The organism is Phenylobacterium sp. (assembly GCF_031425575.1).
Classification (GTDB): domain Bacteria; phylum Pseudomonadota; class Alphaproteobacteria; order Caulobacterales; family Caulobacteraceae; genus Phenylobacterium.
In genome coordinates, this window is record NZ_JANPJP010000109.1 from 1 (window position 1) to 53332 (window position 53332).

At 67.7% G+C, this 53332-nt stretch carries 59 protein-coding genes, 1 tRNA gene and 1 riboswitch (1 of these 61 cut by a window edge); of the genes, 30 read left to right on the plus strand and 30 right to left on the minus strand.

Annotated features, from left to right (window positions below; translation table 11 throughout):
• Window positions 1-459, plus strand: a 459-nt coding sequence (locus tag RMO97_RS06185) for a dethiobiotin synthase (RefSeq protein WP_310539653.1), incomplete at its 5' end; no start/stop codon positions are given.
• On the opposite strand, the gene nhaA is transcribed toward RMO97_RS06185, so the two are convergent.
• Window positions 445-1632 (minus strand): Na+/H+ antiporter NhaA, encoded by a 1188-nt coding sequence (gene nhaA / locus RMO97_RS06190; protein ID WP_310539654.1) that lies wholly within the window; start codon window positions 1630-1632, stop codon window positions 445-447. The two genes, RMO97_RS06185 and nhaA, sit on opposite strands and share 15 nt — an antisense overlap.
• 82 nt (window positions 1633-1714) lie before the next feature.
• On the opposite strand from nhaA, the gene RMO97_RS06195 reads away from it, so the two are divergent.
• A complete protein-coding gene (locus RMO97_RS06195) occupies window positions 1715-3127 on the plus strand; it encodes a protein adenylyltransferase SelO family protein (RefSeq protein WP_310539655.1) in 1413 nt (470 codons plus the stop codon).
• Here RMO97_RS06195 and RMO97_RS06200 read toward each other — a convergent pair.
• From RMO97_RS06200 to RMO97_RS06210, 3 genes are read right to left on the minus strand one after another with little or no spacing between them, the layout of a single operon-like run.
• A complete protein-coding gene (locus RMO97_RS06200; protein WP_310539656.1) occupies window positions 3124-4011 on the minus strand; it encodes an EamA family transporter in 888 nt (295 codons plus the stop codon). The two genes, RMO97_RS06195 and RMO97_RS06200, sit on opposite strands and share 4 nt — an antisense overlap.
• The gene (gene gluQRS, locus RMO97_RS06205; protein ID WP_310539657.1) at window positions 4008-4850 is read right to left on the minus strand and encodes a tRNA glutamyl-Q(34) synthetase GluQRS; all 843 of its coding nucleotides are present in this window, start codon (window positions 4848-4850) and stop codon (window positions 4008-4010) included. Before gluQRS ends, RMO97_RS06200 begins: the two co-directional genes overlap by 4 nt.
• 9 nt (window positions 4851-4859) lie before the next feature.
• Entirely contained in the window at window positions 4860-5489 is a 630-nt protein-coding gene (locus tag RMO97_RS06210; protein WP_310539658.1) for a TetR/AcrR family transcriptional regulator, read from the minus strand.
• Window positions 5490-6269: 780 nt separating this feature from the next.
• On the opposite strand from RMO97_RS06210, the gene RMO97_RS06215 reads away from it, so the two are divergent.
• The gene (locus RMO97_RS06215) at window positions 6270-6830 is read left to right on the plus strand and encodes an HNH endonuclease (RefSeq protein WP_310539659.1); all 561 of its coding nucleotides are present in this window, start codon (window positions 6270-6272) and stop codon (window positions 6828-6830) included.
• On the opposite strand, the gene RMO97_RS06220 is transcribed toward RMO97_RS06215, so the two are convergent.
• Window positions 6827-7477 (minus strand): DsbA family protein, encoded by a 651-nt coding sequence (locus RMO97_RS06220; protein ID WP_310539660.1) that lies wholly within the window; start codon window positions 7475-7477, stop codon window positions 6827-6829. The two genes, RMO97_RS06215 and RMO97_RS06220, sit on opposite strands and share 4 nt — an antisense overlap.
• An 84-nt stretch (window positions 7478-7561) precedes the next feature.
• Here RMO97_RS06220 and RMO97_RS06225 point away from each other — a divergent pair, with 84 nt between their 5' ends.
• Window positions 7562-7942, plus strand: coding sequence for a hypothetical protein (locus tag RMO97_RS06225; RefSeq protein WP_310539661.1), 381 nt, complete (start codon window positions 7562-7564; stop codon window positions 7940-7942).
• On the opposite strand, the gene RMO97_RS06230 is transcribed toward RMO97_RS06225, so the two are convergent.
• The 4 genes from RMO97_RS06230 to RMO97_RS06245 are packed head-to-tail and all read right to left on the minus strand — an operon-like array spanning window position 7939 to window position 10265.
• Window positions 7939-8586 carry a GNAT family N-acetyltransferase gene (locus RMO97_RS06230; protein ID WP_310539662.1) on the minus strand — a complete coding sequence of 216 codons (648 nt, stop codon included), beginning with the start codon at window positions 8584-8586 and terminating at the stop codon, window positions 7939-7941. The genes RMO97_RS06225 and RMO97_RS06230 overlap by 4 nt on opposite strands.
• Complete coding sequence (locus RMO97_RS06235; RefSeq protein WP_310539663.1) at window positions 8583-9146, minus strand: demethoxyubiquinone hydroxylase family protein; 564 nt, start codon at window positions 9144-9146, stop codon at window positions 8583-8585. Before RMO97_RS06235 ends, RMO97_RS06230 begins: the two co-directional genes overlap by 4 nt.
• The gene (locus RMO97_RS06240) at window positions 9143-9658 is read right to left on the minus strand and encodes a disulfide bond formation protein B (RefSeq protein WP_310539664.1); all 516 of its coding nucleotides are present in this window, start codon (window positions 9656-9658) and stop codon (window positions 9143-9145) included. Before RMO97_RS06240 ends, RMO97_RS06235 begins: the two co-directional genes overlap by 4 nt.
• A gap of 28 nt (window positions 9659-9686) precedes the next feature.
• Entirely contained in the window at window positions 9687-10265 is a 579-nt protein-coding gene (locus RMO97_RS06245; protein ID WP_310539665.1) for a YqaA family protein, read from the minus strand.
• Between the two features lie 127 nt (window positions 10266-10392).
• Here RMO97_RS06245 and hppD point away from each other — a divergent pair, with 127 nt between their 5' ends.
• From hppD to RMO97_RS06275, 6 genes are read left to right on the plus strand one after another with little or no spacing between them, the layout of a single operon-like run.
• Window positions 10393-11487: a 4-hydroxyphenylpyruvate dioxygenase gene (hppD, locus tag RMO97_RS06250; RefSeq protein ID WP_310539666.1), complete on the plus strand. Its 1095-nt coding sequence runs from the start codon at window positions 10393-10395 to the stop codon at window positions 11485-11487.
• Window positions 11488-12468: an isoaspartyl peptidase/L-asparaginase gene (locus RMO97_RS06255; RefSeq protein WP_310539667.1), complete on the plus strand. Its 981-nt coding sequence runs from the start codon at window positions 11488-11490 to the stop codon at window positions 12466-12468.
• Window positions 12468-13598 (plus strand): homogentisate 1,2-dioxygenase, encoded by a 1131-nt coding sequence (locus RMO97_RS06260; protein WP_310539668.1) that lies wholly within the window; start codon window positions 12468-12470, stop codon window positions 13596-13598. The genes RMO97_RS06255 and RMO97_RS06260 overlap by 1 nt, the downstream gene beginning before the upstream one ends.
• Window positions 13599-13658: 60 nt before the next feature.
• On the plus strand, window positions 13659-13967 hold the full coding sequence (locus tag RMO97_RS06265; RefSeq protein WP_310539669.1) for a hypothetical protein: 309 nt from the start codon (window positions 13659-13661) through the stop codon (window positions 13965-13967).
• Window positions 13964-14971, plus strand: coding sequence for a fumarylacetoacetate hydrolase family protein (locus RMO97_RS06270; protein ID WP_310539670.1), 1008 nt, complete (start codon window positions 13964-13966; stop codon window positions 14969-14971). Before RMO97_RS06265 ends, RMO97_RS06270 begins: the two co-directional genes overlap by 4 nt.
• Window positions 14968-15525: a MarR family winged helix-turn-helix transcriptional regulator gene (locus RMO97_RS06275; protein WP_310539671.1), complete on the plus strand. Its 558-nt coding sequence runs from the start codon at window positions 14968-14970 to the stop codon at window positions 15523-15525. Before RMO97_RS06270 ends, RMO97_RS06275 begins: the two co-directional genes overlap by 4 nt.
• Here RMO97_RS06275 and RMO97_RS06280 read toward each other — a convergent pair.
• The 3 genes from RMO97_RS06280 to RMO97_RS06290 all read right to left on the minus strand — a co-directional run bounded on the left by RMO97_RS06280 (window position 15461) and on the right by RMO97_RS06290 (window position 18054).
• On the minus strand, window positions 15461-15772 hold the full coding sequence (locus RMO97_RS06280) for a hypothetical protein (protein WP_304775499.1): 312 nt from the start codon (window positions 15770-15772) through the stop codon (window positions 15461-15463). The two genes, RMO97_RS06275 and RMO97_RS06280, sit on opposite strands and share 65 nt — an antisense overlap.
• A gap of 84 nt (window positions 15773-15856) precedes the next feature.
• On the minus strand, window positions 15857-17731 hold the full coding sequence (locus RMO97_RS06285; protein WP_310539672.1) for a ferrous iron transporter B: 1875 nt from the start codon (window positions 17729-17731) through the stop codon (window positions 15857-15859).
• The gene (locus tag RMO97_RS06290; protein WP_310539673.1) at window positions 17728-18054 is read right to left on the minus strand and encodes a FeoA family protein; all 327 of its coding nucleotides are present in this window, start codon (window positions 18052-18054) and stop codon (window positions 17728-17730) included. The genes RMO97_RS06285 and RMO97_RS06290 overlap by 4 nt, the downstream gene beginning before the upstream one ends.
• Before the next feature lie 141 nt (window positions 18055-18195).
• Here RMO97_RS06290 and RMO97_RS06295 point away from each other — a divergent pair, with 141 nt between their 5' ends.
• Both RMO97_RS06295 and RMO97_RS06300 read left to right on the plus strand, forming a co-directional pair.
• Complete coding sequence (locus RMO97_RS06295) at window positions 18196-18576, plus strand: hypothetical protein (protein ID WP_310539674.1); 381 nt, start codon at window positions 18196-18198, stop codon at window positions 18574-18576.
• A 56-nt stretch (window positions 18577-18632) separates the two neighbouring features.
• Window positions 18633-18716, plus strand: a tRNA-Leu gene (locus tag RMO97_RS06300).
• A 33-nt stretch (window positions 18717-18749) separates the two neighbouring features.
• On the opposite strand, the gene RMO97_RS06305 is transcribed toward RMO97_RS06300, so the two are convergent.
• Window positions 18750-19775 carry a sterol desaturase family protein gene (locus tag RMO97_RS06305; RefSeq protein ID WP_310539675.1) on the minus strand — a complete coding sequence of 342 codons (1026 nt, stop codon included), beginning with the start codon at window positions 19773-19775 and terminating at the stop codon, window positions 18750-18752.
• A gap of 106 nt (window positions 19776-19881) precedes the next feature.
• Complete coding sequence (locus RMO97_RS06310) at window positions 19882-20259, minus strand: DUF3597 domain-containing protein (protein ID WP_310539676.1); 378 nt, start codon at window positions 20257-20259, stop codon at window positions 19882-19884.
• Between the two features lie 339 nt (window positions 20260-20598).
• On the opposite strand from RMO97_RS06310, the gene RMO97_RS06315 reads away from it, so the two are divergent.
• Window positions 20599-22602, plus strand: a complete 2004-nt coding sequence (locus RMO97_RS06315) for an alpha-glucosidase (RefSeq protein ID WP_310539677.1) — start codon at window positions 20599-20601, stop codon at window positions 22600-22602.
• Window positions 22603-22779: 177 nt separating this feature from the next.
• Window positions 22780-23142, plus strand: coding sequence for a hypothetical protein (locus RMO97_RS06320; RefSeq protein ID WP_310539678.1), 363 nt, complete (start codon window positions 22780-22782; stop codon window positions 23140-23142).
• A 4-nt stretch (window positions 23143-23146) separates the two neighbouring features.
• Here the strand turns inward: RMO97_RS06320 and trhA are convergent, their stop codons facing one another.
• Window positions 23147-23797: a PAQR family membrane homeostasis protein TrhA gene (gene trhA, locus RMO97_RS06325; protein WP_310539679.1), complete on the minus strand. Its 651-nt coding sequence runs from the start codon at window positions 23795-23797 to the stop codon at window positions 23147-23149.
• A 152-nt stretch (window positions 23798-23949) separates the two neighbouring features.
• On the opposite strand from trhA, the gene RMO97_RS06330 reads away from it, so the two are divergent.
• The 5 genes from RMO97_RS06330 to RMO97_RS06350 all read left to right on the plus strand — a co-directional run bounded on the left by RMO97_RS06330 (window position 23950) and on the right by RMO97_RS06350 (window position 27863).
• Window positions 23950-24897 carry a hypothetical protein gene (locus RMO97_RS06330; RefSeq protein WP_310539680.1) on the plus strand — a complete coding sequence of 316 codons (948 nt, stop codon included), beginning with the start codon at window positions 23950-23952 and terminating at the stop codon, window positions 24895-24897.
• A gap of 49 nt (window positions 24898-24946) precedes the next feature.
• Entirely contained in the window at window positions 24947-25849 is a 903-nt protein-coding gene (locus tag RMO97_RS06335; protein ID WP_310539681.1) for a DMT family transporter, read from the plus strand.
• A 141-nt stretch (window positions 25850-25990) separates the two neighbouring features.
• Window positions 25991-26545 (plus strand): hypothetical protein, encoded by a 555-nt coding sequence (locus RMO97_RS06340; protein ID WP_310539682.1) that lies wholly within the window; start codon window positions 25991-25993, stop codon window positions 26543-26545.
• A 37-nt stretch (window positions 26546-26582) separates the two neighbouring features.
• A complete protein-coding gene (locus RMO97_RS06345) occupies window positions 26583-26933 on the plus strand; it encodes a hypothetical protein (RefSeq protein ID WP_310539683.1) in 351 nt (116 codons plus the stop codon).
• 81 nt (window positions 26934-27014) lie between these two features.
• Window positions 27015-27863 carry a neutral zinc metallopeptidase gene (locus RMO97_RS06350; RefSeq protein WP_310539684.1) on the plus strand — a complete coding sequence of 283 codons (849 nt, stop codon included), beginning with the start codon at window positions 27015-27017 and terminating at the stop codon, window positions 27861-27863.
• Here RMO97_RS06350 and RMO97_RS06355 read toward each other — a convergent pair.
• The 3 genes from RMO97_RS06355 to RMO97_RS06365 are packed head-to-tail and all read right to left on the minus strand — an operon-like array spanning window position 27852 to window position 29988.
• The gene (locus RMO97_RS06355) at window positions 27852-28547 is read right to left on the minus strand and encodes an amino acid racemase (protein ID WP_310539685.1); all 696 of its coding nucleotides are present in this window, start codon (window positions 28545-28547) and stop codon (window positions 27852-27854) included. The two genes, RMO97_RS06350 and RMO97_RS06355, sit on opposite strands and share 12 nt — an antisense overlap.
• Window positions 28544-29548, minus strand: coding sequence for a D-cysteine desulfhydrase (locus tag RMO97_RS06360; protein ID WP_310539686.1), 1005 nt, complete (start codon window positions 29546-29548; stop codon window positions 28544-28546). The genes RMO97_RS06355 and RMO97_RS06360 overlap by 4 nt, the downstream gene beginning before the upstream one ends.
• 50 nt (window positions 29549-29598) lie before the next feature.
• Entirely contained in the window at window positions 29599-29988 is a 390-nt protein-coding gene (locus RMO97_RS06365; RefSeq protein WP_310539687.1) for a DUF6491 family protein, read from the minus strand.
• Between the two features lie 77 nt (window positions 29989-30065).
• Window positions 30066-30156, plus strand: a riboswitch (TPP riboswitch).
• 70 nt (window positions 30157-30226) lie between these two features.
• Between RMO97_RS06365 and thiC the strand changes: the two genes are divergently transcribed.
• Both thiC and RMO97_RS06375 read left to right on the plus strand, forming a co-directional pair.
• Window positions 30227-32050, plus strand: a complete 1824-nt coding sequence (gene thiC / locus RMO97_RS06370; RefSeq protein WP_310539688.1) for a phosphomethylpyrimidine synthase ThiC — start codon at window positions 30227-30229, stop codon at window positions 32048-32050.
• Between the two features lie 30 nt (window positions 32051-32080).
• Window positions 32081-32806, plus strand: a complete 726-nt coding sequence (locus RMO97_RS06375; protein WP_310539689.1) for a pentapeptide repeat-containing protein — start codon at window positions 32081-32083, stop codon at window positions 32804-32806.
• On the opposite strand, the gene RMO97_RS06380 is transcribed toward RMO97_RS06375, so the two are convergent.
• Both RMO97_RS06380 and RMO97_RS06385 read right to left on the minus strand, forming a co-directional pair.
• Window positions 32803-33024 (minus strand): hypothetical protein, encoded by a 222-nt coding sequence (locus RMO97_RS06380; RefSeq protein WP_310539690.1) that lies wholly within the window; start codon window positions 33022-33024, stop codon window positions 32803-32805. The two genes, RMO97_RS06375 and RMO97_RS06380, sit on opposite strands and share 4 nt — an antisense overlap.
• A 130-nt stretch (window positions 33025-33154) precedes the next feature.
• The gene (locus RMO97_RS06385) at window positions 33155-33370 is read right to left on the minus strand and encodes a hypothetical protein (RefSeq protein ID WP_310539691.1); all 216 of its coding nucleotides are present in this window, start codon (window positions 33368-33370) and stop codon (window positions 33155-33157) included.
• 192 nt (window positions 33371-33562) lie between these two features.
• On the opposite strand from RMO97_RS06385, the gene RMO97_RS06390 reads away from it, so the two are divergent.
• Both RMO97_RS06390 and RMO97_RS06395 read left to right on the plus strand, forming a co-directional pair.
• Window positions 33563-33817: a type II toxin-antitoxin system HicA family toxin gene (locus tag RMO97_RS06390; protein WP_310539692.1), complete on the plus strand. Its 255-nt coding sequence runs from the start codon at window positions 33563-33565 to the stop codon at window positions 33815-33817.
• On the plus strand, window positions 33814-34170 hold the full coding sequence (locus RMO97_RS06395; protein ID WP_310539693.1) for a type II toxin-antitoxin system HicB family antitoxin: 357 nt from the start codon (window positions 33814-33816) through the stop codon (window positions 34168-34170). Before RMO97_RS06390 ends, RMO97_RS06395 begins: the two co-directional genes overlap by 4 nt.
• A 14-nt stretch (window positions 34171-34184) precedes the next feature.
• On the opposite strand, the gene RMO97_RS06400 is transcribed toward RMO97_RS06395, so the two are convergent.
• The 3 genes from RMO97_RS06400 to RMO97_RS06410 form a co-directional block, all read right to left on the minus strand.
• A complete protein-coding gene (locus RMO97_RS06400) occupies window positions 34185-34763 on the minus strand; it encodes a hypothetical protein (RefSeq protein ID WP_310539694.1) in 579 nt (192 codons plus the stop codon).
• Between the two features lie 156 nt (window positions 34764-34919).
• Window positions 34920-35660 carry a methyltransferase domain-containing protein gene (locus RMO97_RS06405; protein WP_310539695.1) on the minus strand — a complete coding sequence of 247 codons (741 nt, stop codon included), beginning with the start codon at window positions 35658-35660 and terminating at the stop codon, window positions 34920-34922.
• A gap of 284 nt (window positions 35661-35944) precedes the next feature.
• The gene (locus tag RMO97_RS06410; RefSeq protein WP_310539696.1) at window positions 35945-37315 is read right to left on the minus strand and encodes a calcium-binding protein; all 1371 of its coding nucleotides are present in this window, start codon (window positions 37313-37315) and stop codon (window positions 35945-35947) included.
• Window positions 37316-37891: 576 nt separating this feature from the next.
• On the opposite strand from RMO97_RS06410, the gene RMO97_RS06415 reads away from it, so the two are divergent.
• A complete protein-coding gene (locus RMO97_RS06415) occupies window positions 37892-39493 on the plus strand; it encodes an AbgT family transporter (RefSeq protein WP_310539697.1) in 1602 nt (533 codons plus the stop codon).
• A 41-nt stretch (window positions 39494-39534) separates the two neighbouring features.
• On the opposite strand, the gene RMO97_RS06420 is transcribed toward RMO97_RS06415, so the two are convergent.
• Both RMO97_RS06420 and coaD read right to left on the minus strand, forming a co-directional pair.
• Window positions 39535-40005, minus strand: coding sequence for an HtaA domain-containing protein (locus RMO97_RS06420; RefSeq protein ID WP_310539699.1), 471 nt, complete (start codon window positions 40003-40005; stop codon window positions 39535-39537).
• A gap of 11 nt (window positions 40006-40016) precedes the next feature.
• On the minus strand, window positions 40017-40571 hold the full coding sequence (gene coaD / locus RMO97_RS06425; RefSeq protein ID WP_310539700.1) for a pantetheine-phosphate adenylyltransferase: 555 nt from the start codon (window positions 40569-40571) through the stop codon (window positions 40017-40019).
• 157 nt (window positions 40572-40728) lie between these two features.
• Between coaD and RMO97_RS06430 the strand changes: the two genes are divergently transcribed.
• The gene (locus RMO97_RS06430; RefSeq protein WP_310539702.1) at window positions 40729-41358 is read left to right on the plus strand and encodes a hypothetical protein; all 630 of its coding nucleotides are present in this window, start codon (window positions 40729-40731) and stop codon (window positions 41356-41358) included.
• Here RMO97_RS06430 and RMO97_RS06435 read toward each other — a convergent pair.
• Both RMO97_RS06435 and RMO97_RS06440 read right to left on the minus strand, forming a co-directional pair.
• Window positions 41333-41890 (minus strand): hypothetical protein, encoded by a 558-nt coding sequence (locus RMO97_RS06435; RefSeq protein WP_310539704.1) that lies wholly within the window; start codon window positions 41888-41890, stop codon window positions 41333-41335. The genes RMO97_RS06430 and RMO97_RS06435 overlap by 26 nt on opposite strands.
• A 200-nt stretch (window positions 41891-42090) precedes the next feature.
• Entirely contained in the window at window positions 42091-44127 is a 2037-nt protein-coding gene (locus tag RMO97_RS06440) for an ATP-binding protein (protein ID WP_310539705.1), read from the minus strand.
• A gap of 134 nt (window positions 44128-44261) precedes the next feature.
• Here RMO97_RS06440 and RMO97_RS06445 point away from each other — a divergent pair, with 134 nt between their 5' ends.
• Window positions 44262-45284, plus strand: a complete 1023-nt coding sequence (locus RMO97_RS06445; RefSeq protein ID WP_310539707.1) for a glycosyltransferase family 2 protein — start codon at window positions 44262-44264, stop codon at window positions 45282-45284.
• Window positions 45285-45375: 91 nt separating this feature from the next.
• Here RMO97_RS06445 and RMO97_RS06450 read toward each other — a convergent pair whose 3' ends face one another.
• Window positions 45376-46020: a hypothetical protein gene (locus RMO97_RS06450; RefSeq protein WP_310539709.1), complete on the minus strand. Its 645-nt coding sequence runs from the start codon at window positions 46018-46020 to the stop codon at window positions 45376-45378.
• A 241-nt stretch (window positions 46021-46261) separates the two neighbouring features.
• Window positions 46262-46993, minus strand: coding sequence for an HAD family hydrolase (locus RMO97_RS06455; RefSeq protein ID WP_310539710.1), 732 nt, complete (start codon window positions 46991-46993; stop codon window positions 46262-46264).
• 154 nt (window positions 46994-47147) lie between these two features.
• Here RMO97_RS06455 and RMO97_RS06460 point away from each other — a divergent pair, with 154 nt between their 5' ends.
• Genes RMO97_RS06460 through pgsA form a run of 4 tightly spaced genes read left to right on the plus strand, consistent with a single transcriptional unit; the run spans window position 47148 to window position 52442 of the window.
• Window positions 47148-48938, plus strand: a complete 1791-nt coding sequence (locus tag RMO97_RS06460; RefSeq protein ID WP_310539711.1) for a long-chain-acyl-CoA synthetase — start codon at window positions 47148-47150, stop codon at window positions 48936-48938.
• Window positions 48939-48973: 35 nt separating this feature from the next.
• A complete protein-coding gene (locus RMO97_RS06465) occupies window positions 48974-49846 on the plus strand; it encodes an NAD-dependent epimerase/dehydratase family protein (RefSeq protein WP_310539713.1) in 873 nt (290 codons plus the stop codon).
• A gap of 53 nt (window positions 49847-49899) precedes the next feature.
• The gene (gene uvrC, locus RMO97_RS06470; protein ID WP_310539715.1) at window positions 49900-51768 is read left to right on the plus strand and encodes an excinuclease ABC subunit UvrC; all 1869 of its coding nucleotides are present in this window, start codon (window positions 49900-49902) and stop codon (window positions 51766-51768) included.
• Between the two features lie 35 nt (window positions 51769-51803).
• Entirely contained in the window at window positions 51804-52442 is a 639-nt protein-coding gene (gene pgsA, locus RMO97_RS06475; RefSeq protein ID WP_310539721.1) for a CDP-diacylglycerol--glycerol-3-phosphate 3-phosphatidyltransferase, read from the plus strand.
• A gap of 59 nt (window positions 52443-52501) precedes the next feature.
• Here the strand turns inward: pgsA and RMO97_RS06480 are convergent, their stop codons facing one another.
• Window positions 52502-53332, minus strand: partial view of a pirin family protein gene (locus RMO97_RS06480; protein WP_310539716.1) — the 3' portion only. The gene runs 60 nt beyond the window's last position; 831 of the gene's 891 nt are visible here — the last part of the coding sequence; the start codon falls outside the window, past its right edge — the gene reads right to left on this strand; its stop codon occupies window positions 52502-52504.

The following is a 53332-nucleotide window of genomic DNA, read 5'->3' on the forward strand; positions in this document are numbered from 1 at the left end:
GCCCTGGAGGCCATGTCCCCCCTGCGCTTCGAGGCCGCGCTTTCGCCCCCCATGGCCGCCCGGCTGGAGGGGGTGACCCTGACCCTGGCCGACCTGCTGGCCGTCTGCCGCCCGGTGCTGGCCGCCCAGACCGCTGACCTGCTGCTGGTGGAGGGCGCCGGCGGGGTCATGAGTCCCCTGGCCGAGGACGCCACCGGCCTGGACCTGCAGCTGGCGCTCGGCCTGCCGACGGTTCTGGTGGGCGGCTCCTACCTTGGCGGGGTCAGCCACACCCTGACGGCCCTGGAGGTCCTGCGCACGCGGGGCCTTGCGGTGCTTGGGGTTGTCGTCAGCCAGAGCGCCGATCCGGGCGCCCCCGACTTCCCCCAGACCGTGGCCGCCATCGCCCGCTTCGCCGGCGACGTCCCGGTCCTGGCCGCCCCCCGGGACCACGAGTTCTGGGCGTCAGCCCTGCTCTAGGTTCCGCCGCGCCTGGGACCAGGCCAGCACCCCCATGCCGAGCGCGGTGGACATCAAGGTCCCCACGATCACCCCGATCCGCACCTCGGTCTGGCTGGCCAGGTCGCCGGGGCTGAAGGCCAGGGCGCCGATGAACAGGCTCATGGTGAAGCCCACCCCGCACAGCACCGCCACCCCGTAGAGCTCGATCCACTTGGCCCCCGTCGGCCGCCGGGCCAGCTTCAGCCCCATGGCCAGGGCCGCGGCCCCGAACACCCCCAGCTGCTTGCCCAGGAACAGCCCCAGCGCGACCCCCAGGGCGACCGGGCTGAACAGCTCCTTCAGGGACAGGCCGCTGAACGAGAACCCCGCCGCGGTGAAGGCGAACAGCGGCAGGATCAGGAAGGCCACGTAGCCGTGCAGGCTCTCCATGAAGTAGTGCAGGACCCCGCCCTGGCCGGCCCGCCGCGGCTCGATGGGCACGGCCATGGCTGCGGCGACCCCCGCAAGCGAGGTGTTGACCCCGCTCTTGAGGGTGAAGGCCCAGATCATGGCGAAGCAACAGGCGTAGAAGAAGTACGGCGCGGTCTTCCAGCGCCCCAGCAGGAACATCAAAGCCAAGGTGGAGGCCGCCCCGCCCAGGGCCAGCAGGTTGACCTTGGCGGTGAACAGCAGGGCGATCAGCACCACGGCCGCCAGGTCGTCGGCGATGGCGAGGGTCAGCAGGAACACCCGCAGCGAGGGCGGCAGCTTACGGCCCACGATCGCCAGGGCTGCGAGCGCGAAGGCGATGTCGGTGGCCGTCGCCGTGGGCCAGCCCTGCGGGGCGCCGCCGGGGCCTATGTTCAGCAGCAGATAGACCGCCGCGGGCGCCGCCATGCCGCCGATGGCCGCCAGCACTGGCAGAGCTAGCCGCCGTGGATTGGACAGCTCGCCGCGCAGGATTTCGAACTTGATCTCCATGCCCACGACGAAGAAGAAGATGGCCATCAGGCCTTGCTTCACCCAGTCGGTGACCGAGTGGGTCTCATTGAAGGCGCCCACCTGGATGGTGAGTTCGCGGGAGATGAAGCTGAAATAGTGCTGTGACCACGGGGAGTTGGCCAACAGGATCGCCGCCAGGGCGGCGGCCGCCAGGATCATGCCCGAGGCGGCTTCGGTCTTCAGGAAGTCGAGGGTGATGCGACGCGCCATGGCCGACCGGTAGCATGGGATGGGAAGTGCGAATATAACCGCCGCGCTTGCTCCGACGGGTTTTCACCTCCATCTGGCGACCATGCCCGTCTCCTCCGCCTACCGCCCAGATCCGCGCCTGCCCGCTCTAGGCCCCGAGTTCGCCGACCCCGTCGCCGCGGCCGATTTCCCCCAGACCCTGCTGCGGTTCCGCAATGACCGGGCCGCGGCCACGGTGGGCCTGGACACCCTGACCGACGTCGAGTGGGTCGCGCACTTTGGCCGCTTCCAGCCCCTGCCGGACAACCTGGAGACCCCGCTGGCCCAGCGCTATCACGGCCACCAGTTCCGGGTTTACAACCCCGACCTCGGCGATGGCCGCGGCTTCACCTTCGCCCAGCTTCGGGAGGTTGGGAGCGACCGCCCGTTGGACCTCGGAACCAAGGGCTCAGGGACCACGCCCTGGTCGCGCAGCGGCGACGGGCGTCTGACTCTGAAGGGCGGCATGCGCGAGGTGCTGGCCACCGCCATGCTCGAGGCCCTGGGCGTCCCCACCTCGAAGTCCTTCTCCCTGGTCGAGACCGGCGAGGCCCTGGAGCGGGGTGACGAGCCCAGCCCGACCCGCTCGGCGGTTCTGACCCGGCTGTCCCACAGCCACATCCGCTTCGGAACCTTCCAGCGGCAGGCCTTCCTTGAGCAGCCCCAGGAGATCGTCCGCCTCGTCGACTACGTGATCGAGACCTACTACCCGGAACTGGACAATGCGACGGACCGCACCTCGGCCCTGCTGACCGCGGTGGTGGAGCGAGCCGGGGCGCTGGCGGCGTCCTGGATGGCCGCGGGCTTCGTCCACGGGGTGCTCAACACCGACAACATGAACATCACGGGGGAGAGCTTCGACTACGGCCCCTACCGGTTCCTGCCGCACAACGACCCCAACTTCGTCGCCGCCTATTTCGACCAGCAGGGACTCTACAGCTTCGGCCGCCAGCCGGAGGCGGTGTTCTGGAACCTGCAGAACCTGGGGGGCTGCCTCTCCATGGTCGCCGAACAGCAGCCCCTGGTGGACGCCCTGAACGGCTTCGCCGACGCCTATCGCGGCGGTCTGGCGGCCGCGATGCTCAAGCGTCTCGGCCTGAAGAGCCGGGGCCGGGAGCTGGACGCCGGCCTGGTCAACGCGGCCTTCACGGCTCTGGCGGCCGGCGGCGAGCGGCTGCGCTGGGAGCCCTTCTTCTTCGACTGGTTCTGCGGCGACGTGGGCCGCGCCATGGCCAGCCCGCGGGGGGACATCTATGGTGGCCAGCCCTTCGCCGACTTCCGCCGCCGAGTCGCCGAGACCGAGCCGGATCGTCCCGGCCGCCTGCTCGATCCCTACTTCGCCAAGGCCGAACCCGAGGAACTGCTCATCGACGAGATCGAGGCGATCTGGGACCGCATCGCCGCAGAGGACGACTGGGCTGAATTCCACGCCAAGCTGGGACGGATCGACGCCGCCCGGAGAGCCTGGGACCTTTAGGCCGCCTCGGCAGGTTTCGGCCGGCTGGCCCACTGGGCCAGCACGACGCCCGCCAGCGCCACAGCGGCCCCCACCGCGGGCCAGGTTCCCAGCAGCTCGTCGAACAGCATCCAGCCCAGGGCCGCGGCCACCACCGGCTGGATCAACACCACGACGGAGGCGGTGGCCGCCGGCAGCCGGCCCAGGGCCCAGGCGATGGAGCCTTGGCCCACCACATGCATGAGGCCCAGTCCGGCGCAGGCGGCCCAGCCGCCCAGCCCGGTGGGAATGATCTGCTCGCCCAGGCCCAAGGCGGCCAGCAGCAGCAGGGGGGCGCCGACCAGGGTGGACCAGAACATGATCCGGGTCGCCGACATCGACTGCCGGGCGCTGGAGACCACCAGGAAATAAATCGAGTACCAGACGGCGGTCGCCGCAGAGAGGGCGTCGCCTAGCGGTGGATTGACCCCCGTCGAACCCGCCCCCTTGGTCAGGGCCATCGTCCAGGCGCCAGCCACCGCGAAAGCCACGGCCAGCAGGAACAGGCGGCGAGGCCGCTGCTTCAGAAAGATCCAGACGAAGGCCGTCACCAGGACTGGGGTGAGGTTGGAGAGCACGGTCGCCTTGGCCACTGAGGTATAGGCGATGCCGTAGTGCCAGAAGCCGAGATCAAGCGCGAAGGCGACGCCGGCCAGCACGGCGGCCATGGGCACCCTGCCGATGCCGCCGCCGGCCTTCTGGGCCATCACCGCCAGCAGGGGCAGGGCGAAGACCAGCCGCCAGAAGCCCGCGGCCGCCGGCCCCGTCTCCGACAGCCGCACCAGCACCGGGCCAACCCCGATCACACAGGCGCCCAGCAGCAGCATGGCCAGGGCCTTGCCGCGATCTTCGGGGTGGTCGGTCAAAGGCCCATCTCCGCGCGCAGCTGCTGCGGCGTGACGCCGGCCGTCCTCAGCTCGGCCAGGGTCTGGGCATGGTCGCGCTTGGCGTAGCGCTTGCCGTCAGGACCGGTCAGCAGGCGGTGGTGGCGATAGACCGGGGTTGGCAGGTCCAGCAAGGCCTGCAGCAGCCGCTGGACGTGGGTCGCCTCGAACAGGTCGTGACCGCGGATCACATGGGTCACTCCTTGCAGGGCGTCGTCCAGGGTGACGGCCAAATGGTAGGCGACGCCGACGTCTCGCCGCGCAAGCACCACATCGCCGCCCAGTTCAGGCCGCGCTGGGATGAGGCCGGTTTCTCCATTCGGGCCGAAGCCCTCCTCGGTGAAGGTAAGGGGACCGGCCTGCGCCAGGGCCGCGTCCAGGGACAGCCGCCAGGCGAAGGCTTCCCCGGCGGCCAGCCTGCGCGCGTCCTGGTCGGAGGGCAGGGGCGAGCCGCGCCAGATGTCCATGGTCCCATGGGGCGCCGAGGCGATGGCCTCGGCGATCTCCTTGCGGGTGCGGAAACAGCGATAGAGCAGGCCTCGCTCGGCGAGTCGCTCGATGGCGGCCTGGTACTCGGTGAGGTGTTCCGACTGTCGGCGCACCGGCTGCTCCCATTCGAGCCCGAGCCAGGCCAGGTCCTCGTAGATCGCGGTTTCAAAATCAGGGCGGCAGCGGGTGGCGTCGATGTCCTCGATGCGCAGCACGAAACGACCGCCAGCGGCGCGGGCCGCGTCACGGGCGGTGAGCGCCGAGAAGGCATGCCCACGGTGCAAGAGACCGGTGGGGGAGGGGGCGAAACGGGTGGTGAAGGGCGCGGTCACGCCCCTTGTCTACTTCCCGTGGTCGTCGGCGAATATCTTCATGTGGTCGAAGACGCCGCGCAGGAAGGCTTCCTCGCTGCCGAGGGCGGCTTTCAGGGTGTCGAACTGCTTGAAGGAGGCCATCTCGGCCAGGCCGTGGGCCGCGCACCAGGCTGCGGTGGTGGCCAGTTCCAGGGCGATCTCGTCGGTGGGGTCGGCGCCGGCCTCCACCAAGGTGTCGCGCACCTGGCAGTAGGCGCTGTCGTCCTCCAGATGGACGTGGGAGGGCAGCTCCTCCTTGTTGCGCGAGCCGTCGTACATGATGCGGTAGAGGCTTGGGTTCTCGCGCGCGAAGACCACATAGGCCACGCCCAGCGCCGTCAGCTTGTCCTTCACCGAGTTGGCCGACTTCCGCGCCGCCGCCAGCGAGTCGTTCAGCAGGTCCCAGCCCTCGGCGGCCACGGCCTCCAGCAACTCGCCCTTGTCCTTGAAGTGGTGGTAGGGCGCGGCCGGACTGACGCCCGCCTCTCGCGCCACAGCGCGGAGTGACAGGGCCGAAGGGCCCTCGGATTCCAGCAGACGGCGGGCCGCGTCGATCAGGGCGCGGCTGAGATCGCCGTGGTGATAGGGCCGGGACTCGGCGGCTGCAGATTCTCTCATCGCGCTCACTGTAAAAGTATATCTGGACGCCGTAAAGATCATCTTGACGCCGTTCAGATCGCTGTTATCTTAGCATTGTTCAAATAACAAACGCCCCGCCTCCCCGCGGGTTCAAACTTACAAGGTGTGTGTCATGTCTCTCGCAAACTTCGAACGCTTCTTCGACCGCGTCGCCCCCGCCATCCTTCTGGTCCTGGGCCTCACCGTCGCCGCCGCCACCGCAGTGGCCGGCGCCTAGGAACGAAAGTCGATCCCTGATCGCAAGGGCCCCTTCGGGGGCCCTTTTTTCTTGCGCCATATCCGCCCGCCGAGGTTATGCATAAACGCATAGCGTACAGTGTAAAATGTATCTGTACATTGTTCAGATCAAAGGTATCTTAGCGTTGTTCACATGAACAACCCGGCCGGGGGGCTCCGGCAGACCAAGGACCATCCTCATGTTCACCCACACCGATCACGCCTTCGCCCGCTTCGTCGACACCACCGTCGTCGTCGCCTTTGCCGCCCTCAGCTTCCTGCTGGCCGGCGCCACCGCCATCGTCGGCGCCTGAGTGCTTTCCGGCGCCGCCCCGCTCGCTTGAACCCTAGGGTCGCGAGCGGGGAGCAGCCGTCTCGCCGTCATGGCGATGTCTCAGAATCTCTCCTATAATTCTCCTGCGTCGGGAATCTGGGGCCTGAGGGTCCCAACCGGTTCGCCGATAGAGCGGTTGAGAGTGAGGGCTTAGTCTTCAGTTTCCACGCGTACCCATCTGGCGCTGTAGCGCACCGGGATGACCGGCGATGAAGGTGCTCACCCACCCGCCGTCCGGTTGGCCCTGCCTCGTGCTGAACGCGGATTTCAGGCCGCTCAGCTACTATCCCCTGTCGCTCTGGCCCTGGCAGGATGTGATCAAGGCCGTCTTCCTGGATCGCGTGGACGTGGTCTCGAATTACGACCAGGAAATCCACTCCCCATCCTTCACGATGAAGCTGCCGAGCGTCGTGTCGCTGAAGCAGTATGTGACCCAGGACCGGCCGCCGGCCTTCACACGATTTAACCTGTTCCTGCGCGACGCCTTCACCTGCCAGTACTGCCACTCCGGCGCGGACCTGACCTTTGACCATGTCGTGCCGCGGTCGCGTGGCGGACGCACGACGTGGGAGAATATCGTCACCGCCTGCGCCCGCTGCAATCTCACCAAGGGGGGCCGCACCCCGCAGGAGGCGCACATGTTCCCGCGGCACAAGGCGCGGCGCCCCAGCGCCCACGAACTGCAGGAACGCGGCCGAAAGTTCCCGCCCCACCACCTCCACCAGAGCTGGCTCGACTACCTCTACTGGGACATCGAGCTGGAGGCCTAGCGGGCCTTCAGCCCCTGCTGCTCCAGCCGCCACTTGAACTGGTCGAAGCGGTCCTGGCCGAAGAAGGGTTCGCCGTTGAAGGCGATCATCGGCACGCCGTAGTGGCCCGCCGCGCGCTGGGCTTCCTGGGAGGCCTCGATCACCGCATTGAGGCGCTCGGACTCCGCCTCAACCTTGGCGGCGAAGGTGGCGGGATCCAGGCCGGCCCGCGCCGTGGCCTGGGCGATGTGGTCGCCAAGGTGCCAGTCGTCGACTGTCCCGCTCCAGATCGTCTTGCTGACCTCGTCGAGGAAGGCGAGGCCTCGGCCCTGTTCAGCGGCCAGCGCCCCCATCTGGGTCAGGCGGTGGATGTGCGGCTGGTCCTTGGGATAGGTCCGGGTCGCCATGTCCATGTAGACCGGGTCGGGCCGGGGCCAGCGGAAGGGCAGGCCCAGGAACTGGGCCTCCCGGTGGATGTCAGCGAAGAAGTAGCTGAACCAGAGCGGGTCGCGGGTGTCGAAGAACTCCGGGGTGCGCACCGCCAGCGGATAGACCGGCCGCACGTTGCAGACCACGTCGTAGTCCCGCTCCAGCGCCGTCAGCCGGTGCATGATCATGTAGGAGTAGGGCGAGCGGAAGGACCAGTAGAGGTCGTAGGTCAGGGTCATGGGGTTCCGCCGCCAGCGTGGGTTTCGCTCTGTGCTGAAATAGTGGCATGTATCGCGCCACAATCAAGTCGCCAGGACAACCTCATGCTTCGTCTCCTGCCCCGCCTGCTGATCGGCGCGCTCGGCGCCTTCGCGATCTTCGGCGCCCTGCGGATCTGGATCGATCCAACCCTGCCGGCCGTGACGCTGGGGCTGTCCCCCGTCGGCGGCCTTGGGTTGGCGAGCCTGAGGGCCGATGTCGGCGGCTTCTTCGGCGGTATGGGCGCCTTCGCCCTCGCCGCGGCGATCCGCGACGACCGCCGCCTGGTGACCGTGCCCCTGGTCCTGGTCAGCCTCGCCCTCACCGGCCGGTTGATCACGGCGGGTGTGGAGGGACTGGCGCCGGAGATGGTCCTGCCCATGGTGGTGGAGGCGGCGCTGGCGACCCTGTTCGCCTTCGGACGCCGGACGCTGGGCGCCCGCTAGGCGGCCGTCCGGGCCTCGCGCCACATGGCCCAGGCGGGTGGCGCGTCGGCCCGCGCGCGGAACTCCTGCATCACCTCGAAGCCGAAGCGCCGATAGAGCGGCACGTTGGCCTCGCTTGAGGATTCCAGATAGGCGGGCAGCCCCTGGGCGTCGACCTTGGCCAGGCCCGCCTCCAACATCCGGGAGCCCACCCCCAGGCCCTGAGCCTCGGGTCGAACCCCAAGGAACCACAGATAGGCATGAGGGCGGTCCATGGGGTGCAGCGCGTCCATCGCCTTGCGCATGGCGGCCAGCCGATCGATCCGCCCCAGGCCCGTCGCACCCAGGATGGTGGGGAACATGCGCAGCTCCTGCATCAGGCTGTTGGGCCCCAGCGCCTGAGAGGAGATCCAGATGGAGACCGCGCCGCCGCCGGGGGGGCGGGTCACCTCGCCCGTGGGGAGGGCGACCTCCTTCACCAGCATCTTCATGAAGCGCAGACGGGCGGCCTCGCGGCCCGCGTCATCGCGAAGGAACCAGCAGAACTGCGGGTCCGTCCGGAAGGCCTCGTTCAGATCGTCGGCGACGGCGTCCAGGTCGGCCGGGCCCGCCAGGACGGGGGCCTCGGCGCCGCGGCGCAGGGCTTCGATCTGCGCGTCGGTCATAGCTTCTCGCTGATCTTGATGGCCGCCTTGCAACCGGCGCGGATCACCGCGGCCAGGATCGGGTAGCCGGGCGCGTCGCGGGCGCCTTCCTGCACGGCGTGGTCGCGATGGGCCAGCTCCTCGTCGCGGAACTTTGAGAGTTCTGCGGCCAGGGCCGGTTCACGATCGCTGAGCTCGGCCACCTGGCCGGCATAGTGCTGCTCGATCACGTCCTCCACCGCCTCGGTGCAGGCGTGGGCCGCCTTCTCTCCCAAGAGCGCGGTGCCGGCGCCGAGCGCGAAGGCGGCCAGCCGCCAGACCGGGGTCATGGCGGTGGGGCGCACCCCGTGGTCGGTGAGCAGGGTGTCGAAGCGGGCCAGGTGAACGGCCTCATGGCCCTCCATCTCGGCCAGCTGGCCAGCGATCCGCTCATGGCCCTTGGACCCGCCGAGCACCGCGCGCTGGCCGCGATAGATCTGCACCGCCGCCATTTCACCGGCTTGATCGACCCGCAGGATCTCGGCCAGCCGCGCGGCGGTGGCGCCCTGGCCGGGGCGTGGCGGAATGGGTTTGTCGCTCATGAGCGGGGCCTATCGCGGAGCGCCGCCCAGGCGCTGAAGATGGTCAGCTTCAGCGAGACCAGGGCGTTCCAGCCGGCCATGGAGAGGCCCAGCAACCGCCAGGCGGCCTCGTCACAGGCTGGGGGTTGGATCTTCGCGCCGCCCAGGAGATCACTCATGGCCTGGGCGCTGACGCCGCCGCCCGTGGACGCGCAGGTGGTGGGGCCGGGCCACCACTTCCACTCCGCGCCGCTGTGATAGACCGCGACCCCCACACCCACGGCGAAGACCAGGGCCAGGGCGACGTGGAACAGCCAGCGCCAGCGCAGGATCTTGGGCAGCTTCACCGCCAGGATGCAGGCCAGGGCGACCGTCCCGGCCACCCAGTAGACCTCGCGCGCCCGCAGGCAGAGCGTGCAGGGCGCATAGCCGCCGAAGGTCTCGAAGGCGTGGGCGATCGCCAGCATCAGGGCGGCGGAGCCCAGGGCGAAGAAGGCCCAGCGGTCGAGGACGGCGCGGATGAGCTGCATCATGGCGCGCGATATGAGCGCAAAACCCGGCTCAGCCCAAGACTTTCAGCGCAACAATGCCGCCGATCAGAACCGTCAGGCCGATCACCGTGTACAGGGTCAGCCGCTTTTCCACCTCTTCCCGCACCGCCGGACCGAAGTACTTCAGCAGGGTGGCGGTGAGGAAGAAGCGCGCGCCGCGGGTCACCACCGAGGCCCAGACGAAGGTAAAGAAGGAGAACTCAGCCAGGCCCGAGGCGATGGTCACCAGCTTGTAGGGAATGGGGGTCAGACCCTTGATCAGGATCACCCACAGACCCCATTGGTCAAACCAGGCCTTGAAGGCGGCGTCGCCCTCGGGGTGGCCCATCAGGGCCAGCAGCCAGTGGCCCAGGTCTCCAAGGTGGTAGCCGATGAAGTATCCCAGGCACCCGCCCAGCACCGACGACAGGGTGCAGAGCCCGGCATAGACAAAGGCCCGCTCGGGCCGAGCCAAGACCATGGGCGCCAGCATCACGTCGGGAGGGATCGGGAAGAACGAGCTCTCCGCGAAGGAGACGCCGCACAGCATGACGGGCGCGTGGCGCGACCCGGCCAGGTTCATGACCCAGTCGTACGTTTTGCGAAGCATGGTGATCCGAGGAGGCTGTTCACTCGTTTGCTATCAGCGCCCGACGCACTTGTCTCCTGGGCTCGGTTCGGGCAAGTGGTTTCATATGATACTATATCTCCCGGAAGGTCCGGGAAGGAGTGCGCAGATGAACGCCCAGGCCCCCGGTCGTGACCTCTTTGAGAATCCGCTCGGCACCGATGGTTTCGAGTTTGTCGAATTCACCGCCCCAGAGCCGGACCTGCTGAAGGGCCTGTTCGAGAAGATGGGCTTCACGGCGGTCTCCCGGCACCGCTCGAAGAGCGTCATCCGCATGCGCCAGGGCGACATCAACTTCTTGCTGAACATGGAGCCCAGCGGCCAGCCCGCGGACTTCCGCCAGATTCATGGGCCCTCGGCGAACGCCATGGCCTTCCGGGTCAAGGACGCCGCCAGGGCGATGGCGCTCGCCCTGGAGCGCGGCGCCAAGCAGGTACTGGGACCGGTCGGTCCTATGGAGCTGAACATCCCGGCCATCGAGGGGATCGGCGGTTCGAACCTCTATCTGGTGGACCGCTACGGGGCCCAGGAGATCTACGACGTTGATTTCATTCCGATCCCCGGCGCGGCGGAGCTCGAGGCCGTCAACGGCGTCGGCCTGACCTATCTCGACCACCTGACCCACAACGTGTTCCGCGGCAACATGGGCAAGTGGGCCGACTTCTACGAGCGCATCTTCAACTTCCGGGAGATCCGCTATTTCGACATCGAGGGCGCCCAGACCGGCCTGATCTCCAAGGCCATGACCAGCCCCTGCGGCAAGATCCGCATCCCCCTGAACGAGAGCCAGGACGACCACTCGCAGATCGAGGAGTTCCTCAAGGACTACCACGGCGAGGGAATCCAGCACGTGGCGCTCGGGACCGGCGACATCTACCACGCGGTGGAGACCATGCGGGACCGGGAGGTGCGCTTCCAGTCGGTGCCGGAGACCTATTACGAGCAGCTTCCGGACCGCGTGAAGGGTCACGACGAGAACCTGCAGCGTCTGCGCGCCGACCAGATCCTGATGGACGGCGCCCCCACCGAGGGTCAGGGTCTGCTGCTGCAGATCTTCACCGAGAACATGATCGGGCCGATCTTCTTCGAGCTGATCCAGCGCAAGGGCAACGAGGGGTTCGGCGAGGGCAACTTCAAGGCGCTGTTTGAGTCCATCGAGCTCGACCAGGTGCGCCGCGGGGTCCTGCCGGCCAAGGAGGGCTGATTGCCGCCGAAATGGGCCATTGTCGTGCACGGGGGGGCGGGCGTCATCGAACGCGCCCACCTCAGGCCTGAGCAGGAGGCCGCCTACCGCGCCGCCCTGATCCAGGTGACCGAGGCCGGTTCCCGGGCCTTGAAGGCCGGCGGCCTGGCCCTGGACGCGTGCGAGACCGCCGTCCGCCTGCTGGAGGACGATCCCCTGTTCAACGCCGGACGTGGCGCGGTCTTCACCGCCGAAGGCCGCAACGAACTGGACGCCGCCATCATGGAGGGGCGCACGCTCGCCGCCGGCGCCGTGGCCGGCGTCACCCGCGCCCGGCACCCGATCACGATCGCCCGCGCGGTCATGGAGCGCTCGCCCCATGTGATGCTGATCGGCAAGGGCGCCGACCACTTCGCCGCCGACCAGGGCGAGGAGATGGTGGAGCCGTCCCATTTCCACACCGCCCGCCGCTGGCGCAGCCTGACCAATTTCCTGAAGGCCGAGAAGCTGCCGATCCCGGAGGAGCCAGCCGGCGCGGACCGGCCTGACCCCGCCCAGGGCCTGGCCCACGACGAGGGCAAGCACGGCACCGTGGGGGTCGTGGCCCTCGACATCCACGGCGATGTGGCGGCCGCGACGTCCACCGGCGGCACCACCGGCAAGCGATGGGGCCGGGTGGGAGACTCACCTCTGATCGGGGCGGGGACCTATGCGTCGAACACCGGCTGCGCGGTCTCGGCCACCGGGACCGGCGAGTACTTCATCCGCCTGACCGTCGCGCGCGACATCTCGGCCCTCGTGGAACTGAAGGGCATGAGCCTGCAGGCCGCCGCCGACGAGGTGGTGCAGAACCGGCTGACCGCTCTGGGCGGCGACGGCGGCGTCATCGCTGTCGCGCCGGATGGTCAGATCGCCTGGAGCTTCAACACCTCGGGCATGTATCGCGCCCAGGCGTCCGAGGGGCGTCCGATGACAGTGGGCATCTACAAGGACGAATTCTGATGGCTCGAAACTGGATCCCGGTGCGCGGCGCCCAAGGTGTCCATTCCCGCCAGGCCCACGCCGACATGCCAGACGGCACCTATGAGCGGGAGATCTCCAAGGAGGGCTTCTTCGGCCCCGCCGCCTTCCTGCACCACCCGCGCCCGCCCACCGGCTGGACGAATTTCGAGGGGCCGCTGCGCCCCCGCGCCTTCGACCTCGCCCGCCTGAACGAGGCGCCGGGTTCCCCCTGGAGCGCGCCGGTCGTGCTGCACAACGCCGCGGTCGAGATGCGCTTCTGGAAGCTGGCGTCGCCCATGCCTGCGCTCGCCCGCAACGCCGACGGCGACCAGCTGCTGTTCGTGCATGAGGGGGCCGGCGACCTATTCTGCGACTACGGCCGTATCGGCTACGCGGCCGGGGACTACCTCTACCTGCCGCGCGGGACCATGTGGCGGCTGGCGCCCGGTACGCCCACGGCGGTGCTGATGATCCAGGCCACCAACACCCACTTCTCCCTGCCGGACAAAGGCATGCTGGGCGGGCACGCCCTGTTTGATCCCGCCATGCTCGACACGCCCGCCATGGACGAGGCCTTCCGCGCTCATCAGGCGGAACCGGGCGAATACCGCGTGGAGATCAAGAAGCGCAGCCAGGTCTCGGTGGTGACCTACCCCTACAATCCGATCGACGCGGTGGGATGGCACGGCGATCTCGCCCCCGTGCGCCTCAACGTGAAGGACCTGCGGCCGGTGGTCAGCCACCGCTATCACCTGCCCCCCAGCGTCCACACTACCTTCGTCTCCGACCGCTTCGTGGTGTGCACCTTCGCGCCGCGGCCGTTCGAGACCGATCCGGGGGCCTTGAAGGTCCCGTTCTTCCACAACAACGACGATTACGAGGAAGTCCTCTTCTATCACGCCGGCGACTTCTTCAGTCGGGACGGCATCGACGCCGGCATGATGACCTTCCATCCGTCGGGCTTCACCCATGGCCCGCACCCCAAGGCGCTGAAGAACATGCTCAGCCAGCCCAAGCCCGCCACCGATGAATATGCCGTGATGATCGACACCCGCGACCCGTTGGAGGTTGGCGAGGCCGCCGCGACGGTTGAGAATGCCGCCTATGTCGACAGTTGGAAGACCGCCTAGGTGAAAGTCCCCCTCGACCGCAACAAGTGCACCGCCGTCCCCATGGACGTGCGTATCTGAATGCCCAGCGTCGACCGCCAGCAGGATTTGGCGGACGCCGCCGAGGAAGAACTGGCAAGGGCCTGCGATCTGGGCTGGCGGGAGCTCTCCCAGGTCACCCCCTGGGGCGACACCTACGAAGGCTTTACCCCGGCCGGCCGTTCCGCCCAGTTTGAGCGCAACTACCTTTGGGTCGATGAGACCAAGGGCGACATCTGCGTCGAGGTCGTCGTCTATCAGCCGCAAGCCTATGAGCGCGGGGTGCGCCTGACCCGCGTCATCCCGCGCCGCGATTCAACGAAAACAGAAATGATGGGAGACCAGGAATGAAGCTCGCTTCACTGAAGTGGGGACGCGACGGGCGTCTCGTGGTGGTGTCCAGCGATCTCGCCTGGTGTGTGGAGGCGACCAATATCGCCCCGACCCTGCAGGCGGCCCTGGACGACTGGGAGCGGTGCGAGCCGCTGCTGAAGGGCTTGGCGGAGAGCCTGGACCACGGCTCGCTACCCCGGGTGCGCTTCCATGAGCACGACGCTGAAAGCCCCTTGCCGCGCGCCTATCAGTGGGCCGACGGCTCGGCCTATGTGAACCACGTGGAACTGGTGCGAAAAGCGCGCGGGGCCGCGATGCCCGCCAGCTTCTGGTCCGAGCCCCTGATGTATCAGGGCGGCTCTGACGGCTTCCTGGCCCCCCGCGACCCCATCCCGCTCGCCGACGAAGCCTGGGGCTGCGACATGGAAGGCGAGATCGCGGTGATCACCGGCGACGTGCCTCAGGGGGCGAGCCGGGAGGAGGCGCTTGCCGCCGTCCGACTGGTGATGCTGGCCAATGACGTGTCCCTCCGGAACTTGATCCCGGACGAGCTGGCCAAGAACTTTGGCTTCTTCCAGTCCAAGCCGGCGTCGTCCTTCTCCCCCGTGGCGGTGACTCCTGACAGCCTGGGCGACGCCTGGGCGGACGGCCGCCTGAAGGGCGCACTGGAGGTGGAGCTGAACGGCAAGCCCCTGGGTGAGGCTGACGCCGGCGTCGACATGACCTTTGATTTCGGGGCCCTGATCGCCCACGCCGCCAAGACCCGGGCGCTGGGCGCCGGGACGATTATCGGCTCCGGCACCGTCTCGAATCGCGGTCCCGACGGCGGTCCAGGGAAATCGGTGGCCGAAGGGGGCGTCGGCTATTCCTGCCTCGCGGAGCTGCGGACCGTCGAAACCCTGGCCGGCGGCGCGCCAACCACCCCGTTTCTCAAGGCCGGAGACTGCGTTCGGATTGAAATGCGCGACGCCCGTCGTCACTCCATCTTCGGCGCCATCGAACAGGAGGTCGCGGCCAGATGACCGTTCAGTCCCAGCCCACGGAAGCCGCGGCCGTCCCGGGGCTGAAGCTGGACGCCTATCTGCCCTACCGGTTGTCGGTGGCCTCCAATGCGGTCTCGGGCCTGATCGCCCGAGCCTACGAGGATCGCTTTGGCCTGACCATTCCGCAGTGGCGGCTGATCTGCGTGCTGGCGGAGGACGGCGGCCTGACCCAGGGCGCCATCGTTTCACGCACGGGCATGGACAAGGTGACGGTGAGCCGCGCGGCCCAGGGCTTGTTCAAGCGCCGCCTACTGGAACGGTCGGATCACCATGCCGACGGGCGCTCGCACGTCCTGGCCCTGACCCAGGAGGGCTCGCGTCTCCATGCGGAGATCGCCCCCCTGGCCCTGGCCTATGAGGCGGCCCTGATATCCGGGCTCGCGCCTGACGAGGTGTCGCTGCTCAAGCGGCTCTTGAACCGCCTGCAGATGGCGGCCAACGCCTTGGCCGGCGACACGGGGGAGGCGCTTAGTGCGCCGTCTCCGGCATCCGGACGCCCCAACGGTGGGAACCCTCGCCGAACCGCAGGGTGAAGCCGAAGCTCTCGCGCTTCTCGGTGTCGTTCCAGGCCGCCTCGAAGCTGGTGATGACCGTGGTCTCCAGCTCCTCGGGGATGTTGCGGACATCGACCCCTGAGTCGCGGGCCATCTGCATGATGACCTCCCGCCGGTGCGCCTCGCCGCCGAACTGCATCAAGGTCTGCCGGATGCGCTCGGCCACGGCCTCCGCGCTGGTCTTGGGGCGCGGCTTCCGCCGCCGTTCGGTTTGGATCTTTTCCATGATCACGCCTCCCACCTGAAGAGGGTGCGCTCGGGTCGTTTATCGCGTCGTTAAGGCTCACGCTTAACTTGTGTTTGCGACGTTCTACCCGCCGCCCAGCGCCACGGTGAGCTGGTAGACGATCAGCGCGGCGATATAGGCCAGGGTGATCATGTAGCCGAACATGACCGTGGGCCAGATCCAGCTGTTGGTCTCGCGCTTCACCACCCCCAGCGTCGCCACGCACTGCGGAGCGAACACATACCAAGCAAGGAACGACAGGCCGGAGGCGAGGGACCATTGCTCGGCCAACCGGGCCGAAAGCCCGCCGGTGTTGGTCTCGGCGTCGCCCACCGCGTAGACGGTGCCCAGGGCCGCGACAGCGACCTCCCGGGCGGCCATGCCGGGGACCAGTGCCACCGACATCTGCCAGTTGAACCCGATGGGGGCGAGGAGGGGCTGGATGAAGTGGCCGATCATGCCGGCGAAGCTGTAGTCGATGGCCGGACCCGTTGCGCCCGCCGGCGGATAGGGGAAGGTCGACAGGAACCAGACGAGCACCATCAGGGGCAGGATGATGCGGCCCGCCCGGCTCATGAAAATCTGACCTCGTTGCAGCAGACTGCGCGCGACGTTGGCGGGGTCGGGCTTCTTGTAGGTGGGCAGCTCCATCATGAAGGGCTCGCTCATGCCCCGCCAGAGGAAGCGCCGGATGACGAAGGAGACGCCCAGGGCCGACAGGATGCCCGCCGCATAGAGGCCGAACATCACCAGGCCTTGGAGGCTGAAGACCCCACCCACAACCTTGGCCGGGATCACCGCCCCGATGATCAGGGTGTAGACCGGAATCCGCGCCGAGCAGGTCATCAGCGGCGCCACCAGGATCGTGGTCAGCCGGTCGCGTTTGCTATCGATCACCCGAGTCGACATGACCCCCGGAATGGCGCAGGCGAAGGAGGACAGCAGGGGGATGAAGGCCCGTCCATGCAGCCCAGCCCCGCCCATGATCTTGTCCATCAGGAAGGCCGCCCGGGCCATGTAACCGGAGTCCTCCAGCATGATGATGAACAGGAACAGGATCAAAATCTGCGGCAGGAAGACCAGGACGCTGCCAACGCCGGCGATGACGCCGTCGACGATCAGGCTGCGGACCAGGCCCTCCGGGATCGCCAGGGCTACGAGCCCTCCGAGGCCTGTCATCCCGGCGTCGATCAGGTCCATCAGGGGCGTGGCCCAGGTGAACACCGCCTGGAACATCAGCAGCAGGATGGCCAGCAGGATGGCCAGGCCCCAGACGGGATGCAGCAGCACGCCGTCCACCTTACCGGTCAGGGTGTCGGGACGCTCGGGCGGCCGGACGTGGGCCTTCATCAGGCGCTGGGCCTCGCGGTGCGCGTCGCGGATCTCGCCGGCGTCGGGCGCGCGCCATTCTCGGGCGACGGTCGCCGCGGCCTCCAGGGTCGTGGCGTCGATCTGGGCCACCAGTTCCTCGATGCCGCGCTTGCGGGTGGCCACCGTGGTGACGATCGGCGCGCCGATGTCGCGCGCCAACCCCTCGAGGTCGATCCGCAGGCCCTGACGCTGGGCGATGTCGAACATGTTGAGGGCGAGCACCAGCGGCCGGCCCACCTGCTTCAGCTCCAGGATCAGGCGCAGCACCAGGCGCAGGTTGGTGGCGTCGGCCACGCAGACGATGGCGTCGGGAGGGGTCTCGCCGGCCAGCTGGCCCAGGACCGCATCACGGGTGACCGCCTCGTCGGGGCTGCGGGCGCGCAGGGAATAGGTGCCGGGTAGGTCCAGCACGTGGATTGTGCGGCCTGAGGCGGTGGTGACCGTCCCTTCCTTCCGTTCCACGGTGACGCCGGCATAGTTGGCGACCTTCTGGCGGCTGCCGGTCAGGGCGTTGAAGAGGGCGGTCTTGCCGGAGTTCGGATTGCCGACCAGGGCGACCCGGGCCGGCGACAGGGCGACGTCGCTCATCGACGGTCCAACAGGATGATGACGTCACCGGCGTCGCGGCGTCGCAGGGCGACGCGCATATCGTCGAGGCGCACGGCGATGGGGTCGTGGCCGATCGCGCCCTCGTGGATCACCTCGACGCGGGCCCCCTCCACGAAACCGAACTCCAGCAGGCGGCGCTGCAGCTCCTCGATATCGACCCCATGATCCCTGCCGTCGTCATCGGCGCGTACATCGATGATCACGCCTCTATCGCCGACGGAGGCGTCGCTCAGCCGAAGGGTGATCCCTACCTCGGGGATGGCCACGGCGACCTCCACGCGGTCGAGCGACAGATTGTTCATGCGGACGTCCCCAATCATTGCGAGTGATTATCATTCGAACGAGGGCGCGTCGAGAGTGTCCCCATGCTTGCGGCGAAGCGTCTCGCCGGAACCTGGAGACGCGTCAGGAATTGGCTGCTCCAGCAGCGGGAGGAAACTGATTTGGACCTGGTCATCGTCAAGCGCGCCCTGGGCGTTATCAGCCTGGGCCTGGGCCTGGTGGCGGTCGCCGCGCCAAGACAGTTCGCCAAGTTCGTCGGTCTGCCCTCAGACGATGAGAAGGTCGCCGCCTTCGGCGCCCGCGCGATTGCGGCCGGGGCCGGACTGCTGTCGCCCGTGCGGCCAGGTCCCTGGCTGTGGCTGCGGGTCGGCGGCGATGCAGTGGACCTGCTAACCCTCAGCAAGGCCACCGGCCGCGAAAACCCCCGGCGCCACGCCGCCATGGCCGCCGCCGCCGTGGTGGGCGCCATTGTGGTGCTGGACATCGTGCTGGCCGCCCACGCCGCCCTACATCGCGACGAGGACGAGGCTGCGGCCAAGTAGGTCAATCGCCGCTTGCGGCGGCGAGTCCCGCCGCTACATTGCGCGCCGCTCCTGGGGCCCCAGTGGCGAAATGGTAGACGCGGCAGACTCAAAATCTGTTGCCGAGAGGCGTGTTGGTTCGAGTCCGACCTGGGGCACCAAGCTAGAAGTCAGGGACAGGCCTACGGCCGTCCTCAATCGGCGCGCTTCACCACGAAGCCCGACCAGAAATGCCAGTAGTCGCGCAGCAGGTCTGGCACGATCCAGAAGCCGTGCCGGTAGGGCTGCGTCACCCCGATCGCCAAGGCGGGATCGGCGGTCCCGCGCCAGGTGCCGAACAGCCGGTCCCAGATAGGGGCCATGGCGAAGTGGCCGGTGGGCTCGGTCATGTCCAGCTTGTGGTGCAGCCGGTGGTGCAGCGGCGACTGGAGCACCCAGCGGCCGACCCAGCCCCAGTCCGAGGTGAGCTGGGAGTGGATCAGGAATCCGACCGTGGTCACCAGGACGCTGACGAAGATCATCACGCTGGGCGTCGCGCCCAGGATGGCGAGCGGCAGGTTGATCACGAAGAAGGCGCTGAACGCGGCCGGATGCTGGCGCGCCGAGGTCACCACGCAGAAGTCCTCGGCCGAGTGGTGGAAGCGGTGCAACGGCCAGAAGAACCGGCTGTGGTCCAGCCGGTGCGTCCAGTAGTCGAAGAAGGTGTAGATGTAGAAATAGATCACCAGCTGGACCGCGAAGGGCAGGCTGGTGAGGTCCGCCGAAAAGCCCGTTTGCGCCTGGATCCAGTCGCGGATCGCCATGCCCGAGATCATGGAAAGGCCCAGCATCATGGCCTTGCCCACCACCTCCAGCACGAAGGCCTGACCCAGGACCAGGACGGCCAGGTCGGTGCGCATGGACATGGTGGGGCCGAAGATCAGGGCGCGGGCGGAGCTGTTGGCCCAGCCCACCACCAGGCATTCGATCCAGAGCGCGGTGGGCAGGATGGCGGCCACCATGCCGACGCCGGCGATGCGGTCATGCACCCCCGAAACGGTCTTGGATTTGCCGAAGGCCTGCAGGGTGATCTGGTCGGGCAGCAGGTTGACGACCGCCCACCAGGCCGCGCCGAGCAGGGCCGCGTAGGCAAGCAGCCCGAGGACAAAGGCCGCGCGCCCCACCACGGCCCGGCGGCGGGTGTCGCCCTCGAGCGTCATCGAGGTGTCGGCAAGCGCCATCGGTCATCACTCCAGTTGGGCGGGCGGCCCAATAGAGCAAGTCGTTGTTGAATGGCCGTTAACGGGGCGGCGAAAGGCCTCTGTCGCCCTTCGCCGCCTCGCGGTGTCAGTCCCTGAGGCTGGCCGGCACCTTGCCGCCGTTCTCGGCGAGCTTCTTCCAGACGGCCTTCTGCAGGGCGATGTTCTGTTCGCCGCTGCCGTGGGCGCCGGCGTTGACGCCCAGTTCTCCGGCCAGCTCCTTGCGGGCGTCCAGGCTGGAATCCAGGTCGAGCATCTTCAGCAGGTCGACGATAGAGGTGCGCCAGTTGCCGCCGCCACCCTTCTGTTCGGCCAGCTCGGTGAGCACCGCCTCGACATCAACGGGCGCAGGGGCAGGAGCTGCGGCCGGAGCGGCGGCAGGGGCTGCTGGCTTAGGCGCGGGGGCCGGGGCAGCCGCCTTCTTGTGATTGAAAATCTTGTCGAAGATCTTGCCGAAAATGCTCATGAGCGCCTCGCTGGAATGTGAGGACAGAAAGCTTCGCAGTCCTGCTGGTTCCGCTGCGACTGGAAAGAGAAGCGACTGGGCCGCCCGCGCTGCGCGCGGCCCAGGGCTGGAGCGTCTGAGCCGCCAAAGTTGGCGCGGATCGTGACGCCGTAATGACGCTTGACGGTTTCCCGATCAGGGGCGGCGTACCCGCACCATGAGTTGGGAAGCCCCACAGTTATATGGTTTTATGACATATTCCTTGATGGGGCTGTCTCACGAACGCAGCCCGCGCCGATCGGCCGACCCCATGTGAATTGTACGCGCGGACCCCCAGGGATTCTGGGCAGAGGAGTTTGTATGCAGCTGATCGAGCGGCCCACGGGCTTTGACATTGTCGAGGCCGGGCGGGTGATCCTGCGTCACACTGGCGATGCGCCCTGCGTCTTCGTCGGGCGCGGCGAGCCCGAGGTCGAGATGCTGCGGGGCAACTTCAAGATCGCCGACTATGTGATCGAGCGCGTGCCGCTGCGCGCCGCCACCGTCACCCGGGAGGGCGAGACGTTCTCCGTCAGTCTGGCGCCGTCGGCCGCCGAGCCGCCCCTCCTGGTGCTGACGATCGTCGCGGGCGCCTTCGCCCTGCAAGCGAGCGATCCGACCCTCAACCGCCTGTGGATCCGCACGGTGGCCGAGGCCGGCGAGCATGTCTGGGGCGGCGGCGAGCAGATGTCCTATTTCAACATGCGCGGCCGACGATTCCCCCTCTGGACCTCCGAGCCCGGGGTGGGGCGCGACAAGAGCAAGATGATCACCCTGCAGGCCGACCTGGCCGGTGCGGGCGGGGACTATTTCAACACCAACTATCCGCAGCCGACCTACGTCTCGTCGCGGCTCTACGCCCTGCACGTGGACACCACCGCCTACAGCGTCTTCGATTTCCGTCATGACGGTTGCCACGAGATCGAGGTCTGGGAGATACCCGCCAGGATCGAGGTCTGGGCGCGCGACACCTTCGTCGAGATCGTCGGCGTTCTCTCCGAGCGTTTCGGCCGCCAGCCGCAGTTGCCGGCCTGGGTGCTGGAAGGCGCCATCGTCGGCCTGAAGCAAGGCGCCGAAAGCTTCGACCGTCTGCAAAACTTCCTCGACGCCGACGTGAAGGTCGCAGGCCTGTGGTGCGAGGATTGGGTGGGCCTGCGCATCACCTCCTTCGGCAAGCGGCTGTTCTGGGACTGGAAGTGGAATCCCAAGCGCTATCCCGACCTCGACACCCAGATCGGCGAGCTGCGAGCCAAGGGCATCCGCTTCCTCGGCTATGTGAACCCCTACCTGGCGGTGGACGGCAGCTTCTATGAGGTGGCCAAGGCCAAGGGCTATCTGGCCCTAACCCTTGACGGCGCAGGTCCCTACATCGTCGACTTCGGCGAGTTCGACTGCGGCGTGGTGGACTTCACGATCCCGGAGGCCTGCGACTGGTTCGAGGAGGAGATCATCGGTCGCCAGATGCTGGACTTCGGCCTGTCGGGCTGGATGGCGGACTTCGGCGAATACCTGCCCACCGACGTGAAGCTGGCCAACGGCGTCGATGGCATGCTGATGCACAACGCTTGGCCGACCCTGTGGGCGGAGGTCAATGCGCGCGCCGTCGCCAAGCGCGGCATGACTGGGGAGGCGCTGTTCTTCCTCCGGGCGGGCTACACAGGGGTCCAGGCCCATTGCCCCCTGCTGTGGGCCGGTGACCAGTCGGTGGACTTCAGCCGCCATGACGGCCTCGGCACGGTGATCTGCGGGGCCCTGTCCTCGGGCCTGCTGGGCAACGCCTATCATCACAGCGACATCGGCGGGTACACCAGCCTGTTCGGCAATGTCCGCACCGCCGAGCTGCTGATGCGCTGGTCGGAGATGGCCGCCTTCACGCCGGTGATGCGCTCCCATGAGGGCAACCGGCCCGACGAGAACCTGCAGCTGGACGGCGATCCCCAGGTGCTGGCCCACTTCGCCCGGATGACGCGGATCTATCGCCATCTCGCCCCCTATGTGGCGGGCCTGTCGGCGGAGGCGGCGGCCACCGGCCTGCCGCTGCAGCGGCCGATGTTCCTGCACTTCCAGGACGATCGCACGACCTATGCCGATCAGACCCAGTACCTCTACGGCGCGGACCTGCTGGTGGCGCCGGTGATCCGGGAAGGAAAGCTCGAACGGGAGGTTTACCTGCCGGCCGGCGTTGACTGGGTGAATGTGTGGACCGGCGACAGGCATGCCGGCGGTCGCGCGATCAAGGTTCTCGCAGAGCTGGGCTACCCGCCGGTCTTCTACCGTGAGGGTTCGCCAGACGCGGCTCTGTTCGCCGGCCTTGGCCAGATCTAGGAGAATCTCCATGATCGACACCGATCGTCGAGATTTCTGGCCGCTGATCAGCCTGCATCGCCCGGAGAAGACGTTCGAACCACCTTGCTTGTGACACGGTCACTTCGCCTTGGAACGGACACGTCCTTTCGAAATTGTCCGCCGGCCGCGTTGCTTCCGCCGGCGGATTGGCGCGACATGAACCCTTACACCCTGCTTCTGACCCTCGGCCTCGCAGCCGCGCCCGTGGCGGTTCTCGCGGCCGATTCCTCACCGCTGGCTCGCGCTTTCGGCAATACCGTGGTCTCCACCTATCCCGATGGCCGCACCGCCCTCGTGTGGCTGAAGGAGGATGGAACCTATACGGGGAAGACCCGGCGACGCACGCCCTCCAGTGGGACGTGGAGCCTGAAGGCAGGGAAGGTCTGCCTTAAGCAGTCCAGGCCCGTCGCGGTGCCGTTCGGCTACTGCACGGAACTGCCCTCAAATGAGAGCTGGAAGGCGAGGGCGGTCACCGGCGAGCCGGTCACCATGAAGCTCGTGAAGGGCGTGGCGCCTTAGGCGCTCAGTGCTGGGCCAGAACGACCCCGGTCAGCACGGCGACATACTGCAGAGCCGCGCCGCCCACCACGTGGCCGTGCCAGATGGCGCGGCGGAACCGCAGCTTGTCCAGTAGGTAGAAGACCGCGCCCGTGGAATAGATCGCGCCGCCCAGGGCGAGCATCAGCAGCGAAATCCACGAGAGGCCGTCGATCATCGGCTTGATGGCCACCAGCACCAGCCAGCCCAGGGCGAGATATAGTCCCACCCAGAAGCGCCGTCCCAGGCCGGGGAGGAAGAGTTTGCCGAGAATGCCCATCGCCGCCAGCGACCAGACCGCCGTCGTCATGGCGATGGACCAGGCGCCGGTAAGATTCTGGGTCGTGAAGGGCGTATAGGAGCCGGCGATCATCAGGAAAATGCCGGCATGGTCAAAGCGGCGCAGCAGCGGCCGCCAGCTCGGCTTGGCGAAATTGTAAGCCAGTGACAGCGCCAGCATCGCCACCATCGCCACGCTATAGACCGCCACCGCGGCCACCTGGCCGAGGGTTCCGATCTTGACCGACAATCCCAGCAGGATGCCGCCGCCGACCAGGGCCAGGGTCAGGCCGGTGACGTGCACCACCAGGTCAGCGCATTTGGCGGCGGGCGTGGGATAGTGGCGCGGCGGAAACATGCCCCACCATATCCGGGGTCTGTGTCGCGTCCATAACCAATCTTGGGCCGTATCGTCTGCGACAACTTCGACGTTGTGGGCCGCGGCCCGTCTTGGCTTCGAGAATCTCAATAACCTGGGTTCGCGAACCCGCCATGCCCATCAGGATCTAGATGTTAGACCCGGACGCCCCGACACTTCCCCCTGATGTCCGCCGTCAGGTCGTCCGCCTCGCCGGAGACTTCTTCCTCAAGACCGCCCAGATCATCACCACGGCCATCGATACCGACCTGGTGACCGGGATGATCTTCCTGGCCATCGTCCGCGCCAATGTGCGGCACATGCTGGACGATCCGGAACTGGCCCAGGCCTATTTCGAGCCTGGAGGCCTGCCGCCCGAGGTCTTCCGCAAGCCGGTGAGCGTCTACGCCATCGCCCGTGAACTGCGTCTGCCCTACGAGACCGCGCGACGACATATCGGGAAGTTGCTGGCCAAGGGACTGTGCGAGCGCCTGGGCGATGGCGGAGTGGTGTTCCCGCCCGAGGTCAACGACCGGCCGGAGGCTCGCCAGGCCGTGGCGACCAATTTCCACGCCACCGTCCGCTACGCCCAGGCGCTGGCCGATGCGGGGGTTGTGGCGACCTGCCGCCCGGGTCCCGAAGCCCAGGACAAGGCGGCCTACATGCCGCGGGAGGTGGTGCGGCTCTCCAGCGACTACTTCCTCAACACCGTCGCCCTGCTCACCACCAATTTGAACCTCGAACTGGTGGAGGGCCTGATGTTCCTCGCGGTCGTCCGGGCCAACACCTTGCACGTCACGCTCGACCCCGCCCTGGCGGCCACCTTCAGCGGCATAGATGAGATTCCTCCCGACGCCCTGCGCCGCAGTGTCAGCGTCTACGCCCTGGCCCGCGAACTGCGACTGCCCTACGAGACCGCCCGCCGCCATGGCGCCAAGTTGCTCGACAAGGGACTTTGCGAGCGGGCAAGCGACCGAGGTCTCGTGGTGCCGACCCACGTCCATGCGCGCGACGACTTCAAGGCGAGCGTCGAGAACTACGGGCGGATCACCCAGGACTTCGTGAATTCCCTGGCCCAGGCGGGCCTGGTGCTGACCTAGGCGCCGTCCGGGGATGGCGCCCACCCCACGAACGCCCTAAGGCCGTGGCATGACCCGCAAGCCCGCGCCCGCCCACATGACTGCGCAGAACAACGGCATGGGCATCGCCCTGCGGGTGGCGGCGATGGTCTGCATGGCGGGGCTGGCGGCCCTGGTGAAGTGGTGCGCCAGCCGTGGCGTCCCGGTGCTGGAGATCATCTTCTTTCGCAACGCCTTCGCCTTCGTGCCGGTGTTGATCTACATCGCCCGCACCACCGGCTTCTCGGTGCTGAAGACAAAACGACCCCTGGGTCACCTGATGCGTTCGACGGTCGGCCTGACCGGCATGGTCTGCGGCTTCACCGCGGTCAGCTTGTTGCCGCTGACTGAATCCACGGCGCTGTCATTTTCCGCCCCCCTGTTCATGACCGCCCTGTCGGCGCTGATCCTCAAGGAGACGGTCGGCCTGCACCGGTGGGGCGCGGTCGTGGTGGGCCTGGTCGGGGTCCTGATCATGATCAACCCCGACCCCTCCCATATGGCGGTGAAGGGCACCGTCTTCGCCCTGGTCGCCGCCGTCGGCTCGGCCGGCGCCATGATCGCCATCCGCGAGATTGGCCGCACCGAGCCAGGCGCCACCATCGTCTTCTACTTCACCCTCGCAGGCATGTTGCTCGGCCTGGCCAGCCTTCCCTTCGGCTGGGTCATCCCCGACTTGACGACTCTGGCCCTGCTGATCCTTGCCGGCCTGATCGGCGGGGTGGGACAGCTCTTCCTGACCGAGGCGATCCGCCGGGCGCCGGTCGCCGTGGTGGCGCCCTTCGACTACACCCAGCTGATCTGGGCCAGTATCATCGGCTTCCTCGTCTGGGAGGAAACGCCGCGCGTGGCCACCCTGGCGGGCGCGCTCGTCGTGGCCGGCAGCAGCATCTACATCCTGCTTCGCGAGACCCGACGTTTCCGCCCGTCCTGAAGGGCCCCGCCAGGGCTCGAGGGGTTTTAGAAACCCTGCGTTGACAGTCCTGAGGAGCGGGAAGATTCTGATGGCCAAGTCAGGTTCCTTTCAGGGCCTTCGGCGCTCGGAATCCGGCTCCAGGTCAGATGGAGGCCAGGCATGATCAGGACAGTATCGGCGGCAAGCGCATTGGCGGTGGTCCTCTGCGCGGGTTCGGCCCAGGCCGCAGTGACGGTGATCGGTGGCGGAATGGCTGAGGCATGTTCCCAGGCTGCGATCGGTGGCGAAAGCGACCTGAAATTCCAGCAGCTGTGCACCGAGGCGCTGGATAGTGAATTTCTGAATGCTCGCGACCGCGCCGGCACCTTGGTCAATCGCGGCGTGCTCAAGCTGCGACGGGCCGCCTATCCCGAGGCCACCCGGGACTTCGACCAGGCCTTGAAACTCCAGCCGGGCATGGGCGAGGCCTATGTGAACCGCGGCGCCGCCTCTATCGGTCAGCGCCGCTACGCCGACAGCCTGCCCGATATCAACAAGGGACTTGAACTGGGCCTGCTGGAACCGGCCAAGGCCTACTACAACCGGGCGCTGGCTTATGAGGGTCTGGAGGACGCCAAGTCCGCCTATTTCGACTACCAAAAGGCGCTGGAGATGCAGCCGGAGTGGGCCGCGCCCCGCGAGCAACTGGCCCGGTTCAGCGTGTCGCGGCGCTAGGGACCCAAGCAAGGCTCTCGCGCGTTTCAGGTCTGAGATGCACGCCCTGTTCACAGCCCTGATCGTCGCCGCCGTCTGCGCGGGCCCTGCCCTGGCTCAGGACGCGAACCTCAACGCCCACTACGAGGCGATGTGGCAGGAGCAGCAGGCCGCCAACCGGATGGCGCAACAGCGCTCCGTGGCCCTGGAAAACCAGGTCAGCGCCCTCGAGGCCCAGATTCAGACCGAGGCCCGGCTGCGGGACTTGGAAGCCCGGCGCAGCGCGCCGCACCACCCCACGACGGACGCCGCCAAGGCCGCGCCCGCCACTGTCTTGCCCTCCAACATCGATGCCTGGATGGCCGAGTCCAATGCGCGTGTCCGGGCGGCGGCGGCGAACCGGCAATAGAGTCGGCTGACAGCGACGCCGTTCCGCCGCATCCTCGGCCAGTCTGGCGCGTTGAGGCGGCCAGGGTTGGAGGAGATGGCCATGCGTTGGGACGGTGGACGCCGCGGCGGCAATGTTGAGGATCGACGCGGACTGGGCCCTGTCGCGGGGGGCGTCGGCATCGGCGGCCTGCTGCTGGCGGCCGTGGGCTACTTCGTGTTCGGCATCGATCCTTCGACGACGCTCAGCGTGGTCAACGGCGCGGGCGGCGGGGCTGAGCAGCAGGAGGGGGTGCGCGGCACCCCGGCCGACCGCGACGCCCAGTTCGTGGACGTCATCGAGACCTCCACCAGCGATGTCTGGACCCAGGTCTTCAAAGCCTCCAACCGCAGCTACGATCCTCCCGCGGGCATCGTGATCTATGACCGCGCCACCGGCACGGGATGCGGCATGGGTCAGTCGGCCATGGGGCCGTTCTATTGTCCGCAGGACCGTAAGGTCTATCTGGACCTCGCCTTCTGGCAGGAACTTTCGGGCCGCTTCGGCGCCCAGGGCGACGCGGCGCGGGCCTATGTTATCGCCCACGAGGTCGCCCACCACGTCCAGAACATCACCGGCCAGATGGACAAGGCCAAGCAGTTCGGCGCCAAGGGCGTGGACTCAGGCTCGGTGCGTCTGGAGCTGCAGGCCGACTGCTACGCCGGGGTCTGGGCCGCCCGTGCGTCAGAAGCGTCCGGCGGTCAGGTGGCGCTTGATCCCAAGGATATCGAGGACGGTCTGAACGCCGCCGCCGCAGTCGGGGATGACACGCTCCAGAAGCAGTCTCAGGGCCGAGTGATGCCCGACGCCTTCACCCACGGCACCAGCGAGCAGCGCATGCGCTGGTTCCGCGCCGGGGTGCAGTCCGGCGATCCCGCCAAGTGCGATACGTTCGGCGCTTCACGTCTCTAGGATCGGGACGGGCTCATAGCCGAGACAGACGTCGACGCAGCGCTTGGCGAGCAGTTCGCCGGCGTCCAGCAGCGGCTTGCCGACGTCCTTGGGACCCAGCACCAGCGGGGCCTCGGTGCAGCCTGCGATGATCGCCTCCGCGCCGTCAGCCACCAGGATCTGGGCGAGGTCCGCCATGCCCTGGCGAACCTCGGGTCCGACATCGCCGGCCTTGATCTTGGCCAGCAGAGCCATGAAGCCCTCCTGGGCCTCGGCCGGCAGGGTGACCAGGCCCATGCCCTGGGCCGCGAGATACTCGCGGTAGAGCCGGATCGCCTGCTTGGTGCCCAGCACGCCGGCCCGGCGCGCGCCGGTGTCCCGCGCGGCGTGCGAGGCGGTCTGGATCATGTCGATCAGCGGCAGGCCCGAGGCCCGGGTTATCAGGTCGGCATGGGCGTGAGCGGTGTTGCAGGCGATGGCCAGAACTTCGGCGCCTGCGCCATGCAGGGCGCCGGCCATCTCAGCCAGGACAGGCCCAGGCTTGGCGAAGGGGTCGTTGCGGTCTGGGACCTGCGGGTTGATATCGACGATCACCCGGATGTGGTCCTTCTCCTGCTTCACCGGCGTGAAGGCCTGGAGCTTGCTGAGGAAGTCGAGGGTGGCGGCGGGGCCCATGCCCCCGAGGACGCCGAGGACGAGGCTCATGCCAGGGTTCCTTCCAGTTCGGTGGCGTAGCCGAACAGCCCCTGGGCGCCGCCGGTGTGCAGGAACACCACCGTCTCGTCCCGAAAGGCGCCGGCCTTGGTCAGTGCGATCAGGCCCTTCATCGCCTTGCCGGTATAGACCGGATCCAGCAGCAGGGCCTCGGTGCGGGCCACGAGCTTCAAGCCGTCGATCACCGCCTGATCGATCAGTCCGTAACCCGCGCCCACATAGTCGCAGTCGGCGACAGTCATCTCCCGGGTGACGCGCCCCGCGTGACCCAGCATGGCCGCGGTTTCGATGGCCAGCTTGTGGACATTGGCTTCCTGGATCTCCTTCGGCGCGCGGACACCGATACCCAATACCGGAATGTCGGCGCCAATCAGGGCCAGGCCCGCCACCAGGCCGGCATGGGTGCCGGCGCTGCCCGTGGCCGTAATGATGCGGTCGATGACGATCCCCTGCTCGTCGGCCTGGCGCACCAGCTCGATGGCGCAGTCCACATAGCCCAAGGCGCCGATGGCGTTGGAGCCGCCCCCGGGGATGATGTAGGGCACGCCGCCCCTGCCTCGGACCTCGTCGGCGACCTTGGCCAACTCGGCGTTCATGTCGGTCCCGGCGGGCACGGTGCGCAGCTTGCCCCCCAGCAGCCGGTCCAGCAGCACATTGCCGGAGGTGTTGTAGTCGACCGCCTTGGAGCCGGTCCGCTCCTCAAGGATGATCTCGCAGGCCAGGCCGAAGCGGGCGGCTGCGGCGGCGGTCTGGCGCACGTGGTTGGACTGTACAGCCCCCTGGGTCACCAGAGTGTCGCAGCCCTGGTCCAGGGCGTCCCCCAGCAGGAATTCCAGCTTTCGGGTCTTGTTGCCACCCCCTGCCAGACCGGTGCAGTCGTCGCGCTTCACCCACAGTTCCGGGCCGCCCAGGGCGGCGCTGAGGCCGGACATAGGCTCCAGGGGCGTGGGCAGGTGCGCGAAGCGCGCGCGCGGGAAACGGGCCAGATGCATGGGGAACTCCTAGGCTCCCTGAGTAGCATGCCGACGCCGCGTTTCGCGAGCTACGGCTTGAGTTTGGGCGGCAGGCTGGCGATTTGCGGCGGGGTCAGCTTGGTGATCGACTTCACGATGCAGGGCGAGACGCCGATCGCCCCGGCGACCTTCAGGTTGAGGTCGATGGGTCGGCAGACCAGGTCGCCGCCGCCCGCGGTCTCGATCACCAGGGGATCGCCCATACTGGCTCCAGCGAGGCATGAGCTGTTCATCTCGATGCGGAAGACGTCCTTGTTGCGGGCGCCGACATAGAGGGTCTTGGGGTCGCCCACCGTGTGGCCGTCCATCTGGCTGACGCGGAAGCACTGGCGGCCGGGGGTGGGATCGGCGGCCAGGGCCTGGGAGGCGCCGGCGGAAAGCGCCGCGGCGGCGAGAAGGAGGGGGAGCAGGCGGATCATGGGGCGCTTCCTTGCTGGGTGTCCGAGATCAACGCAGGACGATGGCATTTGTCGGGCGATCGCGGTAGCGTGGGGCCTTCTCCGGGGAGTCGCCGCAGCGGCTGAGAGGCGGGTCTGTGCCCGCGACCCGCCGAACCTGATCCGGGTCATGCCGGCGAAGGGAGGGAACGCGGGGCTGCCCCGCACGACCACTCTGCGCGACACGTCCGGGTCTCCTTATCAAGGCAGGAGCCCGCGCATGAATTTCCAGACCCCCGTCCCCAGCAATGGCGCCATCCCCACCGGGGAGCGTCCTGGCTCGCGCAAGGTCTATCAGCCGGGCCTGCTGTGGCCCGACATCCGGGTGCCGTTCCGCGAGGTTGCCGTGCATCCCAGCGCCAACGAACCGCCCGTGACGATCTATGATCCGTCGGGCCCCTACACCGACCCCACGGCGACCATCGACATCGAGCAGGGCCTGGCCCGCACCCGCGAGCCCTGGGTGGTCTCGCGCGGCGATGTCGAGGTGGTGACCAATCCCCGCGCCGTGAAGCCCGAGGACAATGGCGGGGCCAGCGGCAAGCACCTGGCGCCGGAGTTCACCGCCCCGCGCAGAGTATACCGCGCCAGGGGCGCCGGATGCGTCACCCAGATGGACTACGCGCGGCGGGGGATCATCACGCCTGAGATGGAGTACGTCTCCATCCGCGAAAACCTGCGCCGCCAGGCGGGCGACGGCTTTATCCGCGACGGCGAGGACTTCGGGGCCGAGATCCCGGATTTCTGCACGCCGGAATTCGTGCGCTCCGAGGTGGCCCGAGGGCGGGCGATCATCCCGGCCAACATCAACCACACCGAGCTGGAGCCGATGGCCATCGGCCGCAATTTCCTGGTCAAGATCAACGCCAATATCGGCAACTCCGCGGTGCTCTCCACCGTGGCCGACGAGGTGGACAAGATGGTCTGGGCCATCCGCTGGGGGGCCGACACGGTCATGGACCTGTCCACCGGCCGCAACATCCACAACATCCGCGACTGGATCATCCGCAACAGCCCCGTGCCCATCGGGACTGTCCCGATCTACCAGGCCCTGGAGAAGGTGGACGGGGTCGCTGAAGACCTGACCTGGGAGGTGTTCCGCGACACCCTGATCGAGCAGGCCGAGCAGGGGGTGGACTACTTCACCATCCATGCCGGGGTGCGGCTGTCCTATGTGCCACTGACCGCCAAGCGGGTGACCGGGATCGTCAGCCGGGGCGGCTCGATCATGGCCAAGTGGTGCCTGGCCCACCACAAGGAGAACTTCCTCTACGAGCACTTCGAGGACATCTGCGAGATCATGCGGGCCTATGACGTGTCGTTCAGTCTGGGGGACGGTCTGCGGCCGGGCTCCATCGCCGACGCCAATGACGCGGCCCAGTTCGCCGAGCTGGAGACCCTGGGAGAACTGACCCAGGTGGCCTGGAAGCACGGCGTCCAGACCATGATCGAGGGCCCCGGCCACGTGCCGATGCACAAGATCAAGGCCAACATGGACAAGCAGCTGAAGGTCTGCGGCGAGGCGCCGTTCTACACCTTGGGTCCGCTGACCACGGACATCGCGCCGGGCTACGACCACATCACCAGCGGCATCGGGGCGGCCATGATCGGCTGGTTCGGCACCGCCATGCTCTGCTACGTGACGCCCAAGGAGCACCTGGGCCTGCCCGACCGCGAGGACGTGAAGGAAGGCGTGATCACCTACAAGATCGCCGCCCACGCCGCGGACCTGGCCAAGGGCCACCCGACGGCCCGGGCCTGGGACGACGCGCTCAGCCGGGCCCGGTTCGAGTTCCGCTGGGAGGACCAGTTCAACCTGGGCCTCGATCCGGAGACGGCGCGGCAGTACCACGACGAGAGCCTGCCCAAGGAGGCCTTCAAGACCGCCCACTTCTGCTCCATGTGCGGGCCCAAGTTCTGCTCCATGAAGATCAGCCAGGAGATCCGCGAGACCGCGGCCAAGCAGAACGACGTGGCGCAGGGGATGGCGGAGATGAGTGCGAAATTCCGGGCCGGCGGCGGTGAGATTCAGGTCAAGCTCTGACGCACATGTCGGTCGCCACGGATGGAAGAAATGGCCTTTTCAGACGGGGCGACCGACCAAGACCTGTCGTTAGCCGACTGGTCTGACGCAGACTGCACCGACGCGGTGTTCGTGGGCTGCACGATCGAGGGGGCGCAGTTCTCGGAGACGGTGCTGGAAGGCTGTAAATTCAAGGGGTGCCGCATCGTGGGCGCCCGGTTCGCCCATGCCAACCTGCGTGACGCGCACTTCGAGGCCTGCGTGTTCGCACATGGCCAACATGGGCCGACATTTGCCCATTGCGGTCTCGATGAGGTGCGCTTCACCCGCTGCGACCTGTCCTTCGCGCGGTTCGAGCGGTCGAGCCTGTACGGCGCGCAGTTCGAGACCTGCAACCTGCGCGGCGCGGCCTTCGTGGGGGCCGACTTCAGCCGGGCGTTCGGGCGCAAGGTGATCCGCACCCAGGTGTCGTTCTCGGGCTGCAGCCTGGAACTGGCCGACCTCGCCCAGGCTCGGCTGGCCGGCGCGGATCTGACCAATGTCTCGTTGCGGGAGACCGACCTGCGGGAGGCCGACCTGACCGGCGCCGACATGCGCAGGTGCGACCTGTTCCAGGCCCTGACCGGCGGGGCGAAGTTCGCCGAGGCCGACCTGCGGGGCGCCGAGGTCAGCGGCCTGAACCTCTCAGGCCTGGCAGGCTACGAGGGGATGAAGATCGACGTCGGCCAGCAATACCGTCTGCTGACGGCGCTGGGCCTCGACGTCCACGCAGATTAGTCGTCGCGCCGCGCGCGGGCCTTGGCCTGCTCAGGCTTGGGCCAGGACCTGACCATGATCACCAGCATCGAGGACCCGAGGATCGCGGCCAGGCCATAAAGGCCCTGGGCGGTGTCCATGCCGATCGCGGCCTGACGGCCCACCAGGGCGCTGGCCAGGATGACGAGGGCCATGGCGGCGCGTTCGGCGGGGATGCGGGCGGCGAGCGACTTGAGCATGGGTTCTCCTATGCCCTCCAATGGACGTGCGAATTCAGGGTCGTACGTCACGGTAAACATGGAATGTGGTCGGCCTGCGGCGAGTGGTCACGCTTGAGGCGACCTGGCGCGCGGTCGGCCCGGTTTTGCGTCAATCGTCCTGACGGGCGGGAACCTTGGCCGGCGTCGGCGCGATCCGCACCCAGACCGCCACCGTCACCGAGCCCAGCACCGCCGTCGCCGCGCCGGCCCACTGGACCACGTCCATGCCCTGGGCGGCGTAGCGGCCGGCCATCAGGCTGACCACGAAGACCAGGGCCGCGGAGGCCCACTCGGCTCCGGCGCGCGAAAACAGCGTATTCAGCATGAGGTGCTCAAGGCAGGGCGGGATGTCGGTAGGCCACCATAAGGCCATACCTGCAAGGGATTCGCGATGCGGCATTGGGGCGCGGCGACGCTATCGCGCCCGGTTAGGGCAGGCGATCACTGAACCGCGGCCCGACCCACATGCTTGCAGATTACGCTTGCGACATCATCTCCCGATGCCTAGGCTGCTTGCGTGAACAGCAAGCAGGCCAAGACCTTGAAAGCTGTGTTCGCCGACCCGTTGTCCGGGACGGTCGAATGGGCGGCGATCGAGAGTCTGCTCCTGGCGGTGGGCTGTTCGGTGATCGAGGGCGCGGGCTCGCGGGTGCGGTTTCAGCGCCGGGGTGTGATCGCCAGCTTCCACCGGCCCCATCCCGCCAAGGAAGCCAAACGCTACCAGGTCCGCGACGCGCGCGAGTATCTGACCAAGCTAGGAGTGAAGCCATGACCGCGATCGCCTACCGGGGCTACTTCGCCAATGTGGAATTCGACGCCGAGGATGAGATCTTCGCCGGGCGGCTGGCGGGGATCAACGATGTGGTGGGTTTCCATGCCGACAATGTCGACGATCTGAAGTCCGCGTTCCGCGAGGCGGTGGATGATTACATCGAGACCTGCGCGAAGACCGGCAAGACAGCGGAGAAACCCTATTCGGGGCAGATCATGGTGCGCATCGATCCGGCCGTTCACGCCCAGGCGGCCCTGGCGGCGCAGCTGACCGGCAAGAGTCTGACGAAGTGGACCGAGGAGCGCCTGCGCGAAGCCGCCGAGCGTGACACCGCCGCGGCGGTCGCCGTCTAACGCCCGCCGACGCCCTACGGCCCGCAGGTCCAGAGGCCGGTGAGGACCAGCCTGGCGCCGTCGGCGCGGTCATAGGCGAGGGTGGCGGGATAGCCGGGGGACTCGCCGCCGCCGACCGGGGCCGCGCCGGTTCGGGCGATGGTGACCGTCTTGCCCTGGCCGGTGAACACCGAGCCCTTGGACATGGCGTCGAAGCCGCCCGGCGCGGCGACGCGCTCCACATAGTCGCCGACCTTGACCACGCCCTGGGCCGGTTCCTTTGAGGCCACGACGCCCATCGCCACCAGCAGGGGCGAGGCGGCCGGGGTGGAGAAATTGCATCCGAGCTCGCCCTGCAGGGCCGCCGATTGCAGGTCGGCGCTGGAGAGGGGGTTGAGGGTGATGGCCGAGCCGTCCCCTCCGACCGTGGCGCCCGGCGCGGCGGCAGGCGTGTCGGGCGGGGCGGCGGGCGCCGGCGCGGCAGGGGGCTCCGCGGGCTTGTCCGCCGACGGGCCCGAGCAGGCGGCCAGGGCGAGCGCCACGAAGGCCGCGACGGAGGCCGCGCGCCGGCGACGGTCGGCGCCTGAGGAGATCTCGTCAGCTAGGTTGGCCATCACAGTCCTCGATCACCGTTGCGCGTCCGTGGTGGAACAACGACTGGGAACACTCAGCCCCGAGCAGTGGTCGCGGGGCAAGTCTGGGTTGCGATCGTGTGGTCGGGGTGGGAAGCGAATGTGTGCGTCATTGTCATGCGATTGCGATTTCCGCCCCTAGGAGCGCACCGCCACCAGGGTGTAGGCGCCGGGGATCGCCGGGTTGGTCCAGTCGGGGTGCTCTTCGAGAGCGGTGAGCTGGAAGCCGGCGGCGAGCAGCGCGGTGACCACCTCGCCTAACGTCCAGAAGCGATAGACGCAGGTTCCCAGTCTTGCGCCGCCGCTCTCGGGGTTTGGAACGTCGCCAATGACCAGATCGGTATTGAAATAGTCCCGCGGGGCGTCACCAAAGTCGTGGAAGAGCTTGCGCTCGATCGGGTGAAACTCGTTCAACACGAGCCGTCCGCCGGGCGAGCAGAGGCCAGCCATGACGCGGAAAAACGCCGCGAGATCCTGGTGGTAGTGGAGAACGCCCAGTTCCAGAACCAGGGTGTCGAAGGTCGGGAGGCCAAGGGCGCCTGCCTCCATGACGTCAGCGATCTCGTAGCGGATGCCCACGCCCGCCGCTTGCGCCAAGGCAAGCGCGTAGCGGCGGTTCTCCTCGGCGAAGTCAATGATGGTCGCCTCCGCACCCAGGAGAGCGAGGGCCACAGCAATCTTGCCATGGGAACCTTGGACGCTGCAGATCCGGCGTCCGCCGACGTCACCGAGGTGAGCGAGCAGCCGGCGCAGCACATGGCGGGGATCGGCGGTGATCCGGGCCGCCTCGGCCGCCGGCTCACCCATGGCCCTGACCCAGACCTCATACCGGCCAGCGTTCCAAGCCTCCCGGTTTGCATTGCGGATGTCGGTGTTCATTGGCGATCCGAGTTTGCGAGACACAGCTGGGGGCTTTGACACTTCGGCCACCGCTTCGCGCCCGAGAGGATAGATAGCCGACGGTCGGGACGTCGCCTCCGGGTGGGAAGCGGGCCTCGCAGCGGCAGCGCTCCTCAGACCTCTTCGACCGGCGCCACCGGGTCCGCTCGCAGTTCGGCCGAGGCGGCTGCTGTTCAAGGCGGAGACTTCGGAGCCACATCCGAGGCCTTCGCGGCAAGCGCAGGCGCAAGCCCAGCAGCTTTGCGGCTGCTGGGCCCTTTGCCTTAACCGAAGAGGAAGTCGCCCGCCGAGAGGCTGTTCAGGGACACCCCGGTGAGCAGGATGGAGCCGTCGTCGCCGCCGAGCATCACGCCGTCAGGCGTGTCCTGCGCGACCGCCAGAATGTCCTCGAAGCTGCTCACATAGGCGCTCAGGTCGATCCGGTCATTACCGGGTTTGAAGTCAAAGATGACGTCCCGACCGCCGGAGTAGATGAAGAGATCATTGCCGTTGCCGCCCGAGAGGGTGTTATCGCCAGCGCCTCCGTCGAGTGTGTCCTTACCATTCCCGCCGGAGAGCACATCGTCGCCCGCGCCGCCGGAAAGGCTATCCTCGCCGTTGTCGCCGCTGATCGTGTCTGAGCCCCCAACGCCCGAGAGCGTGTCGGAGCCATTGCCGCCGGTGATCAGGTCGTCGCCACCCATGCCGGTCAGGACGTCGCTCTTGTTGGTTCCATTGAGGACGAGCGGGGGGTCGGGCAGGGTCAGAAGGACAGGGCCATCGTTGAAGCCGAGGACTTCAACGCCTTGCAGCGTATCGGCGCCTTCCGGCGATCCGGTCCGCAGATCGGTGACCTGGAACAATCCACCGCCGAGGTAGGTCACGTCGTAGGCGCTTGCCGGACCATTGTAGATGGCCACATCGGTTCCTGCGCCGCCGGCCAGCCAATCGTCGCCGCCGCCGCCAATCAACAGGTCGTTCCCATCCTGGCCGTCGATGGAGTCGCCGCCCGCGGCGCCGACCAGCAGGTTTGCGCCTTGGTCGCCGGTCAGAGTGTCTGCAAACGCAGACCCCGTCAGGTTCTCGATGTTGACGAGGGTGTCGACGCCTTGACCGCCGCCAACCGACTGTGGCCCGGCGACTGACAAGCTTACGCGAACACCGCCCGCTGCGATCGCGTAGGTCGCCGTGTCCCGGCCAACGCCGCCGTCCATGAAGTCGTCGCCTGCGCCGCCCTGGAGGACATCATCGCCATCCCGGCCGGAAAGGGTGTCGTTCCCGCCGTTGCCGTTCAGGAAGTTGGCGCCCGCGTTGCCGAACAGCTGGTCGCCGCCGACGTCAGAACCGCCGGTGTTCTCGATCGAGATCAGCAGGTCCGTGCCTTGGTCGGCCCCGATGACCTGAGGCCCCACGATTGCGAGATCAACGTGGACGCCCGAATTGGCGCCGAAGTAGCCCGAGTTGTCGGTACCCGCACCGCCGTCGATGGTATCGTCACCTCGGTAGCCGAACAAATTGTCGTTGCCGTCGCCACCGCTGATGCTGTCATTGCCTCCGAGGGCGTCGATATAGTCAGCGCCGCCGAGCCCGACGATCGTGTCGTCGCTGCTAGAGCCTATCAAACTGTTGTTGTTCCCGTTGCCGATGATTTCCATCTAAGCTTCCCCCTAATCGCGCCCGGACATGTTGGGCGATTGGCAAAGGTTAACGAAGCGTTTCGAGCTTAGCAATTCTTTCGGCGGAGGACGCGAGTGGCCGGTTAAATTGTGAATAGGCCATCGAATTCCGATCCTGCCGGACACTCTTCTTCAGGCGCGGCCAATCCTCCACCACCGCCAGGGAGTCAGCAACCAGCCGAATTCTCACGGGAATCTGGTGACATGAAATCGATCACCTAATCATGGCTCTCCGACCAGCGAGGTCGTCGCTACGGTCTTGTCGCGCCTCGGCTTCGGGCGTCGCCTTTGCAAGCCTCAGAACCACCCTCGGTTCGTGACGCCACGATCGCGTCCGTCAAATTCAAGCACTTGATAACCTGTCACCCAAAGCACCCAAAGCCGTTGCAGTTGACGGGACAAAACGATGTGGCGCGCCCGCAGGCGGGCTGTTGAGGGCGCGGTCTAGCTTCAGCCGTCACACTTGGTTAGAGTCGTGAACAGGGAAGCGTGGTCCGTTCGGGCCCGAGCGCGGCTCAACTGCAACTTGCCGCAAGCACCGGAGCGCTGACTCTCATGACGGGCCAAACCTCCGGGCGTCCCCAGCGCGGCTTCCTGGGCCTGGTCGAGCGCGTGGGCAACCGGCTGCCGGACCCCACCGTCATCTTCCTCTATCTCATCGGCTTTCTGATGCTGCTCTCCTGGTTCGGCGCGAGCCAGGGCTGGGAGGCGTCGCTCGCCTACAGCGGCGACAAGGCGCCGGCTCACGCCGAACTGGCCAATGGCGTGCTGACCTACCGGGCGAGCAATCTGTTCTCCGAGGAGAACATCGGGCGCCTGTTCACCGAGATGCCGCGCACCTACGCCAGTTTCGCGCCGCTCGGTCTCGTGCTGACGATCATGCTGGGCGCCGCCGTGGCCGAGCGGTCAGGGCTGTTCTCAGCGCTGATCCGCGCCTCGCTCCGCAACGCCCACAAGGCCCTGCTCACCCCCATCTTGGCGCTGATCGGCATGGTGTCCCACCACGCGTCGGACGCTGCCTATGTGGTCTTCATTCCATTGGCCGCGATCGTCTTCGCCGTTGCGGGACGCCATCCGCTGGCCGGTCTGGCGGCCGCCTTCGCCGCGGTGTCGGGAGGCTACGCCGGCAACGTCGTGCCGGGGCAGATCGACGTCCTGCTCCTGGGCTTCACCCAGGAAGCCGCCCGGATTGTCCAGCCGGACTGGACCATGAACCCACTCGGCAACTGGTACTACATCCTCGCGATCGTCGGCGTGTTCACCCCCATCATCTGGTTCCTCACCGACCGTGTTATCGAGCCGCGCCTCGGCCCGTGGGGCGGGGTCGTCGATGCGGAACTCCGCGCCGATCTCGACAAGGCGGAGATCACGCCGCAAGAGCGAAAGGGACTGCGCGACGCGGGCCTTGTGGCCCTGCTGCTCACGTCCGGCTTCGCGGCGCTGGCGCTTTGGCCGGGCTACACACCCCTCATCGATGAGGCGGCCGCAGGCCCGGCCCGTCTACAGCCGCTGTACGCGTCCTTGATCGCCGGCTTCTTCCTGCTGTTTCTCCTGACGGGCGCCGCGTTCGGCCGCGCCGTCGGCGCCGTGAAGGGCGCCGACGACGTCATGGAGATGATGCAGCATGGGGTGCGGACCATGGCCCCCTATCTCGTCTTCGTGTTCTTCGCGGCGCACTTTGTCGCCATGTTCAACTGGTCGGGCATCGGGCCCATCCTGGCGATCAACGGTGCGGCGGCCCTGCAGGGCATGGCCCTGTCGCCGGCGGTCCTGCTGGTCTGCGTGCTGCTGCTGTCGTCCTTCCTGGACCTGTTCATCGGCTCAGCCTCGGCCAAGTGGAGCGCGCTCTCGCCCGTGGTCGTGCCCATGTTCATGCTGCTCGGCGTGAGCCCGGAGATGACGACGGCCGCCTATCGCATGGGGGATAGCTACACCAACATCATGACCCCCCTGATGAGCTATTTCCCGCTGATACTGGCCTTCGCCAGGCGGTGGGACGGCACTGTCGGGGTCGGTTCGCTGCTGGCGCTGATGCTGCCCTACGCCCTGGGCTTCATGATCGCCGGGATCGCCATGACCGCCGGATGGGTGCTCCTCGATCTCCCACTCGGCCCCGGAGCCCAGGTGTACTACACGCCGCCGGTGGCCGGGCGCTGACCCGCCCGTCCAGTTTCGCTTAGCGACGAGATCGGCCGTGGCTATCCCACCCCCAACCGCACCGGATCGAGCGCCGTGCCGGCCGGGTAGTTGCCGCCCAGCCATTGGCTGCCGAACATCAGCAAGGCGGCGGGGAGGGCGGTCTCGCCGGGGTCGGTGGCCGTGGCCGCGAGGTCCAGCCTGGCGGCTTCCAGGCGGTAGGTGCGGGTGGGGTGGTCGGCGACGGTGAGGACGGCGCCGGCGTCGGTGATCTCGAGGATGGGATCGACCATCCAGACCTTGAGCATGCCGCCGTGGGCCTCGAAATAGACGACGCCAGTGAAGGTCCCGTGTCCGGTCAGTCGGCCGGCCTCGTCGAGCGCCAGGGTGCTGTCGGGGCCGGCTGCGAAGACGAAGCCACCGTCGGCGGCGGTCTGCGCGCCTTCGCTGGTCTGGGTCTTGCCGCCGGCGCCTTCGACATAGCTCCGGAAGCTCTGCTTCACACCCCAGCTGAGGGTTTTGATGGTGGGCATGGGGGCTCTCCTCAATCGATTCCGGACGGGCCGCGGCGGGCGGCGAAGGCGGCCTCGACGCAGGGCATGACCAGCCAGCCGATGCCCTCGCCCACGAAGGCCAGTTCCTTGGCGGTGCTCGAGGAGACGTGCAGGAACTGGGACTCGCAGATGAAGTGGACCATCAGCACCCGGGGGTCGATGCGGCCGGCGACGCCGTGCAGGTTGAACTCGTCATTGAAGTCGCTGGCCTCGCGCAGGCCGCGCACGATGTGGGTGGCGCCGATCTCGTGGGCGTAGCCGATCAGGCTGCGGTTGGCGTAGTCGCCGACCTGCAGGGCGCCGCCGAACAGGCCGCCGGTCCCGCCCGGATCGGCGGCCTGGGGCCACAGCTCGGTGACGGAGTCGACGATCAGCTGCCGGCTCTCCTGGACGCCAAAGGTGCGGCCCTTCCTGACATTGGTGCCGATGGCGACGTGGACGGCGTCGAAGGTCGAGAGCGCCTTGCCGATGATGTCCAGGTGGCCCCGGGTGACCGGATCGAACGACCCCGCATAGAGCGCCTTGGTGGGGCCGGACTTACGCATGTGGGAACCTTGAAACGCTTGGCTGAGGCGCAAAGAGTTCGGCGATGCGACGCCGATACGCAACCCCCGGCGCGCCGGGACCCAGTTCACGCTAAGGTCAGGAGATGAACCAGAGTGACATCCTCCCGGCCCCGGGAACGCCCAGGGCGCCGCCCGCATGAGCCCCCTGTCCCAATTGCCGCCCGACGCCTTCGCCAGGGAGGATGAGGGCGACGACGCCGCGTTCTATGCGCAGGCCCGTCTGAAGACGCACATCGATGACGCCGCCATCGCGGCCCTGACCGGGTTCTATCGCCAGGTGCTGCCGGCGGGCGGGGCGGTGCTGGACCTGATGAGCAGCTGGGTCAGCCACCTGCCGCCCGAGGTCGCCTATGGCGAGGTGATCGGGCACGGCATGAACGCCGAGGAGCTGGCCGCCAACCCGCGCCTGACGCGCTGGTTCGTGCAGGACCTGAACCGCGACCCGCGCCTGGACCTGGCCGCCGCCAGCCTCGACGCCGCGATGATCTGCGTGGGGATCCAGTACCTGCAGCAGCCCGTGGACGTGCTGGCGCAGGTGGCGGCGACCCTGCGTCCCGGCGCGCCGCTGGTGGTAAGCTATTCCAACCGCTGCTTCCCCACCAAGGCGGTGGCGGTGTGGCGCAGCGTCGGTCCCCAGGGCCATGCCCGGCTGATTGAGCTCTATCTGGAAGAGGCGGGGTTCGTGGGCGTCGAAGTCCATCGGCTGAAGGACGGACGGGGCGGCGATCCGATGACGGTGGTCATGGGACGGGCGCCGGCTTTGTAAGATCGAAGGCCACGCGGAACAGGCGGCCGGGGCGGGCCAGCTCGTAGGTGAAGACCTCGGGCGTCAGGCCCAGGGACCAGACGTTGGTGTTGGAGACCGCCCGGCCGGTGCGGGTGAACATCGCGATGGAATAGGCGTCGGCGGGGAAGCGCTGCAGGTCGGGCGCGCCCGGCCCGGCGGTGTCGCCGCCATATTGCGAAACCTCGTCCTCCGATCCGTCGGCGTGTCGATGGTCGTGCTTGAGCCGCAGGCGGCCCCCGGGCAGGCTCGTGACGACCCAGGTGCGGGAGCGGTCCTCGCCGACCCGGAAGGGGATGCGGATCTCGTCGGCGGCGCAGGCGGCGACGGTCATGGTAAGCTTGGCCTGGCGCATGGCGGCGTCGGCGGTGGGGTCACCCTCCACCACCACGCCCAGGAAGGTCTGGCCGCAGAGCCGGGTCAGGGACGCGAAGAAGGCGTCCGCGGGGGTCTCGGCGTGCGCCGCCAGCGGCGCGGCGCACAGGGCGAGGATCAGGGCGAGGAGGAGACGCATGGGACGACCTTTCGGAGGCGCCAGCCTAGAGCCGGCGCCTGGCCGGCGTCTCGCTAGAACTCTTACCAGCCCTGCGCCTGCGCCGCGCTAGAGCCTGTCCGTTTCAGATGGACTCATCTGAAACGGATAAACAGGCTCGTTCTCTTATGTTTAGAGCGTGACGGGCGCCTGAACCGGTACCCACTTCAGGCTGTCACGCTCTAGCCGACCTTGGCGATCTCTGATCCGACCCCGGCCTCGATGGTCTCGGTCAGCAGGTGGCCGTCGAGGGGCTTGGTGAGGAAGGCGTCGGCCCCGGCGGCGAGGGCCGCGGCGCGGTGCTCGGGCAGGGCGTTGGCGGTGACCATGACGATCAGGGTGCGGGCGAGATGGCGCGCGGTCTCGCGTTCGCGAATGCGGCGGATAGCGGTGAGGCCGTCCATGACCGGCATCTGCATGTCCATCAGGATGACGTCGAAGGCCTGGGTCTCGAAGGCCTCGCAGGCCTCGAGCCCGTTCTCGGTGGAGACCACGTCGGCGTCGATGGTGGCCAACAGGGTCTCCAGAACGAGGCGGTTGACCGGATGGTCCTCGCTGACCAACACCCGCAGGGGCGGGCCGGCCTCGACCGCCGCTGCGACAGGCACGGGGGTTGGCGGGGCGGCGATCTGCGTGGCCTGGGGCAGGGGCAGAAGCAGGGTGAAGGTGGCGCCGCGGCCGAGCTCGGCCTCGCCCTCCAGGGTCCCGCCCATCTTGAGCGCCAACTCGCGGGAGATGGCCAGGCCGAGGCCCGCGCCGCCGAACCGGCGGGTCACCGTGCCGTCGGCCTGGGCGAAGCGCTGGAACAGGCGCGCCTTGGCCGCGGCGTCGAAACCGATGCCGGTGTCCTCCACCGTGAAGCGCCAGAGGTTGGCGCCGGCGTCGAAGGCCGGGGCGGCGGTGACCCGGACGTAGCCCTTGTCGGTGAACTTGACGGCGTTGGAGATCAGGTTGTTCAGCACCTGCTTCAGTCGGGTGACGTCCCCCAGCACCGGCTGATCGGCGGCGGGGTCGAGGACCAGTCGCAGGTCCAGGCCACGGGCGGTGGCCCGCGCCGTCATCAGGGTGACGGTGGCGGTGACGGCGGTGGCCAGGTTGAAGGCTTCGCGCTCGATGGGCATGCCGCCGGCGTCGATGCGGGCGAGATCCAGGATTTCCGACAGCAGCTTTTCCAGCATCAGGCCTGAGCCGTGGATGGTCTCGGCCATCTGGCGGCGATGAGGATCCAATCCTGAGTCGGCCAGGGCCTGGGCCAGGGCGTTGACCCCGTTCAGCGGTGTACGGATCTCATGGCTCATATTGGCCAAGAACTCGCCCTGGGCGTGGTGGACCTTCATCAGGTCGCGGGCGGCGCGCCGGGTGCTGCGGACCATCAGGATGGCCAGGCCGATGAAGACCGAGGCCACCAGGCTCATCTGCCACGCCGAGCCGGTTATTAGGTCGTGAGCCGGCCGCTGCGGGGTCCAGGCCAGGACGATGGGGCGATCCTGGCCGATCGTGTCGAGCGCCGTGCGGCCCTCGGTGGGCGGGACGCCGCGCTCGTCGAGCAGCAAGCGCACCTCGCCCAGGGCGTAGCGGTCGGCGGTCGCGGCCAGGTTGGCGGCGGTTAGGAAGCTCCCGGCCAGCACGATGGTGGAGGTGGAGCGCAGGGGCTGGACCGCGCCCAGGTCGGGCTCCACCAGGCTGGCCGTCCACATATAGACGCCGCCGCCGCGGGGCTCGACTCGGCTGACGATGATCGGCTGCGGCGCGCTGACGCCGGGCTGTCCTGCAACCTTAGATTTTCTTTGGCGCTCCAGGTCGCGAATCTCCGCGATGATCGGCTGCGCCTGGCTCCGGAACCGGAGCCAGTCCACGGCCGGGATCGGGGCCTTGTCGCCATGGGCCCAGACGGGGCGGTTCAGGCCATCGACCACCAGGTAGTCCCAAGCGCCGATGGTGGGCTTCAGGTAGAGTGGCAGGTTGTTGCGGGCCCAGATGGGGTCGAAGCGGTTGTCGAGGTTAAGGACCGCCTCATCTCTGACCGTCTGGGCCCGCAGGGCGTTTTCGACCGCCTCAACCTCGCCGTCGACCCCGCGCCGGACCAGGAATTCCTCGTGATGGCGGACAAGGCTGTCGACCTGGCGGGCGCCCACCAGCAGGCTGCCGACCAGCAACAGCGTGCCGACGATGGCGAGGATCGCCAGCGGCCACAGCAGCTTCAGTTCTAACCGCATCATCGCCCTGAGCGTGAGTCGTCCCCAGGGCGATGCTGGCGCGCGTCGCCCCGCCCGACAACAACCCTGGACGTGTGGCGCGCGTAAGCGCCGATTAACCCTGATCTTTCATGTTCGGCGCCAGTCTGGAGACGACGATGACCCGCCTGGCCTTGGTGATGATCGCGCGGGACGAGGCCCATCAGATCGCCCGGGCGCTCGACAGCGCGGCGGCCCATGTGGACCTGATGATCGTGCTGGACACCGGGTCGATCGATGGCACGCGGGAGATCGCCCGCGGCTGCGGCGCCCAGGTGTATGAGTTTGTCTGGTGCGACGACTTCGCCGCGGCCCGCAACGCCTCGCTCAACCTGTCGCCCGCCGACTGGAACCTGGTGCTGGACGCCGACGAATGGATCGAGAGCGGGGGCGAGGCGCTGGCGGTCCTGGAGCCCGACGCCATGGGCTGGGTGCGGCGGGATAACCAGCTGGCCGACGAGGCCTTGGCCCAGACCTGGATCCCCCGGGTGCTCCCACGCGGGGTCCGCTATGAAGGCCGTATCCATGAGCAGCCGGTGGGACCCGAGCGCGGTGTGCGCCTGCCGCTGTTGCTGGGACACGACGGGTTCACGCAGGCCAGCCTGGCGCGCAAGGGAGACCGCAATGAGGTCCTGCTGATGGCCGATCTGCGCGACCATCCGGAGGACCCTTATCTCTGGTTCCAGCTGGCCAAGGAGCATCAGGCGCGGGGGCGCCCGCCCCAGGCGGCGCTGTGCTTCACCGAGGCCCTGCGTCTGGCGCCGACCGACGTTCCGTGGCGCCACAGCCTGGTGGTGCGGGGTCTGACGGCCCTGAAGGAGGCCGGTCAGCTGGAGGCGGCGCGCGCCCTGGCCGAAGTCGAGCGGCCGGCCTGGTCCGGGTCGCCGGACTTCCACTTCGCGGTGGGGGACCTCTATCTGCAATGCGCGATGGCCGACCCGGCCCGCGCGGTGAGCGAGCTGCTGCCGGTGGCCGAAGCCGCCTGGAAGACCTGCCTGGAGATCGGGGAGCAGCCGCACCTCGACGGCTCCGTGCGCGGCCGGGGCAGCTTCATGGCCGCCCACAATCTGGCGACGCTGTACGAGACCTTCGGTCCGAAAGCAGCGGCCGTACGCTACCGCGAGCTGGCCGCCCTCCGCTAACCAACGAAAAAGGGCGACGCCCGGAGGCGCCGCCCAGTTCGTCAGGGCTGGTGAGAGGGGTGGCTCCAGCCCTGCAATCCAAGTGTGACCCTTACGGGGTCGGAACGGTGATCGCCTCGGGTTGAGCCGAGTTCGGGGTCGCGTCGGCCGGAGCCGGGTTGACCACTTCGGGAGCTGACGTCACCGGCGGAACCACGATGGCGGCCGGAGCCGACGCCGAGGTCTGGGCCGAGCCGGAATAGGCCTGCGGCGTCGCCGGAATGGTGGCGCTGGCGTTGGTCCCTGAGCTCTCGGCGCTCACGGTGGAGGTCGCGGGGCGGGCCCGGGCCACACGGGTCGGGGCGACGCGCGCCGTGGCCCTGGGCGTCTCGATTCTGGCCAGCCTCGTGTCAGCGGGCGCTTCCGGCGTCATGACCGGCGGCGTGGTCACCGCGGCGGTCTGAGCGGGAGCCAGCATCGGGGCCGGCGCCATAGTGTTGGCGGCGCTCGGGGGCAGAGCCGCCTCCTCCTTGGGGCCGCCCATGAGCATCACGCCTGCGCCAAGCGCCAGGGCGATGGCGGGAACCGCCGCGTAAACCAGGGGATTTATGCCGCCCTTAGCCTTGCGAGCCTTCGGGCGGGCATAGATCGGCGTCTCCGAAAACACCGGCGAGTCGGAGCCAAGCTCGCCATCACGGCGCTCAAGGGCGGGCACGGCGTGGGTCGGCTTGGCGAAGGGGCTATATTCAGCAGTCATTTTCAGACCTCTCAATGTTGTTCGAGAGGTTAAACGAGAGGGCTGGTCACACGTTCCGTGATTTAGCCGTCAGATCGTGGTCACCTGTGTCAAAACCGCCGCAACCCCCAATTAAATAGGCGTTTGAGGCGCAATATAATTTCTCCAAGAATTGCAGAATAAACGGAAGAAGAGGCCGAAATGCTTCCAGATCGCGCCGAATTCTTTCCGATTGTCGCCGCAAACGGGCCATAATTGACGCTCAGTTCAGATTCTCTGTCAGTTCGCCGATGGAGCGGATAATGCGGTCGGGTGTGACCGAGCTGTCTTGGGGCAGCCCCTCGCCCAGGTGATCGTGCCAGATGGCGTAGATGCCAAGGCGCTGAGGCGCGGCCACTTCCCATTCCAGATTGTCACCCACCATCCAGGTCTCGTGGGCCTCGACGCCGAGGGCGGCCATGGCGTGGAGGTAGGCCTGCTCCTCTGGCTTGCCGAACCCGGCCTCACCCTCGATCTGGATGTGGTCGAAGCGGTGGGCGAGGTCGAACCTCTCGATCTTCGCCCTTTGCACGGCTGCCGCCCCATTTGTGACCAGGGCGAGCTTCACGCCGCGTCGCTTCAGCTCGTCGACCGCCTCCAGCGCGCCAGAGAAGAAGCAGATCTGTTCCTCGCGATAGGCGTCGAAGCGCGCGGCGAACGCCCGGGCGGTTTCCGGGGCCAGGCCGGGCGCCTGGCGGCGGAGGCGCTCGAAGACCTCCGTGACAATCCCGAGCCGCGCGGCGGCCAGGTCCATGCGCCCGCTCTTGTGGCGCCCGGCGTCCGACCAGAAGACGCGGAAGGCCTTCTCCATTTCCTCAACCAGCCGGGCCGGGCCGGGCGGCGTGAGGTCGGCGGCGAACTCCTCGGCCACTTCGGCCAGCAGCTGCGGGCGGCGGCCGAGCGAGATGAGCGTGTCGTCCAGGTCGAACAGAATGGCGCGGGGCAGGGGTGTCATGCCGCCAGCCTAACCCGTGAGCCGAGTCGTTGGACTGAGTCCTTTCGGCCACGCTGGAGCCCGCCTGACGCGGGTGTGACAACGGGTGTCCAAAGCCCCGCTTGACCCGCGCCTCGCCGCCCCGCCAAGGTGGCGCGGACGTCGGAGGGTACGCATGAGTTTAAAGGCCCGGCTCGAACGTGAGTGGCGGTTCGTACGCGGGCTCAACCGCACCCTGAAGCGGGTGAAGACCATTGCGCCCACGTCGCCCAACCTGATCTGCGACGATCTGCAGGCCGCCGTCGATCAATGGCGCGACAAGCCGGCCCTGACCTTCGAAGGTAAGACGCTGACCTATGGCGAGATGGACGCCATCGCCAACCGCTATGCTCACTGGGCCAAGACCAACAACCTGCGGCGCGGTCAGAGCGTGGCGCTGTTCATGCCCAACCGGCTGGAATATTTCCCCATCTGGTACGGCCTGACCAAGGTGGGGGTGATCACCGCCCTGATCAACAATCAGCTCTCGGGCGCGGCGCTCGCCCATTGCCTGAACATCTCCGGCGCGGGCCACGCCATCGTCGATTCCGAGACCTCGCCGGCCTTCGAACAGGCCAAGAGGTTGCTGGACAGACCCATGCAGCAATGGGTGCTGGGCCACGCGGTGGCCGATCAGCGGGACCTTTCGCAGGCCTTGAAGAGCTGCAGTTCCCTGCCGCCCGACCGTTCGGTGCGCGAGGGGATGACGGCGAGCGACACGGCCCTGTTCATCTACACCTCCGGCACCACGGGCCTGCCCAAGGCGGCGCGGATCACCCATGTGCGGGCTCAGTTGTTCATGCGTGGCTTCGCGGGCTCAACCGGGGCCACCGAGAAAGACCGAATCTACAATCCCCTGCCGCTCTATCACTCCACGGGTGGGCTCTGCGGCCTCGGCGCCGCCCTGCTGAACGGCGGCTCGGTGGTGCTGAAGAAGAAGTTCTCCGCCACCCACTTCTGGGCCGACGTGGTGGCCGAGGAAGCCACGATGTTCGTCTATATCGGCGAGCTGTGCCGCTACCTCGTGAACCAGCCGCCCGGGGAGGATGACAGCCGCCACAGGCTGCGCCTGGCCTTCGGCAACGGCCTCCGCCCCGATGTCTGGGCGGAGATGAAGTCGCGGTTCCGGATTCCCGAGATCCTGGAGTTTTACGGCTCCACCGAAGGCAACGTGTCGATGTTCAACTTCGATGGCCGCACCGGCGCCATCGGCCGCGCGCCTAAGTGGCTTCGCAACCGGTTCAACATCCGCCTGGTCCAGTACGACGTGGAGGCCGAGGCGCCGATCCGTGGGACCGATGGGTTCTGCATCGAATGCGGGCCCGGCCAGGTGGGGGAGTGCATCGGCAAAATCGGCCAGGGCGACGCGCGAAGCGAATACACCGGCTATGTCGACAAGGCCGCCTCGGACCGCAAGATCCTGCGCGACGTGTTCGAGAAGGGCGACGCCTGGTTCCGCACCGGCGACCTGATGAAGGCCGACGGCGACGGCTATTTCTACTTCGTCGACCGCATCGGCGACACCTTCCGCTGGAAGGGCGAGAACGTCTCCACCGGCGAGGTGGCCGAGCGGCTGCAGGCCATACCGGGGGTCACCGAGGCCAATGTCTACGGCGTCGAGGTTCCCGGCGCCGACGGTCGAGCCGGCATGGCTGGCCTGGTGGTGGACGCAGATTTCGACATCAAGGTCTTCGGCGACCAGGTGGCCGCCGACCTGCCGCCCTACGCCCAGCCGGTGTTCGTGCGCATCCTGCCGGCCATCGAGACCACGGGCACCTTCAAGTACCGCAAGCTCGACCTGGTGACCGACGGGTTCGACCCCGGCAAGGTGAAGGGGGCGATGTTCTACAAGGACGGCGCCAAGGGCTATGTGAAGCTGACCAAGGCCGGCTTCGCCAAGCTGGAGGCGGGCGGCGTGAAGCTTTAGGGCGACCTTAAAGCCTCGCGCGCGATCTTACTCTCATGGCCAAGCTCATTCTCGTCACCGGCGGCGCCGGGTTCATCGGTTCGTCGCTCTGCGCGCGCCTCGTCGCGGATGGCCACAGGGTCATCTCGCTCGACAACTATTTCGCAGGGACGAAGTACGCCCATGTCGCGGGCGTCGACTATCGCGACGGCCACACCAAGGATGTCGCGGCCCTGGTTCCCGAAACCCCGGACCTGATCTTCCACCTGGGGGAATATTCCCGCGTGGAGAAGAGCCTGCTGGAGCCAGCCACCGTCTGGGACCTGAACAAGGCCGGCACCTTCGGGGTGCTGGAGTTCTGGCGCGCGAAGGGCTGCAAGCTGCTCTACGCCGGATCGTCCACCAAGTTCGGCGATGGCGGGCTGGGCCGCGATCAGAGCCCCTATGCCTGGACCAAGGCCACCAATACCGAGCTCGTCCGCAACTATGGCGACTGGTACGGTCTGCCCTACGCCATCACCTACTTCTACAATGTCTACGGACCGGGCGAACGGGCCGGCGCCTATGGCACCCTGATCGAGATCTTCCGCCAGCGCCGCCTGGCCGGTGAGCAGCTGCGGGTGAATGCGCCCGGCACCCAGAAGCGCAACTTCACCCACATCGACGACATCGTCCAAGGCCTCGTCCTGGTAGGCGAAAATGGGATCGGCGACGACTTCGGCCTGGGAGACAACCGCGCCTATTCGATCCTGGAGGTGGCGGAGATGTTCGGGGGCGAGATCGTCATGGGGCCAGAGGTGGCGGGCAACCGGATGAGCGCCGACATCGATACGTCGAAGACCCGCCTGCTGGGCTGGTCGCCGACCCGCGCCCTGATCGACTATATCGGCCAGACCCCGGGTGCGAACACCAAGCCCCGCCGGGACTGACGAAAGGTCGAGGCGGCGCTGCGTTCGCGCGCGGACTCGCCTATATCTGCCCCATGTCGACCGACACCACCCTGACGCCCCTGAAGGGCGCGGCCCTGATCAAGGATGAGGTGAAGCGCCTGCCGGACTCCCCGGGCGTCTACCGCATGATGGGCGAGGACGGGGAGGTTCTCTATGTGGGCAAGGCGCGGTCGCTGAAGAAGCGGGTGCTGCAGTACGCCCAAGGACGATTTCACACCCAGCGCATCGCGCTGATGGTGGACCTGACCCGGTCGATGGAGTTCGTCACGGTCCGCACCGAGACCGACGCCCTGTTCCTTGAGATCAACCTGATCAAGCAGCTGAAGCCGCGCTTCAACGTGCTGCTGCGCGACGACAAGAGCTTCCCAGAAATCGTCATCCGGCGCGAACACCCGGCCGCCCAGCTGCGCAAGCACCGTGGGGCCCACACCATCAAGGGCGACTATTTCGGCCCCTTCGCCAGCGCGTGGGCGGTGAACCGCACGCTGAACACCCTGCAGAAGGCCTTCCTGCTGCGGTCGTGCTCCGACAGCGTCTATGAGAGCCGCACCCGGCCCTGCATGCTGCACCAGATCAAGCGCTGCGCCGCCCCCTGCACCGGGCTCGTCAGCCTGGAGGACTACGGCGCCCTGGTGGAGCAGGCCGAGGACTTCCTGCGCGGCAAGAGCCGGGCGGTGATCTCCAGGATGTCGGGCGAGATGCAGGCGGCCTCCGACGACATGGAGTTTGAGCGCGCCGCCCGCCTGCGCGACCGCATCCGGGCCCTGGCGTCGGTGGCCCAGGAACAGCAGATCAATCCCGAGACCCTGGACGAGGCCGACGTCTTCGCCCTGTTCGCCGAGGGCGGGCAGGCCTGCGTGCAGGTGTTCTTCTTCCGGGCCGGCCAGAACTGGGGCAACCGCGCCTACTTCCCCCGGGTCGACAAGTCCGATGAGGATCTCGACGTGATGAGCGCCTTCCTCGGCCAGTTCTATGACGACAAGCCCATCCCGCGCCTGATCCTGACCAATGTGGAGCCCGCCGAGCGTGAGCTGCTGTGCGAGGCCTTCGCCCTGAAGGCCGGCCGCAAGGTGGAGATCAGCCGGCCGCAAAAGGGCGAGAAGAAGGGCCTAGTGGACCACGCCCTGACCAATGCCCGCGAGGCCCTGGGGCGGAAGATGAGCGAGAGCTCGGCGCAGGGGAAGCTGCTGGCCGGGGTGGCCGAGGCCTTCGGCCTGGAGGGCCCGCCCGAGCGGATCGAGGTCTATGACAACAGCCACATCATGGGCACCAACGCCGTGGGCGGGATGATCGTGGCCGGGCCCGAGGGCTTCAACAAAAACCAGTACCGCAAGTTCAACATCAAGGGCACGGACCTCACCCCCGGCGACGACTTCGGGATGATGAAGGAGGTGCTGCGCCGCCGCTTCGGCCGGATGGTCAAGGAGGAGGAGACCGGCGAGGCCTCCAGCCCCCGACCCGACCTGGTGCTGATCGACGGCGGCGCCGGCCAGATTTCGGCGGTGATGGAGGTGATGGCCGATCTGGGGGTCGATGACATCCCGGTGGTGGGGGTCGCCAAGGGCCCCGACCGCGACGCCGGGCTGGAGCGCTTCCACGTCGCCGGCAAGCCGCAGTTCATGCTCGAGCCCAAGTCGCCGGTTCTCTATTACCTGCAGCGTCTGCGCGACGAGGCGCACCGCTTCGCCATTGGCACCCACCGCATCAAGCGCTCCATCGACATGAAGAAGAACCCTCTCGACGAAATCGAGGGCGTGGGACCCGGCCGCAAGCGCGCCCTGCTGCACGCCTTCGGTTCGGCCCGGGGAGTCAGTCGCGCCTCGGTGGACGACATCATGAAGGTCGACGGGGTCAGCGAGCCCCTGGCCCAGCGGATCTTCGACTTCTTCCGCAAGGCCTAGCGACTCTCCGCAAGCTCAGGCGTTAGACTGCCATGATGAAGTCCCTGCCCAATATCCTGTCCACCGGCCGCCTGATCCTGACGGTCCTCATGTTCGTCGCCCTGGCCGCTGCGGCGGGCGGCGTGCCCTATGTCAGCGAGACCCTGACGCCCGACACCCAGTTCGCCCTGCAGCGGTTCGCCTTCTGGGCCTTCGTGATCGCCGCGGTGACCGACTATTTCGACGGCTGGCTGGCGCGGAAGTTCGACGCCGTGACGGTCTGGGGGGCGATCCTCGATCCCATCGGCGACAAGGTGCTGGTGGCGGGTGCGATCCTGGGCCTGATGGCGCTCGGCCCCGCGCCGGCGGTGGTGCTGCCGGTGGGCTTAATCCTGTTCCGCGAGTTCACGGTCAGCGCCCTGCGCGAGGTGGGCGCCAGCCGGGGAATCAAGCTGCCGGTCACGATGCTGGCCAAGTGGAAGACCACCCTGCAACTGGTGGGCCTGGGCGCGGAGCTGCTGGTGGCCTCGTGGGCGGCGTTCCAGCTGCCGTCGGACCCGGCCATCCAGGGTCCGGTGATGATCTTCGCCCACACGGTCCTGTGGCTGGCCGCTTTGGTGACCCTGATCACCGGCTGGCAGTACTGGGACCAGACGCGCCAGGCCCTGGCGGCCTACAGCCCTAAGGGGCTCTAGATTCAATGTGTAGAGCGCGTCGAGCGGGTTAACCGGTGTCCACTTAACCCTGACGCGCTCTAGCTCATCGGATTGGCGGGCGCTGATGGCTCCGGCAGGGGGATGAACTCCTGGTCGTCGGCGTCGGGCAGCTTCATGCGGCCGGCGCGCCAGTCGGCCTTGGCCTGCTCGATGCGCGCCTTCGACGAGGACACGAAGTTCCACTCGATGAAGCGCGGGCCAACGGGCTCGCCTCCCAGCAGCATGACGATCGCCGGCGTGACGGCGGTGAACAACACCGGTTCGCCGGGCTTGAACACGATCATCTGGCCTTCGCGGAAGGTCTGGCCCAGCACCTCCACCTCGCCGCGCGCCACATAGGCCGCGCGCTCGGGATACTCGGACGGCAGCTGCGCCTTGGCGCCCGCTTGCAGGGCCCAGTGGACATAGAACATCGGCGAGTGGGTCTTGACCCGCGCCTCCGCCCCGAAAGCCTTGCCGACGATGAGCCGGGCCCACATGCCGTTTTCCTCGTAGGTCGGCAGGTCCGCGACGTCGTGGTGATAGAAGGCCGGATCGATCTCTTCCTGGCCGTCGGGCAGGGCGACCCAGGTCTGGATGCCGTCCATGCGGCCGCCGTGGGCGCGCAGGTCCTCGAAACGCTCGGAGTGGGTGATGCCGCGCCCCGCGGTCATCCAGTTCACCTCGCCGGGGTTCACCACCTGGGTGGCGCCCACGGAGTCGCGGTGGGTCATCTGGCCTTCGAACAGGTAGCTGACGGTCGAGAGGCCGATGTGGGGATGGGGACGGACGTCGACGCTGCGCGGGAATCCGGCGGTGAAATCGGCCGGACCCATATGGTCGAAGAAGATGAAGGGCCCCACCATCCGGTGGGCATGGAACGGCAGAAC

Coding starts and splice junctions, on each gene's coding strand:
- nhaA (WP_310539654.1), bottom strand. CDS start 1,632: ATGGCGCGTCGCATCACCCTCGACTTCCTGAAGACCGAAGCCGCCTCG.
- RMO97_RS06195 (WP_310539655.1), top strand. CDS start 1,715: ATGCCCGTCTCCTCCGCCTACCGCCCAGATCCGCGCCTGCCCGCTCTA.
- RMO97_RS06210 (WP_310539658.1), bottom strand. CDS start 5,489: ATGAGAGAATCTGCAGCCGCCGAGTCCCGGCCCTATCACCACGGCGAT.
- RMO97_RS06215 (WP_310539659.1), top strand. CDS start 6,270: ATGAAGGTGCTCACCCACCCGCCGTCCGGTTGGCCCTGCCTCGTGCTG.
- RMO97_RS06220 (WP_310539660.1), bottom strand. CDS start 7,477: ATGACCCTGACCTACGACCTCTACTGGTCCTTCCGCTCGCCCTACTCC.
- RMO97_RS06225 (WP_310539661.1), top strand. CDS start 7,562: ATGCTTCGTCTCCTGCCCCGCCTGCTGATCGGCGCGCTCGGCGCCTTC.
- RMO97_RS06230 (WP_310539662.1), bottom strand. CDS start 8,586: ATGACCGACGCGCAGATCGAAGCCCTGCGCCGCGGCGCCGAGGCCCCC.
- RMO97_RS06235 (WP_310539663.1), bottom strand. CDS start 9,146: ATGAGCGACAAACCCATTCCGCCACGCCCCGGCCAGGGCGCCACCGCC.
- RMO97_RS06240 (WP_310539664.1), bottom strand. CDS start 9,658: ATGATGCAGCTCATCCGCGCCGTCCTCGACCGCTGGGCCTTCTTCGCC.
- RMO97_RS06245 (WP_310539665.1), bottom strand. CDS start 10,265: ATGCTTCGCAAAACGTACGACTGGGTCATGAACCTGGCCGGGTCGCGC.
- hppD (WP_310539666.1), top strand. CDS start 10,393: ATGAACGCCCAGGCCCCCGGTCGTGACCTCTTTGAGAATCCGCTCGGC.
- RMO97_RS06260 (WP_310539668.1), top strand. CDS start 12,468: ATGGCTCGAAACTGGATCCCGGTGCGCGGCGCCCAAGGTGTCCATTCC.
- RMO97_RS06265 (WP_310539669.1), top strand. CDS start 13,659: ATGCCCAGCGTCGACCGCCAGCAGGATTTGGCGGACGCCGCCGAGGAA.
- RMO97_RS06270 (WP_310539670.1), top strand. CDS start 13,964: ATGAAGCTCGCTTCACTGAAGTGGGGACGCGACGGGCGTCTCGTGGTG.
- RMO97_RS06275 (WP_310539671.1), top strand. CDS start 14,968: ATGACCGTTCAGTCCCAGCCCACGGAAGCCGCGGCCGTCCCGGGGCTG.
- RMO97_RS06280 (WP_304775499.1), bottom strand. CDS start 15,772: ATGGAAAAGATCCAAACCGAACGGCGGCGGAAGCCGCGCCCCAAGACC.
- RMO97_RS06285 (WP_310539672.1), bottom strand. CDS start 17,731: ATGAGCGACGTCGCCCTGTCGCCGGCCCGGGTCGCCCTGGTCGGCAAT.
- RMO97_RS06290 (WP_310539673.1), bottom strand. CDS start 18,054: ATGAACAATCTGTCGCTCGACCGCGTGGAGGTCGCCGTGGCCATCCCC.
- RMO97_RS06305 (WP_310539675.1), bottom strand. CDS start 19,775: ATGGCGCTTGCCGACACCTCGATGACGCTCGAGGGCGACACCCGCCGC.
- RMO97_RS06310 (WP_310539676.1), bottom strand. CDS start 20,259: ATGAGCATTTTCGGCAAGATCTTCGACAAGATTTTCAATCACAAGAAG.
- RMO97_RS06315 (WP_310539677.1), top strand. CDS start 20,599: ATGCAGCTGATCGAGCGGCCCACGGGCTTTGACATTGTCGAGGCCGGG.
- RMO97_RS06320 (WP_310539678.1), top strand. CDS start 22,780: ATGAACCCTTACACCCTGCTTCTGACCCTCGGCCTCGCAGCCGCGCCC.
- trhA (WP_310539679.1), bottom strand. CDS start 23,797: ATGTTTCCGCCGCGCCACTATCCCACGCCCGCCGCCAAATGCGCTGAC.
- RMO97_RS06330 (WP_310539680.1), top strand. CDS start 23,950: ATGTTAGACCCGGACGCCCCGACACTTCCCCCTGATGTCCGCCGTCAG.
- RMO97_RS06335 (WP_310539681.1), top strand. CDS start 24,947: ATGACCCGCAAGCCCGCGCCCGCCCACATGACTGCGCAGAACAACGGC.
- RMO97_RS06340 (WP_310539682.1), top strand. CDS start 25,991: ATGATCAGGACAGTATCGGCGGCAAGCGCATTGGCGGTGGTCCTCTGC.
- RMO97_RS06345 (WP_310539683.1), top strand. CDS start 26,583: ATGCACGCCCTGTTCACAGCCCTGATCGTCGCCGCCGTCTGCGCGGGC.
- RMO97_RS06350 (WP_310539684.1), top strand. CDS start 27,015: ATGCGTTGGGACGGTGGACGCCGCGGCGGCAATGTTGAGGATCGACGC.
- RMO97_RS06355 (WP_310539685.1), bottom strand. CDS start 28,547: ATGAGCCTCGTCCTCGGCGTCCTCGGGGGCATGGGCCCCGCCGCCACC.
- RMO97_RS06360 (WP_310539686.1), bottom strand. CDS start 29,548: ATGCATCTGGCCCGTTTCCCGCGCGCGCGCTTCGCGCACCTGCCCACG.
- RMO97_RS06365 (WP_310539687.1), bottom strand. CDS start 29,988: ATGATCCGCCTGCTCCCCCTCCTTCTCGCCGCCGCGGCGCTTTCCGCC.
- thiC (WP_310539688.1), top strand. CDS start 30,227: ATGAATTTCCAGACCCCCGTCCCCAGCAATGGCGCCATCCCCACCGGG.
- RMO97_RS06375 (WP_310539689.1), top strand. CDS start 32,081: ATGGCCTTTTCAGACGGGGCGACCGACCAAGACCTGTCGTTAGCCGAC.
- RMO97_RS06380 (WP_310539690.1), bottom strand. CDS start 33,024: ATGCTCAAGTCGCTCGCCGCCCGCATCCCCGCCGAACGCGCCGCCATG.
- RMO97_RS06385 (WP_310539691.1), bottom strand. CDS start 33,370: ATGCTGAATACGCTGTTTTCGCGCGCCGGAGCCGAGTGGGCCTCCGCG.
- RMO97_RS06395 (WP_310539693.1), top strand. CDS start 33,814: ATGACCGCGATCGCCTACCGGGGCTACTTCGCCAATGTGGAATTCGAC.
- RMO97_RS06400 (WP_310539694.1), bottom strand. CDS start 34,763: ATGGCCAACCTAGCTGACGAGATCTCCTCAGGCGCCGACCGTCGCCGG.
- RMO97_RS06405 (WP_310539695.1), bottom strand. CDS start 35,660: ATGAACACCGACATCCGCAATGCAAACCGGGAGGCTTGGAACGCTGGC.
- RMO97_RS06410 (WP_310539696.1), bottom strand. CDS start 37,315: ATGGAAATCATCGGCAACGGGAACAACAACAGTTTGATAGGCTCTAGC.
- RMO97_RS06415 (WP_310539697.1), top strand. CDS start 37,892: ATGACGGGCCAAACCTCCGGGCGTCCCCAGCGCGGCTTCCTGGGCCTG.
- RMO97_RS06420 (WP_310539699.1), bottom strand. CDS start 40,005: ATGCCCACCATCAAAACCCTCAGCTGGGGTGTGAAGCAGAGCTTCCGG.
- coaD (WP_310539700.1), bottom strand. CDS start 40,571: ATGCGTAAGTCCGGCCCCACCAAGGCGCTCTATGCGGGGTCGTTCGAT.
- RMO97_RS06430 (WP_310539702.1), top strand. CDS start 40,729: ATGAGCCCCCTGTCCCAATTGCCGCCCGACGCCTTCGCCAGGGAGGAT.
- RMO97_RS06435 (WP_310539704.1), bottom strand. CDS start 41,890: ATGCGTCTCCTCCTCGCCCTGATCCTCGCCCTGTGCGCCGCGCCGCTG.
- RMO97_RS06440 (WP_310539705.1), bottom strand. CDS start 44,127: ATGATGCGGTTAGAACTGAAGCTGCTGTGGCCGCTGGCGATCCTCGCC.
- RMO97_RS06445 (WP_310539707.1), top strand. CDS start 44,262: ATGACCCGCCTGGCCTTGGTGATGATCGCGCGGGACGAGGCCCATCAG.
- RMO97_RS06450 (WP_310539709.1), bottom strand. CDS start 46,020: ATGACTGCTGAATATAGCCCCTTCGCCAAGCCGACCCACGCCGTGCCC.
- RMO97_RS06455 (WP_310539710.1), bottom strand. CDS start 46,993: ATGACACCCCTGCCCCGCGCCATTCTGTTCGACCTGGACGACACGCTC.
- RMO97_RS06460 (WP_310539711.1), top strand. CDS start 47,148: ATGAGTTTAAAGGCCCGGCTCGAACGTGAGTGGCGGTTCGTACGCGGG.
- RMO97_RS06465 (WP_310539713.1), top strand. CDS start 48,974: ATGGCCAAGCTCATTCTCGTCACCGGCGGCGCCGGGTTCATCGGTTCG.
- uvrC (WP_310539715.1), top strand. CDS start 49,900: ATGTCGACCGACACCACCCTGACGCCCCTGAAGGGCGCGGCCCTGATC.
- pgsA (WP_310539721.1), top strand. CDS start 51,804: ATGAAGTCCCTGCCCAATATCCTGTCCACCGGCCGCCTGATCCTGACG.